General features: G+C 67.2%; 51 protein-coding genes and 2 pseudogenes (2 of these 53 running past the window's edge). 30 read left to right on the forward strand and 23 right to left on the reverse strand.

What is annotated here, in order from left to right:
* A protein-coding gene (locus tag ACM2ZB_RS16140) for an ABC transporter permease (RefSeq protein WP_416056196.1) crosses the window boundary here: on the forward strand, positions 1-541 show its final stretch. Its footprint begins 644 nt before the window's first position; only the last 541 of its 1,185 coding nucleotides appear in the window; its start codon lies off the left edge, out of view; its stop codon occupies positions 539-541.
* 71 nt (positions 542-612) lie between these two features.
* On the opposite strand, the gene ACM2ZB_RS16145 is transcribed toward ACM2ZB_RS16140, so the two are convergent.
* Positions 613-1,038: a hypothetical protein gene (locus tag ACM2ZB_RS16145; RefSeq protein WP_416056197.1), complete on the reverse strand. Its 426-nt coding sequence runs from the start codon at positions 1,036-1,038 to the stop codon at positions 613-615.
* Positions 1,039-1,104: 66 nt separating this feature from the next.
* Complete coding sequence (locus ACM2ZB_RS16150) at positions 1,105-1,893, reverse strand: AraC family transcriptional regulator (protein WP_416056198.1); 789 nt, start codon at positions 1,891-1,893, stop codon at positions 1,105-1,107.
* A gap of 77 nt (positions 1,894-1,970) precedes the next feature.
* On the opposite strand from ACM2ZB_RS16150, the gene ACM2ZB_RS16155 reads away from it, so the two are divergent.
* The gene (locus ACM2ZB_RS16155; RefSeq protein ID WP_416056199.1) at positions 1,971-2,225 is read left to right on the forward strand and encodes a hypothetical protein; all 255 of its coding nucleotides are present in this window, start codon (positions 1,971-1,973) and stop codon (positions 2,223-2,225) included.
* Positions 2,226-2,300: 75 nt separating this feature from the next.
* Here ACM2ZB_RS16155 and ACM2ZB_RS16160 read toward each other — a convergent pair whose 3' ends face one another.
* Positions 2,301-3,308 (reverse strand): energy transducer TonB, encoded by a 1,008-nt coding sequence (locus tag ACM2ZB_RS16160; RefSeq protein ID WP_416056200.1) that lies wholly within the window; start codon positions 3,306-3,308, stop codon positions 2,301-2,303.
* A gap of 199 nt (positions 3,309-3,507) precedes the next feature.
* A complete protein-coding gene (locus tag ACM2ZB_RS16165) occupies positions 3,508-4,134 on the reverse strand; it encodes a TIGR00645 family protein (RefSeq protein ID WP_416056201.1) in 627 nt (208 codons plus the stop codon).
* A gap of 111 nt (positions 4,135-4,245) precedes the next feature.
* Between ACM2ZB_RS16165 and ACM2ZB_RS16170 the strand changes: the two genes are divergently transcribed.
* The 11 genes and pseudogenes from ACM2ZB_RS16170 to ACM2ZB_RS16220 all read left to right on the forward strand — a co-directional run bounded on the left by ACM2ZB_RS16170 (position 4,246) and on the right by ACM2ZB_RS16220 (position 19,800).
* Positions 4,246-4,935 carry a glutathione binding-like protein gene (locus tag ACM2ZB_RS16170; RefSeq protein ID WP_416056202.1) on the forward strand — a complete coding sequence of 230 codons (690 nt, stop codon included), beginning with the start codon at positions 4,246-4,248 and terminating at the stop codon, positions 4,933-4,935.
* A gap of 219 nt (positions 4,936-5,154) precedes the next feature.
* Positions 5,155-7,380: a S9 family peptidase gene (locus tag ACM2ZB_RS16175; protein WP_416056203.1), complete on the forward strand. Its 2,226-nt coding sequence runs from the start codon at positions 5,155-5,157 to the stop codon at positions 7,378-7,380.
* 24 nt (positions 7,381-7,404) lie between these two features.
* Positions 7,405-7,920 (forward strand): cytochrome c oxidase assembly factor Coa1 family protein, encoded by a 516-nt coding sequence (locus ACM2ZB_RS16180; protein ID WP_416056204.1) that lies wholly within the window; start codon positions 7,405-7,407, stop codon positions 7,918-7,920.
* 256 nt (positions 7,921-8,176) lie between these two features.
* The gene (locus ACM2ZB_RS16185; RefSeq protein WP_416056205.1) at positions 8,177-12,865 is read left to right on the forward strand and encodes an RHS repeat-associated core domain-containing protein; all 4,689 of its coding nucleotides are present in this window, start codon (positions 8,177-8,179) and stop codon (positions 12,863-12,865) included.
* Positions 12,866-12,918: 53 nt separating this feature from the next.
* Entirely contained in the window at positions 12,919-13,257 is a 339-nt protein-coding gene (locus tag ACM2ZB_RS16190; RefSeq protein ID WP_416056206.1) for a hypothetical protein, read from the forward strand.
* Positions 13,258-13,514: 257 nt separating this feature from the next.
* Positions 13,515-14,375 (forward strand): annotated as a pseudogene (locus ACM2ZB_RS16195) (RHS repeat-associated core domain-containing protein); the annotation flags it as partial.
* 860 nt (positions 14,376-15,235) lie between these two features.
* Positions 15,236-15,979, forward strand: a pseudogene (locus ACM2ZB_RS16200) (RHS repeat-associated core domain-containing protein); the annotation flags it as partial.
* 51 nt (positions 15,980-16,030) lie between these two features.
* The gene (locus ACM2ZB_RS16205; protein WP_416056207.1) at positions 16,031-16,393 is read left to right on the forward strand and encodes a hypothetical protein; all 363 of its coding nucleotides are present in this window, start codon (positions 16,031-16,033) and stop codon (positions 16,391-16,393) included.
* Between the two features lie 90 nt (positions 16,394-16,483).
* Positions 16,484-16,813, forward strand: a complete 330-nt coding sequence (locus ACM2ZB_RS16210) for a hypothetical protein (protein WP_416056208.1) — start codon at positions 16,484-16,486, stop codon at positions 16,811-16,813.
* A gap of 295 nt (positions 16,814-17,108) precedes the next feature.
* Entirely contained in the window at positions 17,109-17,771 is a 663-nt protein-coding gene (locus ACM2ZB_RS16215) for a hypothetical protein (RefSeq protein ID WP_416056209.1), read from the forward strand.
* A gap of 229 nt (positions 17,772-18,000) precedes the next feature.
* Positions 18,001-19,800: a DUF885 domain-containing protein gene (locus ACM2ZB_RS16220; RefSeq protein ID WP_416056210.1), complete on the forward strand. Its 1,800-nt coding sequence runs from the start codon at positions 18,001-18,003 to the stop codon at positions 19,798-19,800.
* Between the two features lie 224 nt (positions 19,801-20,024).
* Here the strand turns inward: ACM2ZB_RS16220 and ACM2ZB_RS16225 are convergent, their stop codons facing one another.
* The gene (locus ACM2ZB_RS16225) at positions 20,025-20,489 is read right to left on the reverse strand and encodes a hypothetical protein (protein ID WP_416056211.1); all 465 of its coding nucleotides are present in this window, start codon (positions 20,487-20,489) and stop codon (positions 20,025-20,027) included.
* A 184-nt stretch (positions 20,490-20,673) separates the two neighbouring features.
* On the opposite strand from ACM2ZB_RS16225, the gene ACM2ZB_RS16230 reads away from it, so the two are divergent.
* The 4 genes from ACM2ZB_RS16230 to ACM2ZB_RS16245 all read left to right on the forward strand — a co-directional run bounded on the left by ACM2ZB_RS16230 (position 20,674) and on the right by ACM2ZB_RS16245 (position 23,290).
* Positions 20,674-20,922, forward strand: coding sequence for a hypothetical protein (locus tag ACM2ZB_RS16230; RefSeq protein ID WP_313436774.1), 249 nt, complete (start codon positions 20,674-20,676; stop codon positions 20,920-20,922).
* A 138-nt stretch (positions 20,923-21,060) separates the two neighbouring features.
* Positions 21,061-21,978 (forward strand): bestrophin family protein, encoded by a 918-nt coding sequence (locus ACM2ZB_RS16235; RefSeq protein WP_416056212.1) that lies wholly within the window; start codon positions 21,061-21,063, stop codon positions 21,976-21,978.
* A gap of 19 nt (positions 21,979-21,997) precedes the next feature.
* Entirely contained in the window at positions 21,998-22,987 is a 990-nt protein-coding gene (hemB, locus tag ACM2ZB_RS16240; RefSeq protein WP_416056213.1) for a porphobilinogen synthase, read from the forward strand.
* A gap of 33 nt (positions 22,988-23,020) precedes the next feature.
* Positions 23,021-23,290 carry an SHOCT domain-containing protein gene (locus tag ACM2ZB_RS16245; protein WP_416056214.1) on the forward strand — a complete coding sequence of 90 codons (270 nt, stop codon included), beginning with the start codon at positions 23,021-23,023 and terminating at the stop codon, positions 23,288-23,290.
* 186 nt (positions 23,291-23,476) lie between these two features.
* On the opposite strand, the gene ACM2ZB_RS16250 is transcribed toward ACM2ZB_RS16245, so the two are convergent.
* Positions 23,477-24,340, reverse strand: a complete 864-nt coding sequence (locus ACM2ZB_RS16250; RefSeq protein ID WP_416058566.1) for a TolB family protein — start codon at positions 24,338-24,340, stop codon at positions 23,477-23,479.
* 48 nt (positions 24,341-24,388) lie between these two features.
* Here ACM2ZB_RS16250 and aroE point away from each other — a divergent pair, with 48 nt between their 5' ends.
* The 3 genes from aroE (at position 24,389) to dinG (ending at position 27,849) form a co-directional block, all read left to right on the forward strand.
* Positions 24,389-25,234 carry a shikimate dehydrogenase gene (aroE, locus tag ACM2ZB_RS16255; RefSeq protein WP_416056215.1) on the forward strand — a complete coding sequence of 282 codons (846 nt, stop codon included), beginning with the start codon at positions 24,389-24,391 and terminating at the stop codon, positions 25,232-25,234.
* A 3-nt stretch (positions 25,235-25,237) separates the two neighbouring features.
* The gene (locus ACM2ZB_RS16260) at positions 25,238-25,591 is read left to right on the forward strand and encodes a hypothetical protein (protein WP_416056216.1); all 354 of its coding nucleotides are present in this window, start codon (positions 25,238-25,240) and stop codon (positions 25,589-25,591) included.
* Positions 25,592-25,746: 155 nt separating this feature from the next.
* Positions 25,747-27,849, forward strand: a complete 2,103-nt coding sequence (dinG, locus tag ACM2ZB_RS16265; RefSeq protein ID WP_283220467.1) for an ATP-dependent DNA helicase DinG — start codon at positions 25,747-25,749, stop codon at positions 27,847-27,849.
* 57 nt (positions 27,850-27,906) lie between these two features.
* Here dinG and ACM2ZB_RS16270 read toward each other — a convergent pair whose 3' ends face one another.
* Positions 27,907-28,518 carry a hypothetical protein gene (locus tag ACM2ZB_RS16270; RefSeq protein ID WP_416056217.1) on the reverse strand — a complete coding sequence of 204 codons (612 nt, stop codon included), beginning with the start codon at positions 28,516-28,518 and terminating at the stop codon, positions 27,907-27,909.
* Positions 28,519-28,647: 129 nt separating this feature from the next.
* The gene (ilvD, locus tag ACM2ZB_RS16275; RefSeq protein ID WP_416056218.1) at positions 28,648-30,486 is read right to left on the reverse strand and encodes a dihydroxy-acid dehydratase; all 1,839 of its coding nucleotides are present in this window, start codon (positions 30,484-30,486) and stop codon (positions 28,648-28,650) included.
* A gap of 450 nt (positions 30,487-30,936) precedes the next feature.
* On the opposite strand from ilvD, the gene ACM2ZB_RS16280 reads away from it, so the two are divergent.
* The 3 genes from ACM2ZB_RS16280 to ACM2ZB_RS16290 are packed head-to-tail and all read left to right on the forward strand — an operon-like array spanning position 30,937 to position 33,351.
* Entirely contained in the window at positions 30,937-31,506 is a 570-nt protein-coding gene (locus ACM2ZB_RS16280; RefSeq protein WP_313436800.1) for a DUF1190 domain-containing protein, read from the forward strand.
* A gap of 7 nt (positions 31,507-31,513) precedes the next feature.
* Positions 31,514-32,692, forward strand: coding sequence for a glutathionylspermidine synthase family protein (locus tag ACM2ZB_RS16285; RefSeq protein ID WP_416056219.1), 1,179 nt, complete (start codon positions 31,514-31,516; stop codon positions 32,690-32,692).
* Positions 32,692-33,351, forward strand: a complete 660-nt coding sequence (locus ACM2ZB_RS16290) for a hypothetical protein (RefSeq protein ID WP_416056220.1) — start codon at positions 32,692-32,694, stop codon at positions 33,349-33,351. Before ACM2ZB_RS16285 ends, ACM2ZB_RS16290 begins: the two co-directional genes overlap by 1 nt.
* An 82-nt stretch (positions 33,352-33,433) precedes the next feature.
* Here ACM2ZB_RS16290 and ACM2ZB_RS16295 read toward each other — a convergent pair whose 3' ends face one another.
* The 9 genes from ACM2ZB_RS16295 to ACM2ZB_RS16335 all read right to left on the reverse strand — a co-directional run bounded on the left by ACM2ZB_RS16295 (position 33,434) and on the right by ACM2ZB_RS16335 (position 44,022).
* Positions 33,434-34,732, reverse strand: a complete 1,299-nt coding sequence (locus tag ACM2ZB_RS16295) for a DUF58 domain-containing protein (RefSeq protein WP_313436807.1) — start codon at positions 34,730-34,732, stop codon at positions 33,434-33,436.
* Complete coding sequence (locus ACM2ZB_RS16300; protein WP_313436809.1) at positions 34,729-35,715, reverse strand: MoxR family ATPase; 987 nt, start codon at positions 35,713-35,715, stop codon at positions 34,729-34,731. The genes ACM2ZB_RS16295 and ACM2ZB_RS16300 overlap by 4 nt, the downstream gene beginning before the upstream one ends.
* The gene (locus ACM2ZB_RS16305) at positions 35,712-36,902 is read right to left on the reverse strand and encodes a DUF4350 domain-containing protein (RefSeq protein ID WP_313436812.1); all 1,191 of its coding nucleotides are present in this window, start codon (positions 36,900-36,902) and stop codon (positions 35,712-35,714) included. Before ACM2ZB_RS16305 ends, ACM2ZB_RS16300 begins: the two co-directional genes overlap by 4 nt.
* Positions 36,899-38,539 carry a DUF4129 domain-containing protein gene (locus ACM2ZB_RS16310; RefSeq protein ID WP_416056221.1) on the reverse strand — a complete coding sequence of 547 codons (1,641 nt, stop codon included), beginning with the start codon at positions 38,537-38,539 and terminating at the stop codon, positions 36,899-36,901. Before ACM2ZB_RS16310 ends, ACM2ZB_RS16305 begins: the two co-directional genes overlap by 4 nt.
* Positions 38,529-39,521, reverse strand: coding sequence for a stage II sporulation protein M (locus ACM2ZB_RS16315; RefSeq protein ID WP_313436818.1), 993 nt, complete (start codon positions 39,519-39,521; stop codon positions 38,529-38,531). Before ACM2ZB_RS16315 ends, ACM2ZB_RS16310 begins: the two co-directional genes overlap by 11 nt.
* Positions 39,518-40,207: an RDD family protein gene (locus tag ACM2ZB_RS16320; RefSeq protein WP_416056222.1), complete on the reverse strand. Its 690-nt coding sequence runs from the start codon at positions 40,205-40,207 to the stop codon at positions 39,518-39,520. The genes ACM2ZB_RS16315 and ACM2ZB_RS16320 overlap by 4 nt, the downstream gene beginning before the upstream one ends.
* 123 nt (positions 40,208-40,330) lie before the next feature.
* Positions 40,331-40,861 (reverse strand): gamma carbonic anhydrase family protein, encoded by a 531-nt coding sequence (locus ACM2ZB_RS16325; RefSeq protein ID WP_416056223.1) that lies wholly within the window; start codon positions 40,859-40,861, stop codon positions 40,331-40,333.
* 203 nt (positions 40,862-41,064) lie between these two features.
* The gene (mnmG, locus tag ACM2ZB_RS16330) at positions 41,065-42,954 is read right to left on the reverse strand and encodes a tRNA uridine-5-carboxymethylaminomethyl(34) synthesis enzyme MnmG (RefSeq protein WP_416056224.1); all 1,890 of its coding nucleotides are present in this window, start codon (positions 42,952-42,954) and stop codon (positions 41,065-41,067) included.
* A 567-nt stretch (positions 42,955-43,521) separates the two neighbouring features.
* Positions 43,522-44,022: a hypothetical protein gene (locus ACM2ZB_RS16335; RefSeq protein ID WP_416056225.1), complete on the reverse strand. Its 501-nt coding sequence runs from the start codon at positions 44,020-44,022 to the stop codon at positions 43,522-43,524.
* Between the two features lie 157 nt (positions 44,023-44,179).
* On the opposite strand from ACM2ZB_RS16335, the gene ACM2ZB_RS16340 reads away from it, so the two are divergent.
* Entirely contained in the window at positions 44,180-45,142 is a 963-nt protein-coding gene (locus ACM2ZB_RS16340; protein WP_416056226.1) for a pyridoxal-phosphate dependent enzyme, read from the forward strand.
* Positions 45,127-45,771 carry a YdcF family protein gene (locus ACM2ZB_RS16345; RefSeq protein ID WP_313437187.1) on the forward strand — a complete coding sequence of 215 codons (645 nt, stop codon included), beginning with the start codon at positions 45,127-45,129 and terminating at the stop codon, positions 45,769-45,771. Before ACM2ZB_RS16340 ends, ACM2ZB_RS16345 begins: the two co-directional genes overlap by 16 nt.
* Before the next feature lie 70 nt (positions 45,772-45,841).
* Here ACM2ZB_RS16345 and bioC read toward each other — a convergent pair whose 3' ends face one another.
* From bioC to bioB, 5 genes are all read right to left on the reverse strand, one after another.
* Positions 45,842-46,726 (reverse strand): malonyl-ACP O-methyltransferase BioC, encoded by an 885-nt coding sequence (gene bioC / locus ACM2ZB_RS16350; protein ID WP_416056227.1) that lies wholly within the window; start codon positions 46,724-46,726, stop codon positions 45,842-45,844.
* Between the two features lie 12 nt (positions 46,727-46,738).
* Positions 46,739-47,518 (reverse strand): SDR family oxidoreductase, encoded by a 780-nt coding sequence (locus tag ACM2ZB_RS16355; protein WP_416056228.1) that lies wholly within the window; start codon positions 47,516-47,518, stop codon positions 46,739-46,741.
* A 29-nt stretch (positions 47,519-47,547) separates the two neighbouring features.
* Positions 47,548-48,327 carry a pimeloyl-ACP methyl ester esterase BioH gene (bioH, locus tag ACM2ZB_RS16360; protein ID WP_416056229.1) on the reverse strand — a complete coding sequence of 260 codons (780 nt, stop codon included), beginning with the start codon at positions 48,325-48,327 and terminating at the stop codon, positions 47,548-47,550.
* 17 nt (positions 48,328-48,344) lie between these two features.
* On the reverse strand, positions 48,345-49,568 hold the full coding sequence (gene bioF, locus ACM2ZB_RS16365) for an 8-amino-7-oxononanoate synthase (RefSeq protein WP_313436844.1): 1,224 nt from the start codon (positions 49,566-49,568) through the stop codon (positions 48,345-48,347).
* A 67-nt stretch (positions 49,569-49,635) separates the two neighbouring features.
* The gene (gene bioB, locus ACM2ZB_RS16370) at positions 49,636-50,679 is read right to left on the reverse strand and encodes a biotin synthase BioB (RefSeq protein WP_416056230.1); all 1,044 of its coding nucleotides are present in this window, start codon (positions 50,677-50,679) and stop codon (positions 49,636-49,638) included.
* Positions 50,680-50,822: 143 nt separating this feature from the next.
* Here bioB and ACM2ZB_RS16375 point away from each other — a divergent pair, with 143 nt between their 5' ends.
* From ACM2ZB_RS16375 to ACM2ZB_RS16390, 4 genes are read left to right on the forward strand one after another with little or no spacing between them, the layout of a single operon-like run.
* Entirely contained in the window at positions 50,823-51,368 is a 546-nt protein-coding gene (locus ACM2ZB_RS16375) for a CbrC family protein (RefSeq protein ID WP_416056231.1), read from the forward strand.
* Positions 51,369-51,383: 15 nt separating this feature from the next.
* A complete protein-coding gene (locus ACM2ZB_RS16380; RefSeq protein WP_416056232.1) occupies positions 51,384-52,037 on the forward strand; it encodes a hypothetical protein in 654 nt (217 codons plus the stop codon).
* 40 nt (positions 52,038-52,077) lie between these two features.
* Complete coding sequence (locus tag ACM2ZB_RS16385; RefSeq protein ID WP_416056233.1) at positions 52,078-52,371, forward strand: hypothetical protein; 294 nt, start codon at positions 52,078-52,080, stop codon at positions 52,369-52,371.
* Positions 52,364-52,486: a hypothetical protein gene (locus ACM2ZB_RS16390; RefSeq protein WP_416056234.1), complete on the forward strand. Its 123-nt coding sequence runs from the start codon at positions 52,364-52,366 to the stop codon at positions 52,484-52,486. Before ACM2ZB_RS16385 ends, ACM2ZB_RS16390 begins: the two co-directional genes overlap by 8 nt.
* Before the next feature lie 30 nt (positions 52,487-52,516).
* Here the strand turns inward: ACM2ZB_RS16390 and ACM2ZB_RS16395 are convergent, their stop codons facing one another.
* A complete protein-coding gene (locus ACM2ZB_RS16395; RefSeq protein WP_416056235.1) occupies positions 52,517-53,266 on the reverse strand; it encodes an SDR family NAD(P)-dependent oxidoreductase in 750 nt (249 codons plus the stop codon).
* A gap of 125 nt (positions 53,267-53,391) precedes the next feature.
* On the opposite strand from ACM2ZB_RS16395, the gene ACM2ZB_RS16400 reads away from it, so the two are divergent.
* A protein-coding gene (locus ACM2ZB_RS16400) for a LysR family transcriptional regulator (RefSeq protein ID WP_416056236.1) crosses the window boundary here: on the forward strand, positions 53,392-54,275 show its 5' portion. It continues 28 nt past the right edge of the window; only the first 884 of its 912 coding nucleotides appear in the window; the start codon lies at positions 53,392-53,394; its stop codon lies off the right edge, out of view.

Consider the following 54,275-nt stretch of genomic DNA (forward strand, 5'->3'; position numbering starts at 1 on the left):
GCGGCAGTCACTGGAGCCGTTGCTGGCCACGCCCGGTTCGCGCAGCGCCATTGTCAGCGGCAAGATCGCCGCGGCCTGCGTGGTCGGCTTCGCGTCGCTGCTGCTGACCCTGGTCGCATTCAAGGTCAGCGCGCAGATCGCACCGGGCAACACCGGGCGGCAGCTCAACATGAACATCGTTTCGATGGTGCAGATGCTGCTGGTGATGTTGCCGATGCTGTTGATCGGCACCTCGCTGCTGACCTTCCTGGCGGCTGCAGCCAAGAGCATGAAGGAAGCCCAGAGCCACATGACCTGGCTGATGCTGCTGCCGATGCTGCCGGGCTACGCGCTGATCGCCTACCCGGTGAAGAGCCAGCTGTGGCAGTACGCCGTGCCGTTCCTGTCGCAGAACCAGATGCTGTTGAAGGTGATCCGCCATGAAGTGATCACCCCGGCCATCTGGGCCACCTACCTGGGCGCCAGCCTCGGCCTTGCGGCCCTGCTGTGGTTCGCCGCCGTGCGCCGCTACCACCAGGAACGCCTGGCCATCTCCGGCTGACCGAAGAGGTAACGCCGGGCCCCTCCCGGCGGATGTGCAGCGAGGCCCGGTCATGCCGGGCCTCGTTGTTTTCAGGCCTGTGCCGACTGCCAGGTGGCGAAGCGCTCGGCGATCACGGGTGCCAGACGGTCGAAGTTCTCCCAGGTATCTGCAACGTGATAGAGATCCGGGACGTCGTCACCGAGCGTGTCTTCGTAGTCATCGAGATACAGACCGTTTTCCATGTCGTAGTACTCGGCGGTGAAGGCGTTGGCTTCATCGCTGATCATGTCGTCAACCAGTTTCCCATCGCACACGAGAACGAACTTGCCCGGTGTCATGGCACGCCGGGTCAGGGCGGCCAGCTCTTCCTGCATGTCATCCAGCAGTTCCTCGCCCGCCATTCCCTGAAGCAGCAGCCACGCCAGATACATGCCGATGTGGGTCGCGCCTGCCTCGGGCGGAAGATCGGAAGGGAAGTCGCCGTCAGAATGCCAATTGGCGTCGTCGTACTTCATTTGGGTGCCTCCGAAATCATCGGGCAGCTTAGTTTGCGGCGGTATGTAGCGGCAGTGTTGATTGCGTCACCCCACGCCATACCGCGCTGGCGTCACCCCCATCTCGCGCTTGAACACGGCAATGAAGGCGCTGGGCGTGTCGTAGCCCATCGACAGGGCGACTTCGATGACCGTTTCCCCTGCCAGCAGACGGGGCAGCGCCAGCAGCACGCGCAGGCGCTGCCGCCACTGGCTCAGTGCCATGCCTGTTTCGGCCACCCAATGGCGGGCCAGGCTGCGGCTGGACAGTCCGCTCGCGGCGGCCCAGTCCTGCACGCTGCGGGTGTCATGCGGCGCCCGCGCCAGTGCGGTGGCGATCCGCCGCAGGCGACGATCGCGTGGCTGTGGCAATGCCAGCGGCAACGGAACACCCGCCGCGATTTCATCACCGACCACCGCCGCCAGGCGCAGCTGCGCAGCCCCCAACGTGCCGCTTGGCCATTGCAGCGTGCGCGGCACCGCCGCCTGCAGCACCGCGCTGGGCTGGAATACGCGGGGCGCGGAGGGCAGAGCCCTGCAAGCATCGGTGTTGAAGTACAGGCTCCAGCCATCGAAGTCACCGACGCTGGCCAAGGCATGCGGCAGTTCCGGCGGTACCCAGGCCACGTGCCCGGCCGGCAGCAGCCAGTGCTGGTCACCCGCTTCGATGCGCAGCAGGCCGCGGCGCGCGCCCAGCAGCTGCCCACGTGCGTGCTGGTGGCGTGGCGTGCGGCGCGTGCCTGCCATCGCCAACTGCACGGCCAGCAACCACGGCCCGGCACCCGCATCGGCCAGGGCGGGATCGATCAGAGGCGCGTAGGGTGGCTGATCTGCCATAGGTATTGGCAGTTATACGGCAGAACGGCCGTTGGGCAAGCCTGAGACTGGCCACTCATCCCAAGGAGCCCAGTCTCATGAAACCGCAGGACATCCTTCCCGACCAGCAGAACGATGTGCAGGTCAATGGCCTGACCGTGCGCAAGGGCAGCGTCGGCGCCTTCCTGGCCAGCGTGCGCGACTGGCAGGACCCGGCCAGCGATCCGGCTGCCCGGGCCAGCGCCGAAGCCGATCTGCGCGCACTGCTGCCAGGCCTGCATGCGTTGGGCCTGTTCCAGGTGCTGGCTGCGCGCGACCCGGCACTGCAGCGACTGATCGACGGCGGGCGCTGAAACGCACAAGGCCCGGATCGCTCCGGGCCTTGCCGTGATGCTTCGCCGGGCGTGGCCCGGCGCCAGCTGGGGCCATCAACCGCCCGGTGCGAAGACCAGGGTGCGGCGGGTGGTGACCGGGGCGCCGACCGGCTCAAAGCGCCAGCGCTTGACCGCATTGAGGGCTTCGCGGTCGAAGATGCGCGACGGCGTGGCGCGCAGCACGCGGGCATTGGTCACCGAGCCATCGGTGCCGACGGTGATTTCCACCAGCACTTCGCCCGAGGTGCTCGAGCGCAGGGCCTCGGCCGGGTAACGCGGGGCCGGGGTGCTGACCGGGCGCAGGGTCGGCGCGGCGGTGGCTGCGGCGGCACGCGCGGCGCTGGCCTGCTGGGCAGCGGCCTGCTGCTGCTTCTGTTCGGCCTCGCGGCGGGCGGCGGCCTGGCGTTCGGCGTCCTGGCGCTCGCTGTCGCGGCGGGCTGCATCCTGCTGGGCGGCAATCTGCTTGGCCGCTTCGGCTTCCTTGTTGCGCTGGTCGGCCAGGCGCTGCTGTTCAACCAGCTGCTTGGCGCGGTCCTCGGCATCCTTCTTGACCTTGGCGGTCTCGTCCTCGGTGCGCTTGGCAGCCACCTGGACGCCCTTGGTCAGGCCTTCCTTCAGGCGCGGCAGGGCCGGCGCGGACGGGTCCACCTTCTCGATCAGCGCCACCAGGCGCTGGGCTTCAGTGAAATCCTCGCGGCCCAGGTGCTGCTCGGCGGCAATCAGGGTGTAGGGCAGCAGGTCGGTCAGCGCGCTCTTCACCGAGGCGTCGTCCGGCGTCTTGTCGCGCAGTGCCAGGTAGTACTCGATGGCGTTGTCACCGGCCGGGGCGTACATGCGGTTCTCGGCCAGGGCCTGGCTGGCCGAATCGCGCAGCTGCTCGGTGCCCATGGACTGCACCTTGGCGGCGACCGCAGGCGTGGCGGGGGCAGCGGCGGCGGGCGCGGCAGCGCCCTCGGCAGCCGGTGCCGGCGTTTCTTCCTTGCCCGAGCAGGCGGCCAGGGCCAGCGCCAGGGCAACCGGCATCCACCGGCGCGCGGCAGCGATCTTTGTGACGTGCGACATCCTGCTCCCCTTTAGAAGACGACGTTACGTAAGCCGTGGTTCTGCATGGCCGGGACCGGGGTCCGGGCGTGGCGGCTGGCGTTTCCCGACGCCGCCGCCGGCAACGGCGAGGGTGCAATCTAGCATCCCGCCCACCCTTGCGCACAAGGGGATGGGCCGTGCCGATGGCGACACAAGCGGTCGCCATCGGCCGTGTGGCTCAGTGCGCGCCGGGCTTGCCGTGGCTGTCAGCCTTGTCGTGGCTGCCGGACATCAGCTTGTCGGTCCAGGCAATACCGATGGCCGACAGGATGAACACGCAGTGGATGATGGTCTGCCACAGCACGCCATCGGCGGTCAGCATCGAGCACTTCGCGGCGCCGATGTTGGCGGCGGCGACGTTCATCTGTTCCGGGGTGCACAGCGGGATGCCGCCCAGCGCGCCGGTGGCGATGAAAGTCTTCAGCAGGTGGATCGAGGATATGCCGATGATCGCCATGGCCAGCTTCACCTTCAGCACGCTGGCGTTGACGTGGCTCAGCCATTCCGGCTGGTCCGGGTGGCCTTCCAGGCGCAGGCGCGACACGAAGGTTTCATAGCCGCCCACGATCACCATCACCAGCAGGTTGGAAATCATCACCACGTCGATCAGGCCCAGCACGATCAGCATGATCTGCTGCTCGCCCATCGAGGCCGAATGCGAAATCAGGTGCCACAGTTCCTTGCCGAACAGGAACACATAGACGCACTGCGCCACGATCAGGCCCAGGTACAGCGGCAGCTGCAGCCAGCGCGAGGCGAAGATCAGGTTGGACAGCGGGGAGAGCGGCGGACGGTTTGCACTCATGCGAGGGATGCTGCGTTTCGGGGGAGAGGCGAGGTTACCGGCCCGCCATGACGGTGCCAAGCCAACTCACGCACTAGACTTCAGGTTCCTTCCGCACCCCGAGCCGACGCCATGATCGACCTGTATTACTGGCCCACCCCCAACGGCCACAAAGTGACCCTGCTGCTGGAGGAGGCCGGCCTGGACTACCGCATCCACCCGGTCAACATCGGCTCGGGCGACCAGTTCAAGCCGGAATTCCTGGCCATTTCGCCCAACAACAAGATGCCGGCCATCGTCGACCATGCCCCGGCCGATGGCGGCGCCCCGCAGAGCGTGTTCGAATCCGGCGCCATCCTGCTGTACCTGGCCGAAAAGACCGGCCAGTTCCTGCCCAGCGATCCGCGCGGCCGGGTTACCGCCCTGGAGTGGCTGTTCTGGCAGATGGCCGGGCTGGGCCCGATGAGTGGCCAGATGGGCCATTTCAACGTCTACGCGCCGGAAAAGATCCCCTACGCGGTCGAGCGCTACGACAATGAAGTGCGCCGCCTGCACGGGGTGATGGACAAGCGCCTGGCGCAGCACGCCTTCCTGGCCGGCGACGAGTACACCATTGCCGACATGGCCAGCTACCCGTGGATTGGCGCCTACGACAAGATCCCAGTCGACTTCGCCGCCTTCCCGAACCTGAAGCGCTGGCGCGAGGCCATTGCCGCGCGCCCGGCCTCCCAGCGCGCCTACGCCCTGAGCAAGCAGGTGAACCCCAACGCCGGCAAGCCGATGAGCGAGGAAGAGCGCAAGCTGCTGTTCGGCCAGCGCTGAGGCTTCCTCGCGGCCGCCGCGCTCGCCGGGCATGGCCCGGCGGATGTGCCGCATGCGACTTGCCCGGGGTCGGATCCCTTTGCAGCGCAAAGGGCTCTGACCCCAGCACCGGGGCATGGGCATAAGGTCATGCTGCCTTCCCGCACGGGCTTGGTTAGGATGGGGGCTGACCGCCACGCGCCCGCCGCGTGGCGGACCTGCCGTTTGCCGGGACCCTCCATGCGCCATCTGTTCGCTTCGCTTGCCCTCATGCTCGCCACCAGCACCGCCGCCCACGCCGAAAAACTCACCCTGGAAGCCATCACCGGCCCGCTGCCGCTGTCCGGCCCCACGCTGATTAAGCCCAAGGTGGCCCCGGACGGTTCGCGCGTTACTTTCCTGCGTGGCAAGGACACCGACCGCAACCAGCTGGACCTGTGGAGCTATGACATCGGCAGCGGCCAGACCCGCCTGCTGGTGGATTCGAAGGTGATGCTGCCCGGCACCGAAACCCTGAGCGATGAAGAAAAGGCGCGCCGCGAGCGCCAGCGCATCGCCGCCATGACCGGCATCGTCGATTACCAGTGGGCACCGGACGCGCAGCGCCTGCTGTTCCCGCTGGGCGGCGAACTGTATCTGTACGACCTGAAGCAGCAGGGTGCCGCGGCCGTGCGCCAGCTGACCCACGGCGAAGGTTTCGCCACCGATGCCAAGCTGTCGCCCAAGGGCGGCTTCGTCAGCTTCATCCGCGGCCGCAACCTGTGGGTGATCGACCTGGCCAGCGGTAAGCAGCTGCAGCTCACCACCGACGGCAGCGCGACCATCGGCAACGGCGTGGCCGAATTCGTGGCAGACGAGGAAATGGACCGCCACACCGGTTACTGGTGGGCACCGGACGACTCGGCCATCGCCTTCGCCCGTATCGATGAAAGCCCTGTGCCGGTGCAGAAGCGCTACGAGGTCTACGCCGACCGCACCGATGTGATCGAACAGCGCTACCCGGCCGCCGGCGATGCCAATGTGACCGTGAAGCTGGGCGTGATCGCGCCGGCCGCCGCCGCCACGCCGCGCTGGATCGACCTGGGCAAGGAACAGGACATCTACCTGGCCCGCGTGGACTGGCGCGATGGCCAGCGCCTGACCTTCCAGCGCCAGTCGCGCGACCAGAAGCTGCTGGACCTGGTGGAAGTGGACCTGGCCGGCAAGGGCACGCGCACGCTGGCCCATGAAACCAGCCCGACCTGGGTGCCGCTGCACAACAGCCTGCGCTTCCTGGACGACGGCAGCATCGTGTGGTCGTCCGAACGCACCGGCTTCCAGCACCTGTACCGCATCGACGCCAAGGGCAAGACCACCGCGCTGACCCACGGCAACTGGCCGGTGGACGAACTGCTGGCGGTCGATGAAAAGGCCGGCAAGGTCTACTTCCGCGCCGGCATCGATTCGGCCCGCGAAAGCCAGATCTACGCCGTATCGCTGCAAGGTGGCGCGCCGCAGCGCCTGTCGCAGGCCCCGGGCATGCACACCGCCAGCTTCGCGCGCAATGCCACCGTGTACGTCGATACCTGGTCCAACAGCACCACGCCGCCGCAGATCGAGCTGTTCCGTGCCAATGGCGAGAAGATCGCCACCCTGCTCGAAAACGACCTGGCCGACCCCAAGCATCCCTACGCGCGCTACCGCGATGCACAGCGCCCGGTGGAATTCGGCACGCTGACCGCCGCAGACGGCAAGACGCCGCTGAACTACAGCCTCATCAAGCCCGCCGGCTTTGATCCGTCCAAGCGCTACCCGGTGGCCGTGTACGTGTACGGCGGTCCGGCCAGCCAGACCGTCACCGACAGCTGGCCCGGCCGTGGCGACCACCTGTTCAACCAGTACCTGGCCCAGCAGGGCTACGTGGTGTTCTCGCTGGACAACCGTGGTACCCCGCGCCGCGGCCGTGATTTCGGCGGCGCGCTGTATGGCAAGCAGGGTACGGTGGAAGTGGACGACCAGCTGCGTGGCGTGGCCTGGCTGAAGCAGCAGCCCTGGGTGGACCCGGCGCGCATTGGCGTGCAGGGCTGGTCCAACGGTGGCTACATGACCCTGATGCTGCTGGCCAAGGCGTCGGACAGCTATGCCTGCGGCGTGGCCGGCGCACCGGTCACCGACTGGGGCCTGTACGACAGCCACTACACCGAGCGCTACATGGACCTGCCCAAGCGCAACGACGCCGGTTATCGCGAAGCGCGCGTGCTGACCCACATCGAGGGCCTGCGATCGCCGCTGCTGCTGATCCATGGCATGGCCGACGACAACGTGCTGTTCACCAATTCCACCAGCCTGATGAGCGCGCTGCAGAAGCGTGGCCAGCCGTTCGAGCTGATGACCTACCCTGGTGCCAAGCACGGCCTGTCCGGCGCCGATGCGCTGCACCGCTACCGGGTGGCCGAAGCCTTCCTGGAGCGCTGCCTGAAGCCCTGATCGCGATTGGGAAGGAGCCCGCCGATGCACCTGCCACCGCCCATCCCCGCCCATCGCCCGAATGCCTCGGGCTGGTGGCGCCGCAACTGGCGCTGGGCGATGCCCCTCTCGGTGCTGCTGTTCCTGGGGGTGATGGGCGGCATGGCGGCCTGGAGCCTGCTGCGCTGGGGTGAGGCGGCACGCGAAAGCGCGCCCATGCGTGAAGCGATGCGGCGCGCCGGCTGCAACATCGAGCTGGTGCAGGTGTTCGGTGAGCCACTGCAGGCCGACGCGATGCCGCTGGGCAGCATGCAGACGGCCATTGACGGCCAACGCAATGTTGGCCTGACCGTCGGCCTGGAAGGGCCGCAGGCACGCGGGCGGTTGTTCGTGCAGGGCACCCGCCGCGACGATGTGTGGGATTACCCGGTGATGTACGTGCTGGGCGCGGACAAGAAGACCTTCGACCTGAGCGAACTGGACGACGCCGAAGCGGCGGATGAGTGCGCACTGCAGGAGTGCCGGGAGCGGGGTGGATGTGGGGTGGCGTTGGCGTTGTGATCCCAACCCGATAGGCCCGCAGGCTTCATCTCTGGCCGGTGATTGGGTGGCTCGTGTCGTTTAGGAATAATCCGAAATTCGACCGACAGCACAGTTCATGCCTTGAACGTGCCGGCTATTTCGGAGATAACTTCGCCCATGCGGCCCAGCCGCGTTACCGGAACAGGGACGGTCCGACGTACAGCGCGCCATGGCGATGCTGGCGTGTGGGTGTTCCTCCGCCGGTGCGACCCCCGCCCAGGAGTGGAGAACAGGGATGTTCAAGCGAATCAAAGCCGAATGGCTGCTGGCACTGTCGTTGGCCCTTCCGGGTCTCGCCGTGGGTGCCAGCGCATGGGCGCAGGAAGTCAAGAAGGAATGGCTGGCGCTTGCACCCGGAAGCATTGCCCGTGCGACCGAAAAGCTCGCGCAGCAGGACGTCGAGAAGCGCTACCAGAATTACCAACAGTATGGACCCTTCAGTTGGGAAGTGCGGGATGTGGCGTCGCTGCCGAACAAGGTCATCTATGACTATGCGATCAAGCCGGCCAAGCTCATCAAGACTGACTGGGTCTATCGCTACGATTTCCAGGATTTCAACTCCCTGGAAGATCTGTCTGCTGCGCTCAAGGCAGAGATCCCCCAGCAACCCTCGTGTCCCGCAACGCAGGTCACAATCGGTGAGCAATGGGATGGCATTCCCGGTGGCGGCCAAGGTGCGGGTGCCGATGGCAGCAACACGGGTGAGCAAGGCGGTGCAACGGTTGCGTTCTACCACCTGAATCCAAACACCAACACCTGTGAACTCGTGACTGGCACGCGCTACCTGCAGCGCCAGCGTGAGGTCAGGTGCCCAAACACCAGCACCACGATCATGACCTGGCAGGCGGCCAAGGGCATGTGTGCCATGCCGCCCATGCTGGATACGGGCACGTTGTCCATGCTTCGCAAGTACGTCAGTACGCCTGTGACAAACAAATGCAAGGTGGGCAATCCCTGCGACCCGACCACCGGTGACAAGAGCCAGCCCGAGCCGGACTTTGATCTGGGCTGGATCGACTTCCGTCGCCATTACCATTCACTGACAAGCACGCCTGGGGGGGCGCTTGGCACCGGCTGGACCCATTCGCACAATCTGCGTCTGACCCTTGGCGTGGACAGCAGTACCTTCCCGCCGGGAACGGAGCTGAAGGTGGGATTGCTGTCCGAGGACGGTACGCAGGGCGCGTTTCCCAACCGTGGCAGCTACTACGAGTCAAACGACGGCAGCGGCGATCGCGTGGTCCAGCAAGGTACGCGCTGGCTGCTCTCTCGAGCGCAGGAACGTATCGTGTTCAATGCCTCCGGCCTGATGGAACGTCGCGAGTTCGAGGACGGCACCTGGCTTGAATATGCCTACGACACGCAGGCGCGACTGGTGGCTGTCTCGCATTCGAGCGGGCGCGAGTTGCAGTTCGAATACAATGTTGCTGAGAACGACTCGCTTATCTCGCGGTTGTCACTGGGCGGCCAGACGCTTGTTTCCTATGGCTACAGTGCAAGGGGCGAGCTGACCACGGCGACCTACGCCGATGGCGGCGTTCGCACCTACCATTACGAAGACACACGGTTTCCTGCGTACCTTACCGGCGTAACCGCCGAGGATGGGCAACGCTACAGTTGGTTTGGCTACGATGCCAAGGGGCGCGTGATCTGCAGTCGTCACTCTGGCGACTGCTCGCAGGGTGGGGTGGGCATTGATGGCGTCCATCTGGAATACACCGCTGCCGGTCCGGTCATCGTGACCGATGCGCTCGGGAAGCAGAGCGAATATGCGCTCACGCCAAGTGGCAGTGACGGTCTGCCACGAAAGGTCAACGGCATCAGCGATTCCACGGGGACAGCCACCCACACCTACCTGTCGGCCAGTCTGGACTTCCGCCGCCGTCTGCAGTCGTCCACAGACAAGCGGGGAACAAGCACGACCTTTGCGTACAACGATGCTGCCGATCCGGTGTACGGTGCCGTGGTCATCACCACCACCACCGAAGCGACCGGCACCCCAGAGGAGCGGATTCGCGAAGTGCGAACGGCTGCAGAAAGCAACAGGATTGTTCAACGCACCGTCGGCAATCAGGAACTGCGGGTCACCCGGAATGCGCGCCTGCAGCCGACCGCAATCACGCTGCGCGATATCGTGAGCGGTGATGTGCGTGTCACTACGCAGACCTATTGCGAATCGGAGGGGCCGGATTGCCCGTTGACCGGCCTGCTGCACAGCGTGGATGGGCCGCGCACGGATGTTTCCGATGTCACGATCCATCGCTACTACGCGCAGGACGATGCGGGCTGTGCAAGCGGTGGTACCTGCAGCTTCCGCAAAGGCGACCTGCGCAGCATCAGCAATGCGCTGGGCCACACCACGGAGACGCTTTCCTACGATACCTTCGGGCGTCCGTTGTCGGTGCGCGATGGCAATGGCGTGGTCACCGACTACGGCTATCACCCGCGCGGTTGGCCAACGTCGGTCACGGTGCGCGGCGCGACCCAGGCCGACGACCGCTCGACCCAGATCAGCTATTGGCCCACTGGCCAGGTGCAACAGGTCACCGAGCCTGACGGCAGCAGCGTCACCTACGTGTACGACGCGGCCCAGCGCCTGACCGATATCGCAGACAGTGCCGGGAACACCATCCACTACACGCTGGACGATGCCGGCAACCGCCTCAACGAGGACACCGTGGATGCGGGTGGCACCCTGCGGCGCACACTGGCGCGGACCTACAACATCCTCGGCCAGTTGACCGCGCTGAAAGATGCGGGCAACCATGCCACCGGCTTCACCTACGACGCCAACGGCAATCCGCAGTCGATCACCGACGCCCTGCAGCGTGTCACCAGCCAGCAATACGATACGCTCAATCGCCTGGCGCTGACTCTGCAGGATGTCGCTGGTGTGGCTGCGGAGATCCGCTCCAGCTACAACGCGCTGGACCAGGTTACCCAGGTGACTGACCCCAAGGGGCTACACACCACCTATGCGTACAACGGCTTCGGCGACCTGACCGCACAGGTCAGCCCGGATAGCGGCAGTACCGGTTTCACCGTGGACAGTGCAGGTAACCGCAAGACCCGCACCGATGCCCGTGGAATTACCGCGACCTACAGCTATGACGCGCTCAATCGTCTGGTGGGCGTGGCTTACCCCGACCCCAACATGGATGTGGGCTATCACTACGACGTGGCCCCGGCGGTGTGTGCAAGCGACGAGCGCTTTGCGAAGGGCCGGTTGTCCGAAGTGCTGCATGACGGTGGGCGCACGGCCTACTGCCATGACCGCTTCGGCCAGGTCACCCGCAAGGTGCAGGCCGTGAACGGCGTCGCCAGTACCTTGCGCTACGCGTACAACAGGTCCGGTCGCCTCGCATCGTTGACCTATCCGGATGGCAGCGTGGCTGACTACGTGCGTGACACGCTGGGTCGCATCAGCCAGATCGGCCTGACCCGGCCAGGGCAGGCTCGGCAGGTAGTGATTGAGGGGGTCACCTACGCAGCCTTCGGCCCAGCCACCGGCTGGACCTACGGCAACGGCCGCCAGTTGCAGCGTCCCCTGGATCTGGACTACCGCCCGCAGGCTGTGCACGACCCGGCTGCCGGTGGCCTGTCCTTGGGCTTTGGCTACGACGCGGTGGGGTCTATCACCGAATTGAAGAATGGCACCGGTACGCTCGTGCAGGCCAAGTACGCGTACGACGCACTGGGTCGCCTGACCCAGACCCAGGACGGTGCAACGGCCACGCCGATCGAAACCTACGGCTATGACGCCACCGGAAATCGCACCTCGCTGACCACTGCGGCGGGTACCTCGACGTACAGCTACCCGGCTGACAGCCATCATCTGGTGGCGGTGGGCGGCGAAGCGCGTGGTCACGATGCTGCAGGCAACACGACCAGCATTGGTGGCAAGGCTTTCACCTACAACGACGCCAATCGCATGAACGCGGTCAAGCTGGGTGGGGCGGTGGCCGAACGCTACGGCTACAACCATCGCGGCGAGCGTGTACTGCGAGCGCCCGAAGGCGGAAATGCCCAGATCACGGTCTACGACGAAGCCGGGCAGTGGCTGGGCAACTACTCGGCAACGGGGCAAGCCCAGCAGCAGGCGATCTGGCTGGACAACTACCCGGTGGCGCTGATCACTGTGGCGGCCACTGGCGTGCCGGAGCTTGCTTACATCCAGCCGGATCACCTGGGCACGCCGCGCGTGGTGATCGACCCGGCACGGGATGTTGCAATCTGGGAGTGGAGCAACAAGAGCGAGGTGTTTGGCGACCAGGCGCCGGCCAATGATCCCGATGGGGATGGTGTGGCGTTCGAGCTGGCATTGCGTTTCCCGGGGCAGCAGGCGACGGATGCGAGTGGGATGTACTACAACTACCAGCGTGAGTATGAACCGGCGGTGGGGCGCTACACGCAGAGTGACCCGATTGGGCTGGATGGAGGGATCAGCACTTATGCCTATGTACAAGGCAATTCTCTGAGCTACGTTGACCCAGAAGGCTTGCAGAGCGTTGGGCCTACGGGAGCGTACATCGGGGGCGAGCCTCGGGCCTCTGACGCATGTATGGACGCGGCAATCCTCGATTCTGCTCTAAATTTGACGCCCGGAGTTGGAACACTCAAAGCATTCACTGAGGGAGCCAATTCTCTGGATTCGGCTTCTGCAGTGATGAGCACGGCCGCAGCGGGGATGGAGGTACATACGCAGAAGGCGGATGCCGCTGCCAATGCGAGGCTTGAGGAGCTTAATCGATGGGGACGGAATCGTAGAGAGCAATCTCAAATTAGAACGGGTATCCAGGCAAATAGGAGTTTGAATACGCTGTTTCGGGTCGTGGGGCGTAACTTGGCTTTGCTAAGCTTGGGCGTCGAAGCTATCAAATTCGCCGGAGCGGCTGAGGAGTGCTGGTGCAAGGTCAAGCAATGAAAAGTACAAGGCGCCGCTTGAATACATGCTTCGTATGGGCCTCGCTCAACTTCATGAGTTTGCTGTCTCCGCCGCTCGTAGGTTGGAGTTTGTACGTTTTTATCATCATTGGGTTGGCGCTGAACGCGGTGGTGGTGTTTCTGGTTTTGAAAGAAGTTGATCCGCTGACAGATGTGGTCAAGCATGAATTGAACGTTGCACTGGCAAGGCGCTGGGTAACTGTCATCGGCGTGGCTGGAACACTGGCTGTTCTTGTGGCTGGAGTCCAGGGCGGGATAGGGAGGCAATCCATTCCATTTATTTTGTGCGGGTACGCGCTGCTTATGATCGTTCCAGGAAAGGTTATGAGTTTGGCTGTCTCGAGAAAAATGGATGAAATTGATGGAAAGTAAATCAAAGCGAATAGTTTCGGCATCGCGAACCGATGCCAAGGCGGGCCTTGCACGCAGGAGGCTTGCTATTCGGAATAAATATTCAGCGAGCGTCGCCTTGACTAGGCGCCAAAAAGTCGCCCAAATGCTGAAGGCTGTCTTTTACATCTTGGGTGGGCCTCTGGTATGGATTCTGAAGTCCGGAAAAGACAGGTGATCTTACGGAGGGTAGTCGTTTGTGATGGGATACCCAGTATTTCAATGGCGCGATCAACGCACAGAAGGATGGCGCTGGCTCAACCGTGTTGGCCACGTATGCCTACGACACGCTGGGCCGCCTGACCCAGACCCAGGACGGTACGACGGGCACGCCGATTGAGACGTATGCGTACGATGCCACTGGCAACCGTACCGCGCTGACCACCGCGGCCGGGGTGGCCAACTACGCCTATCCCGCCAGCAGCCATCGCTTGACTGCAGTGGACGGCGACGCCCGCGGCCATGATGCAGCAGGCAATACCACCAGCATTGGCAGCAAGGCGTTCACCTACAACGACGGCAACCGCATGAACGCGGTGAAGCTGGGTGGGGCGGTGGCCGAACGATACGGCTACAACCATCGCGGCGAGCGCGTACTGCGAGCGCCCGAAGGCGGAAATGCCTAGATCACGGTCTACTACGAAGCCGGGCATTGGCTGGGCAACTACTCGGCAGCGGGGCCAGCCCAGTAGCAGGCGATCTGGCTGGACAACTATCCAGTGGCGCTGATCAATGTGGCTGGTACTGGTGTTCCGGAGCTTGCCTACATCCAGCCCGATCACCTGGGTACGCCGCGTGTGGTGATCGACCCGGTGCGGGATGTTGCGATCTGGGAGTGGAGCAGCAGGAGCGAGGTGTTTGGCGACCAGGCGCCGGCCAATGATCCCGATGGGGATGGTATGGCGTTTGAACTGGCGCTGCGCTTCCCGGGGCAGCAGGCGACGGATGCGAGTGGGATGTTCTACAACTATCAGCGTGAGTATGAACCGGTGGTGGGGCGGTACTCGCAGAGTGATCCGATTGGGTTGATGGGAGGAATAAGTACCTTCGCCTATGCTGCCGGTGGCCCGGTTTCTGGGGTCGATCCGCTTGGATTGCAGCGCTCGGCAGTCAGATATCTCCCTAATGAGGCTGATGCGTCCACGGGAAGTGACGGATACCTTGTTCATCAGTCGGGCTATGTCTATGGACCCGGTGCCTCTGAGATCCCGATTTTGCCCGGTCCGAAGCTCTTGGGTGATGCGCTGATAGTGTCAGCTTTGGTTTCGACGTCTCCTGCTATTTGGAGGGAGCTCTTGGGCCAATTCTCTCAGGGGCAAAGCGACTGCCCGATTCCCGGTACAACTCCCGACGGAACGACAAAAGGAAATACGAGAATCGAGAAGAAGCCCGGCGACTTCGGGACAGCTAATGGGGACTTCGATAGTCAATGGCCGAGCGGAGTTTCAGACAAGGGCGGGGGTATCAGAGTTGGGACGCTGGAGGATGGACGAACCATCATTGTTCGTCCCAACTCGAAAGAAGGTTCTCCTACAATTGAAATTCAGTCTGGAGGAAGGACGCGGGTGAATATTCGCTATGTTAAATAAATTCGAAATCCTATTGAAGCCAATTCCGAACGCTAGCTGCTGCAGTGTTCTGTATGACGACGGCCAAGTGCAAATAGACGGAGGGGTTCGTGGTGGCGAAAGGCTGGTTAGAATCTCTTTTCCGAGTGCTCTGCTTGTACGTATTGCGGATGAGGGACTTCGACTGCAGTTTCTCGAGTGCCTGGGAGAGACCAGGGCAGCCCTCCTGAAGTTCAGTGAAAGTTCGCTCGTCGGTTGGGTGTCGAAGGAGTCCGTATGCACGAAGGGCGATGGTCTGCACCATTTCACTGTGCTCCTGGGTGAGGAGATCATCGATGTCGTCTCAGCTGACGTGCCGGGAGTTGAATTTTTCGACGGTTAAGTATGTACGGACTCCGATCCGAACCTACGGCTATGACATCACCGGTAATCGCACCGCGCTGACCACCTCGGCAGGCACCGCCAGCTACACCTATCCCGCAACCAGTCATCGCTTGACTGCGGTGGATGGCGAAGCGCGCAATCATGACGCAGTGGGCAATACCACCAGCATCGGCAGCAAGGCGTTCGCCTACAGCGATGTCAATCGGATGAACATGGTGAAGCAAGGCAATGCCGTACTTGAAAGCTACGCCTACAACCATCGTGGGGAGCGCGTACTGCGTACCCCTGCTAGTGGCGAAGCGCAGATCACCCTGTATGACGAGGCAGGGCAATGGCTGGGCAACTATTCGGCCGCGGGCCAGGCGCAGCAGCAGGCGATCTGGCTGGACAACTATCCAGTGGCGCTGATCAACGTGCCCGCTGCGGGCGTGCCGAGCTGGCTTACATCCAGCCCGATTATCTGGGCACACCGCGCGTGGTGATCGACCCGGTGCGTGATGTGGCGATCTGGGAGTGGAGCAACAAGAGCGAAGTGTTTGGCAACCAGATCCCGAGTGCCGACCCGGACGGTGATGGTGTGGCGTTCGAAGTGGCGCTGCGCTTCCTAGGCCAGCAGGCGACGGATGCGAGTCGGATGTTCTATAACTACCAGCGGGAGTATGACCCCGATGGTGGGTAGGTGCTCGCAGAGTGACCCGATTGGGCTGGATGGTGGGATTTCGAGCTTTGTATATGCAGCTGGAAACTCCATCGGTTCGGTGCAGTAGCTGCGCCGACTGGCAAAGGATGCGGGTGTCCCTGAGATGAGTGCATACAGACGGTTTCTCCGCGCTTACTACATCATGTCTTTCTGGGCGCTGAGATCGGTTGGCTTTCTGGGAATTGCCGTGAATTTGATAATCCTTTCTTTTGTTATTGTTGATATCTATGGTGATGGCAAAAATTATGGGTACTCGGGTTTGGTTTTCGTGGCCGTGTCTTTGGCTTGGTTTTTTGCCACGTTGAAGATTGGATCTATTGGCCTGGGCCGTCTCCGGCAAAACAGCGAGGTTGATGGCATAGCTGCCATCAACGGCTATCCTGCGCTCAAGATGCGCTCGTGGCATGAAGAGTGCTCTCAGTACAAGACGCTGAATGAAGTCGAGGAGCATCAAGGGGTCGTATGAGCTCGTTTCCATCACTGTCTCGCTGCTTGACCTGCGACTCAAGTGACAATCAATCCTGATGTTGTGAGCGAGTTGACGGCTACGCGAGAGATGAAGGACCGCCTTCCCGTCCGACTGGTGCAGGTGTTCGGTGAGCCACTGCAGGCCGACGCGATGCCGCTGGGCAGCATGCAGACGGCCATTGACGGCCAACGCAATGTTGGCCTGACCGTCGGCCTGGAAGGGCCGCAGGCACGCGGGCGGTTGTTCGTGCAGGGCACCCGCCGCGACGATGTGTGGGATTACCCGGTGATGTACGTGCTGGGCGCGGACAAGAAGACCTTCGACCTGAGCGAACTGGACGACGCCGAAGCGGCGGATGAGTGCGCACTGCAGGAGTGCCGGGAGCGGGGCGGATGTGGGGTGGGGTTGGCGTTGTGACTGAACGACCGGCGGGGCCGAGGCTGTCGTGATCCGCCACAGTTGAATTCACTCTTGCCGGCCGGGACTCGATTCCGTTCGGCATGCCTGGTGCGGGACTGATTGATTCCGACACTACGCGACGCTGATGAGACGGATCTCTATTGGTGCAGCCTTCAATCTTCACTGCTTCGATAGCGTGGATTGATAGTGCGGACGACGTTCCGGATTGCTGGCACAGGCTCCCTCCAATGATTGAGCCGTTGCAGCGCAGATCTGTCTGCAACGACTCACTTCATCCTGGAAGGAGCTCGCAATGCGAACGTATGCAATCAGGAACGTGGTAGCACTGGCAGCGCTTGCGCTGCTTTCGATCACACCCGGCATGGCTGCCGAACCCTTCGTGGAGGTGCTCCCGGACGCACCATTGGCAGGAGCAGAACAACAGCTGCGCAGAGCTGGCGATGATGTGGACTGGGTGCGCCGGGTTCGCGTGAATGAGGTCGCCCTGGCTGCTGATGAGATCACTGTCGATCTCCACGACATGGTTCTTCATCTTGTCCGCGATCCTTCCGAACCCCTGTTCGAGAGCGTCCAGAGTGCGATCTACCGGCCTGCGGGTGACGAAGGTGCACAGCGGGAGGTGCGCTCTATCCCAGGTATGCAGTGGGTAGGCAGGGTGAAGACCGTTTCGCTGGATGTTGAAGGGAAGCCTGGGCCGCCCCCGTACGCGCGAATCTGGTCGGATGCTTCAGGAGCACATGCGAGATTCAGCCACGGGTTCTGGCGTTACGCGCTGGATGGCGATCGACTGGTAAAGCGTGATGTGCGCCGCGCTCTGAAGGACGAGCGTGACGATGTGAGGGACCGGCGACCAGACCGGCCCGCTCCAGACCTTCCCCCAGGAATTGCCGCCGGAGGGAGCGGTGAAGGTCGCGATGTGATCCGGGTGGCGGCGACCGGACCTGCCCGCGGGTGAACATCTGGTCATCTCCGCTCATCCAGCATGAGGGCGTGCCAACGGGCTCCGCTGATCTTCACGATAATGCAAGGGTCCTGCGCGAAACGAAGGGCATCGTAGCCAGCTTCTATCCGGATCCGCCATCGCATGATCCCGATGTCCTCGATGCGGCCGCCATGACCTCCAGCCGATTGTCGCCATCGCCGTGAGCGCGTAAGTTGCGGGCAACCCTTTGCTGGAGTGTTCCATGAAGCCGATCGCGCTTGCCGTTGCCCTGGCCCTGACCGCCGCCCCGTTGCTGTCCGCACCGCCGGCCCTGGCCGCGCCGGCTGCCAAGGCCGCCACGCCCGCCAGCCCGGCCTGGGTCGCCCGCAGCAATGCACTGGCGCAGATCCTGCTGGACGCGCAGGGGCCGTTCCAGCCGGAGGAAACCGGCTTCTTCGGCGTGCCCGGCTATGACGACAAGGTGGCCGACCTCGGCCCCGATAACGGCAAGCGCTACCGCGCAGCAATGGCCAAGGCTCGCGACGAACTGAAGGCGAAGCTGGCCGCCGAGAAGGATCCCAACGTCCGCCAGGACCTGGCGATCATGATCCACGCCGCCGACCAGAACATCGAAGGCAGCACGCTCAACGAGAAGTACCTGCTGCCGTGGAGCGATGCACCGCAGACCGTGTTCAGCGGCCTCAACCTGCTGCTGTCCGACCAGGTGCCGACCGAGCGCCGGGCCAAGGCCGTCGACCGCCTCAAGGCCTATGCAGGCCTGCAGCCGGGCGGCACCGCGTTCACCACGCTGGCGCGCCAGCGCTACGAGGAACGCCTGAAGGACAATACGCTGCTGCAGCCCACGCAGATCGAAGTGCAGCAGTCGCTGGACAACGTCGAGACCTACATCACCGGTATCGAGTCGCTGCTGAAGAAGTACCAGATTGCCGGTGCCGATGAGGCGATGAAAGCCCTGGCCGGGCAGATGAAGGATTACGCCGCCTGGACCCGCAAGGAGGTGCTGCCCAAGGCACGCACCGATGCACGCCTGCCGGCGCCGCTGTACGCGTTCCAGCTGAAGCAGGTCGGCATCGACATCGATCCGAAGCTGCTGATGCAGCGTGCGCAGCTGGAATTCATGGAAACCCGTTCGGCCATGCAGCAGCTGGCACCGCTGGTGGCCAAGGACAAGGGCCTGAAGGTGGCCGACCCGAGCGACCCGGTGGCGGTGATCCGTGCGCTGAAGGCCAACAAGATCGCCAATGACCAGTTGGAAGGCCATTACCGCAAGGTGATCGATGCCATCGATCCGCTCATCCGCGAACACGGCATTGTTGATGTGCCCAAGCGCGCCATGCAGATGCGCCTGGGTTCGGCGGCGGAAAGCGCGGCCAGCCCGGCCCCGCATTTCCTGCCGGCGCCGCTGGTGAACAACACCGGGCAGCAGGGCACCTTCGTGCTGCCGCTGGGCAACCCGGCCGCGGGCGAGGGAGCGCAGTACGATGATTTCAACTTCGGTTCGGCCGCATGGACCCTGAGCGCGCATGAAGGCCGCCCCGGCCACGAACTGCAGTTCACCGCCATGGTCGAGCGCGGCGTGTCGCTGGCACGCACCATGTTCGCGTTCAATTCGGTGAACGTGGAAGGCTGGGCGCTGTACGCCGAGGCCGAGATGGTGCCGTACGAGCCGCTGGACGGGCAGATGATCGCCCTGCAGTTCCGCCTGCTGCGCGCGGCGCGCGCGATGCTCGACCCGATGCTCAACCTGGGCCTGACCGACCGTGCCACCGGCGAGCGCGTGCTGATCGATCAGGTGGGTCTGTCCAAGGCGATGGCCACCCAGGAACTGGACCGCTATACCGTGCGCATGCCCGGCCAGGCGGGCAGCTACTTCTACGGCTACACACGCATCCTGGAACTGCGCATGCAGACCGAACTGGCGCTGGGCGCGAAGTTCGACCGCCTGGCGTTCAACAACTTCCTGCTCGACCAGGGCCTGTTGCCGCCGGACCAGCTGGCCGAAGCGGTGCAGCAGCAGTTCGTGCCGAAGTACAAGCGCTGAACCTCGGGGTCGGATCCCTTTCCGCAGGAAAGGGCTCTGACCCCAGGGGTTACCGGGAAGGACCATCCACGCATGGCGTGGATCTACTGGCCACCCGACCGGTAGCGCCGGGCCATGCCCGGCGAGCGCAGGAGCAAAGCCGCCGATTCGGCCAGGTAGCGCCGGGCCATGCCCGGCGAGTGCCGCGGAAAAGCCGCCGGGCATGGCCCGGCGCTACCCATGCGTCAGCGCTGCGGCTGCGGGGTAATGGTCTGCGTCGGCAGACGTGCCGGCGGTTCGGGGTTGGGCACCCAGATCGCCACGCCGGCCGCGCGCTTCTGCGTGGTCGGAATGCCGATGCCCACGCCGCCGCCCACGTGCGAGCCGTAGCTGCCGGCACCCACCGACATGCCCACCGGCGAGCCGCTGCTGCCCACGCCCATCAGGATCACGCCGTTGGCGCCCAGTGCGGCGGCTTCGCGCTTGAGCCGTGCCACGGCGGCATCGGTCTGGCCCTGCGTGCCGAAGCCCACCGCCGAGGACGATTCCAGCTGGGCGATTTCCAGCGAACCGGCCGGCGGGGTGGAGTAGATCTGCACCTGGGCCGGGTCGATCGGCGCACGCGCGCGACCAAGCATGACCTTGGAGGTGCTGGCACAGCCGGCGGCGGCCAGCATCATGGCCGCCAAGGCGACCCAACGGATGTTCATGGCGTATACCCCTGTAGGACTGTTCGGATCATCGGCCGGGTACTCTGAATCGGCGCCAACACTGGCGCGCGAGCCATCACCGGCATGCTGGCACGGCGCGGGTGAGCGTGTCGCCAACGGCGGTAGGCGGCGGCCACCGGAAGGGCTATGGTTGGGGTCGCAAGCAACCAAGGGGAGCGTGGCAATGGGTGTGATCAGTCTGTTGTGGGGCGTATTGGCACTGCTGTGGATGATCCTGGCCCTCATACCGCTGCTCGGCTGGGGCAACTGGTTCCTGATCCCCTTCGCGGCGGTGGGCGCGGTCATCGCCGCGCTGGGCATCCTGTTCACCCACCCCAGCAAGCGTGGCCGTGCCTGGACCGGGCTGGTCCTGAACGGCATCGTGGTGGTGGTCGGGATCGTCCGCCTGAGCCTGGGCGGTGGTGTGATCTGAGAGGCCTGTTCCGAGTCGCGCCCATGGGTGCGACAGGGCGTCGCAGGCCCACGGCCGCCCCGCGGGCAGGGGAGTACAATGGGCGGCTGCGCGAGCCCCCCGCGTGCCTGTGAACCCGCGCCCGGCGCGGCTGCCCCCATGATCATTCGTTCCCGTCCCCACGGCTGGCAACTGCTGTACATCCTGCGCGGCTCCATCGTGCCGGCCATCGCGCCCAAGGTGCTGGCCATCCTGGTCCTGTCCATCGCGGTGGCCGCGGTGGTGGAGCTGGCCCCGCCTGTCGGCATCGAGCGGGTCTCGGTTACCCCGTTCACCCTGCTCGGCCTGGTCCTGTCGATCTTCCTCAGCTTCCGCAACAGCGCCTGCTACGACCGCTGGTGGGAAGGCCGCAAGCTGTGGGGCCAGCTGATCTACGAATCGCGCTCGCTGGCCCGCCAGGTGCACCTGCTGCTGGCCGACGACAGCGGCCGCCGCCGCCGCATCGCCTATCTGACCACTGCCTTTGCTCACGCCCTGGCTGCCCGCCTGCGCGGCCGCATCGTCGCCCTGGTCGCCCTGCCGTGGCTGGACAAGGCCCAGCGCGAGCAGCTGGCCGAGCGCGAGAACGTGCCCGATGCGCTGCTGGCGATGATCGCCGCCGAACTGGCCCAGGCGCTGCGCAGCGGCGAACTGGAGCCGATCCTCTACACCCAGCTGGAAGACCGCCTGCACGCGATGTCCTCCATCCAGGCCGGCTGCGAGCGCATCCTCGCCACGCCGCTGCCGTTCGCCTACACCCTGCTGCTGCACCGCTGCGCGTGGATGTTCTGCGTGCTGCTGCCGTTCGGCCTGGCCAGTTCGCTCGGCTGGGGCACGCCGGTGCTGTCGGCGGTGCTGGCCTATGCCTTCTTCGGCCTGGACCAGCTGGGCGAGGAAATGGAAGAACCCTTCGGCCTGGAACCCAACGACCTGCCGCTGGACGCGATGGTGCGCACGATCGAAATCGACCAGCTCGACGCGCTGGGCGAACGCCCCCTGCCCGAACCCCTGCTGCCGCAGGGCTACCTGTTGCAATAGCCACTCCTCGGAGCCTGCCATGCCTCATCCCCATTACCGCCCGCGGCGCATGCGCCATGACGAGTTCTCGCGCCGGTTGATGCGCGAGAACACGCTCACCACCGACGATCTGATCTACCCGGTGTTCGTGCACGAACTGGCGGGCCGCACCGCGGTGCCGTCCATGCCCGGCGTGGAGCGCCTGTCCATCGAGGAACTGCTGAAGGTGGCCGAAGAGGCGCTGGAACTGGGCATCCCGGTGATCGACCTGTTCCCGGTGATCGACAGCTCGCAGAAGTCGCTGGATGCATCGGCTGCCTGGGCCGAGGACGGCCTGGCGCAGCGTGCCATCCGCGCGCTGAAGAGCCGCTTCCCGGAACTGGGGGTGATGACCGACGTGGCGCTGGACCCGTACACCACCCATGGCCAGGACGGCATCATCGATGACAAGGGCTATGTGCTCAACGACATCACCGTCGAGGCGCTGGTCAAGCAGTCGCTGTCGCATGCCGAAGCCGGCGCGGACATCATTTCGCCCTCGGACATGATGGACGGCCGTATCGGTGCGATCCGCCGCGCGCTGGATGCCGACCACCACCTCAACGTGCGCATCATGGCCTACTCGGCCAAGTACGCCTCGGCGTTCTACGGCCCGTTCCGTGATGCGGTGGGCAGCGCCGGCAGCCTCGGCAAGGCCGACAAGAAGACCTACCAGATGGATCCGGCCAACGGCGACGAGGCCCTGCGCGAGATCGCGCTGGACCTGGAAGAGGGCGCGGACATGGTGATGGTCAAGCCGGGCATGCCCTACCTGGACCTGGTGCGCCGGGTGAAGGAGAAGTTCGGCGTGCCGACCTTCGCCTACCAGGTCAGCGGCGAGTACGCGATGATGAAGGCCGCCTTCGCCAACGGTTGGCTGGACGAACGCGCCTGCGTGATGGAATCGCTGCTGGGCTTCAAGCGGGCCGGCGCCGATGGCGTGCTGACCTATTTCGCGCCGCAGGTGGCGCGTTGGCTGCGCGAGCGCTGACAATAGCGCTCACGACGGACGGAGGAACGCGCGATGGGACCGGAAATGGGATGGATGCAATGGCTGATCTGGGGCACCGGCACGCTGGTGTTCGGCGCCATCATCGTCGGCGTGTTCATTGCCGCCTGGCGTGCCAGCCGGCGCCCGCCGGAGCAGCTCTCCGCCGCCGCCCACGTCGCCCGTGAGCAGGCCCTGCCGGAGAGCGTGCAGGCCGAACTGGCCGCGCTGAACCGCCGCAAGGACAACGGCCAGCTGAGCGAAGTGGAGTACGAGAAGCAGCGCGCGCAGGTGTTGGCGCGCTGAGCGGCAATGCCCGGGGTCGGATCCCTTTCCGCAGGAAAGGGCTCTGACCCCTACGCGGGCTGCATCCACGCATGGCGTGGATCTACTGCTTCGCGGGCTGCATCCACGCATGGCGTGGATCTACAAAGCGGGTTCCGGTAGATCCACGCCATGCGTGGATGGATGCCGGGCAACCCGCATCCCCCGTTACCCGCCGCACCCGGCCACGGCCGCCACCTTCGGCACGGCCAGCCGGTACACATCCACGCCACCGGCGCGCGGTGCCTTCGCGGCACGGCTGGCCACCATCATTTCGCCAGGCTTCGCGTTGTCGACCACCGGCGCGCCGGTCCAGCCACCGGTCTGGTTGAACGACAGCCCCAGCGTCTGCAGCGCCGCCCCGGTCCAGGCGCAGGCGCTGGTCATCACCTGCGAGGCATCGCCGTTGCCACGGCTGAACACCACCGCGCCGTCGCTGCCCAGCCAATCTCCATCGGTCTCGTCAGCGGCCGTGTTGAGGGCGGCCAGCGCCACGGCAACACCGCGCACGCCCTGCGCATCCAGCGGCGCCACGAACAGGTCCCAGCCTGCGCCGCGCCCCTGGTCCTGCGCGAACAGCAGCCGCCGCCCATCGGCGCTCAGGGCCGGGCCGCGCTGCGGGCGGTCGCCCCCGGCACTGGCCAGCCTCTGTGCCCGGCCCACACTGCCATCGGCGGCCACCGCCGCGCGGTACAGCGCCCATTTGCCCTCGCGGCCGGCGGCGAACAGCAGCCAGTGGCCATCGCGGCTGAAGTACGGGTCCAGCGCCTCACCGGCCACCTCCACCGGCAGGGCCTGAGCCTGCTGCCAGCGGCCATCGACGACCCGTGCCTGCCACAGGCCCCAGCCCGCCTCGCCGCGGCGGGCGAAGATGATGCGCTGGCCGTCGGCACTGATCGTGGCCCGGCCCTCATCGGCACGGGTGGACACCACCCCCATGCCTTCGATGCCGTACTCGTTCAACGCCATCGCCACGGGGGCAGAGAGTAGACTGGCGGCCAGCACCAGCAGGGTCGGGGTGATGCGCATCAGCCGGGTCCATGCACGAAAGAGCACCAGTCTAGCCAGCTTGAGGATTCCATGACCGACCGTTACGCCGTCTTCGGACACCCCGTCGCCCACTCGAAGTCGCCGCTGATCCACGCGACGTTCGGTCGCCAGGAAGGCATCAGCATTGACTACCGTGCGATCGACCTGGCCCCGGACGCCTTCCTGGCCGGGCTGGAAGCTTTCGCCGCCGAAGGCGGTGTCGGCGCCAACGTCACCTCCCCGCACAAGGAAGCCGCGTTTTCCGCGTGCACCACGCTGACCGCCCGCGCGCGCCGCGCCGGTTCGGTCAACACGCTGCTGCGCAAGGGCGACCGCTGGCACGGCGACACCACCGATGGCATCGGCCTGGTGCGCGACCTGACCGACCGCCACGGCCTGGACCTGCGCGGCCGCCGCGTGCTGCTGATCGGTGCCGGTGGTTCGGCGCGCAGCGTGGCCCCGGCCCTGCTCGATGCCGGCATCACCGAACTGGTGGTGGTCAACCGCACGCCGGAACGCGCCGACGAACTGATCGATGCGATGGGCGAACCGGGCCGCGCACTCAGCCGCTACTGGGAAGACCTGCGCGATCTGGGCGATTTCGAACTGATCCTCAACGCCACCTCGGCCGGCCGCGACCGCGATGTGGAATTCAAGCTGCCGCTGTCGCTGGTCAACTCGATGACCACCGCCGTGGACCTCAACTATGGCGAGGCCGCCATCGCCTTCCTGGCCTGGGCGCGCGCGGCCAACTGCCGCAATACCGTTGATGGCCTGGGCATGCTGGTCGAGCAGGCGGCCGAGAGCTTCCTGCAGTGGCATGGCGTGCGCCCGCAGACCGACGAGGTCTACAAGCAGCTGCGCGCCGGTGCCGGCGTCTTCGCCGGGCAGGACTGATCGATGGACGGCACCACCCTGCTGTTGACGGTGCTGAGCATGGTGGGCGTGCGCCTGCCGGTGCTGATCGCGCTGTGTGTCGGCCTGGTCTGGGTCGTGGGCGCGCCGCGCGATGCCACCCGTACCGGCGCCCTGGTCGGCCTGCTGCTGCTGATGTTGGCCAGCCTGGGCGGCATGGCTGCCGGACTGCTTCCGATGTGGATGGTCAGCAGCGGCGATTTCAGTGGCGTTTCCAAGATCAGCGCGATCCTGGGCGTGCTGCACTTCCTGCTGGCGATGGTCGACGCGGTGGGCGTGGTCCTGCTGGTCTGGGCGCTGGTGCGCCTGCTGCGGCAGCGTGCCACCCCGGCGCAGTAGCATCCCACTGACGGTCCTGGACCGTCGCGGCAGGGCGCTCGCAGGTGCATACGGTCTGCGGGCGTCGTCGCTGGCCCGTTCAGGGTGACAGCCGCAGGGAACCGGGCCGGCCATGCGACAATGGCCGGCCTGATCCAGCCACGGTAGTTCCCGGCGTGACCGAAACCGTCGCCGCCCCGCGCAAGCTCGATGACGCCTTGAAGGACGCGATCCGCAAGGCGTATACGACGCTGCAGGCCAATACCCCCGGCTTCTCCACCCGCCGCTCGCAGAGCCAGATGATCGGCGTGGTGTCGCGTGCGCTGTCCACCAGCGGTGGCGTGGGCGTGGTCGAGGCACCGACCGGCGTCGGCAAGAGTCTGGGGTATCTCACCGCGGGCGTGCCCATCGCGCTGGCCAGCAAGAAGAAGCTGGTCATCAGCACCGGCACCGTGGCCCTGCAGTCGCAGCTGGTCGAGCGCGATATTCCCAATTTCCTCAAAGCCACCGGCCTGGAAGCGACCGTGGCGCTGGCCAAGGGCCGCACCCGCTACCTGTGCACGCGCAACGCCGCCGAAGCGCAGGGTGAGGGCGCGCAGGGCGGCATGTTCGAAGACGAAGCGCCGCTGTACGACCGGCCGCTGGCGCCCATCGAAATGGATATCGCCAAGCGCCTGTCCGATGCCTTCACCAGTGGTACGTGGGATGGCGACATCGACAACGCGCCGGAAACCATCAGCCCCGGCCTGCGCAGCCGCATCACCACGCCTGCCTCGGCATGTGCCGGCCGCCGCTGTGCATATTCGGCGCAGTGCGCAGTGCTGCGCTCACGCAACACCGTGCGCGATGCGCAGATCGTGGTGACCAACCACGCGCTGCTGCTGTCGGCGCTGTCCATTGGTGACAGCGACAACGGCCAGCCGATGATCGCCGCGCCCTCGGACATGCTGCTGGTGCTGGACGAAGGCCACCACATCGGCAACGTGGCCATCGACCAGGGCGCGGCCAGCCTGGCCCTGGACGAGATGGCCAAGCGCACCGGGCGCCTGCAGATCCTGATTGCCGGCGCCTACCGCGCGGTCGACAAGGACCGCCTGGGCAACCTGCTGCCGAACGAGGCCATCGATGTGGCCAGCAACGTGGCCAAGCAGCTGCGTGCCTTCCGCGACCACGTCGAGGCGGTGTGGATGCCGGCCCCGGCCGATGAAGATCCCATGTGGCGCGCCGCCAACGGGCGCCTGCCCGAGGCCTGGCGCGAGCCCATCGAAGCGCTGGCCGACGATACCCGCAGCCTCTACAACTGGGCCCACGCCGCCAACGCACAGGTGGCCAAGGGCAAGCCGGACGACGCCGCCCGCGAGCGCCTGCAGCGCAACCTCGGCATGGCGCTGGAAATGATCGAGCAGCAGTACAACCTGTGGCAGGCCTGGCGCCGCGAGGACAAGGACGGTGCGCCGCCCACCGCGCGCTGGGTCACCGCCACCCGTGATGGCGACCTGGTGCTGCATGGCTCGCCGGTGTCGGCCGCGCACGTGCTGCGCAAGCTGCTGTGGGATGAAGTGGATTCGGTGGTGATGACCTCGGCCACGCTCACCGGCGGCGGCGACTTCCAGTCGCTGGCCATCGACAACGGCATTCCGCCGGAAGCGGAAATGGTTTCGCTGGCCTCGCCCTTCGACCTGCCCAACCAGGCCGAGCTGATCGTGCCGAAGTTCCCGGTCACCCCGGATGACCGCGAAGGCCATCCGCGCGAAGTGGCGCGTTACCTCGACCAGGAGCTGGACTGGGCCAAGGGCTCGATGGTGCTGTTCACCTCGCGCTGGAAGATGGAGAAGGTGGCCGGCTTGATGTCGGCTGCACGACGCAAGCAGGTGCTGGTGCAGGGCGACATGTCCAAGACCCGGCTGATCGACGAACACCTGCGCCGCGTCGCTGCCGGCGAAGGCTCGGTGCTGTTCGGCCTGAACTCCTTCGGCGAAGGCCTGGACCTGCCCGGCGAAGCCTGCACCACGGTGGTCATCACCCAGGTGCCATTCGCGGTGCCGACCGACCCGCAGACCGCCACCCTGAGCGAATGGGTGGAAGCGCGCGGCATGAACGCCTTCAACCTGATCGCCATCCCGCACGCGCTGCGCACGCTCACCCAGTTCGCCGGCCGCCTGATCCGCACGTCCACCGACACCGGTCGCGTGGTCATCCTCGACTCGCGCCTGCTGACCCGCCGCTACGGCAAGCGCATCATCGACGCGCTGCCGCCGTTCAAGCGCGTGATCGGCTGAGCAGGGGTCAGATCCCTTCCGCAGGAAGGGCTCTGACCCCCGCAAGCACGCCCACCCTCAACCGCCTTCCGGCTTCCGGCACACGGTTCCATACGCTTCCAGATAGGGCTTGCCGAAGCAGCGCCGCAAGCCGTCGAGCACATCGAGGTTCGGCGGCCAGGCGACATCGACCTTCTGCCCGCCGGCGGTGGTGAAGTGGAAACGACCGTCCTTGATGTTCTGCGCCATTTCCGGCGGCGACGGCAGTGCGACCAACCGCGCACGCGCGTCTTCCAGACCCCGACGGTCCTGGCGCAGGAAAGCGACCATCCCATCCACGTAGGCATTCCAGTAGCCGGGATCACCCTGGCCAGCAGGCTTGCGGCTGCGCTCCATCAGTGCAATCGCCTGTTCGGTCTGCCCCAGCTCCGCACGCATCTGGCCTTCGTGCCAGGTAATGATCGTTCTGCCTGCGGCCTTGGGCTGCACCGCATACGCCGCCAGCAGGTCGGCGGCCTCGCGCTGGCAGCCGCGGTCGGCCAGGGGGCGCCAGCCACCTTCCAGGTCCTGGTCGAACGCATCCGGCTCCATCGCCAGCATGGCATCGCGGTCGTAGCTGCAGTCCGGCGCCTTCGGCGGTTCCGGTGCCGCGCCCAGCGCAGCGGCAAGGGCAATGGAAAGCAACGTCATCACAACCTCCGTGTTGGTGTTGCGTCCTACCTTACCGGGGTCAGAGCCCTTTCTGCGAAAGGGATCCGACCCCCTGCCGCGATCCGGGGTCAGATCCCTTCCGCAGGAAGGGCTCTGACCCCAGCACCATCAATCGCCCAGCAGAGCGGTGTTGCGCACCGCGCCCTTGTCGGCGCTGGTGGCCAGCAGGGCGTAAGCCTTCAGTGCGCTGGTGACCTTGCGCGGGCGCGCTTCACGCGGCTTCCAGCCACGCGCATCAGCGGCGGCGCGGCGCTGGGCCAGGGTGGCGTCGTCCAGCAGCAGGTCGATGCGGCGGGCGGGGATGTCGATGCGAATGCGGTCGCCATCTTCCACCAGGCCGATGGTGCCGCCGCTGGCGGCTTCCGGCGAGACGTGGCCGATCGACAGGCCCGACGTGCCGCCGGAAAAACGACCATCGGTCAGCAGCGCGCACTGCTTGCCCAGCCCCTTCGATTTCAGATAGCTGGTGGGGTAGAGCATTTCCTGCATGCCCGGGCCGCCCTTCGGGCCTTCGTAGCGGATGACCACCACGTCGCCGGGCTGCACTTTGTCGGCGAGGATGCCGGCCACGGCCGCGTCCTGGCTTTCAAACACGCGCGCGCGGCCTTCGAACACGTGGATGGATTCATCCACGCCGGCGGTCTTCACCACGCAGCCATCAACGGCCAGGTTGCCGCGCAGCACGGCCAGGCCGCCTTCGGCGGAGTAAGCGTGTTCGACGCTGCGGATGCAGCCTTCGGTGCGGTCCACGTCCAGCGTGGGCCAGCGCGTGGCCTGGCTGAAAGCCACCTGGGTGGGAATGCCGGCCGGTCCGGCACGGAAGAAGTCGTGCACGCTGGATTCGCCGCTGACCGCCACGTCCCAGCGCTCGATGGCATCGGCCAGGGTGCGGCTGTGCACGGTCGGCACCGTGGTATCCAGCAGGCCGCCGCGCGCCAGTTCGCCCAGGATGCCGTACACGCCGCCCGCGCGGTGCACGTCTTCCATGTGGTACTTCGGCGTGTTCGGCGCGACCTTGCACAGCTGCGGCACGCGCCGCGACAGCGCGTCGATGTGGGTCAGGTCGAAGTCCACTTCGGCTTCCTGCGCCGCGGCCAGCAGGTGCAGGATGGTGTTGGTGGAACCGCCCATGGCGATGTCCAGGGTCATCGCATTGGCGAACGCGGCCTGGGTGGCGATGCCACGCGGTAGCGCGCTTGCTTCTTCGCCGCCGTACCAGCGGTGGCACAGTTCGACAATCAGGCGGCCGGCGCGCAGGAACAGCTGTTCGCGGTCGGCATGGGTGGCCAGGGTCGAACCGTTGCCGGGCAGCGAGAGGCCCAGCGCTTCGGTCAGGCAGTTCATCGAGTTGGCGGTGAACATGCCCGAGCAGGAACCGCAGGTGGGGCACGCGCTGCGCTCGAACTCGGCCACTTTCTCGTCGCTGGCGTTTTCGTCGGCGGCGATGACCATCGCATCGACCAGGTCCAGCTTGTGCTCGGACAGGCTGGTCTTGCCGGCTTCCATCGGGCCGCCGGAGACGAACACCACCGGGATGTTGAGGCGCAGTGCGGCCATCAGCATGCCGGGGGTGATCTTGTCGCAGTTGGAAATGCACACCAGCGCGTCGGCGCAGTGCGCGTTGACCATGTATTCGACCGAGTCGGCGATGATCTCGCGGCTGGGCAGCGAATACAGCATGCCGTCGTGGCCCATGGCGATGCCGTCGTCTACGGCGATCGTGTTGAATTCCTTGGCGACGCCGCCGACCTTCTCGATCTCGCGCGCGACCAGCTGGCCGAGGTCCTTCAGGTGCACGTGGCCGGGCACGAACTGGGTGAAGGAGTTGGCGATGGCGATGATCGGCTTGTGGAAGTCGCCATCCTTCATGCCGGTGGCGCGCCACAGGGCGCGGGCGCCGGCCATGTTGCGGCCGGCGGTGGAGGTGCGGGAGCGGTATTCAGGCATGGCTGGCGGAACGGGCGGGCCGTACAACGTGGGGGTCGGTCGATCATGGCGGAGTTTTTCGGTTGCTGCTGCAACCACCGAAGGTGGTCCGGCAGGGCTTGCAGCCCTGCACCCGCCGAATCAACCTCAACGTCAAAAGCGGGGTATCCGTGGGATGGCGGGGTGGGTCCGGCTGCGGGGGACGGCGCAAGTAGGTCCATGTAGCCTCGGTCGCGCCATCCATGGCGCTCACGCCCCCGCAACCGGACCCACCCCGCCTTCGACAGTTGGCCGTGATCTGCCGGGCGATGCGGGGTCGGATCCCGTTGCTGCGCAACGGGCTCCGACCCCAGGTTCGTGATCAGGCTGGCGAAAATGAAAGTCCGTTCATCTTTCCCACTTTGCCGATTCCGGTTGTTGGTGTGAATTTGGCATCATTGGGGCATTGATCCGACCCCGAGGCATGACGCCATGAAGCGTTCCCGCACCACCGCGCTGCTGTTGATGAGCGCCGCACCGCTGCTGTTCACCGCTTGCCAGAAGGAAGAGCAGGTGCAGGTGCAGGAAGGGCTGTACACCTCCGTGCAGGCCTGCACCGAGGCGACGGGCGATCCGTCCTCGTGCCGCAATGCCTTTGCCGAGGCCCAGCAGAAGGCCGCCGATGCGGCGCCGAAGTACGCCAGCAAGGAAGCCTGCGAGAAGGACTACAAGCCGGAACAGTGCGTGCAGCAGCACACCTCGGCCGGTACTTCCTTCATCGGCCCGATGATGATGGGCTTCTTCATGTCGCAGATGCTGAGCAACCGCGGCGGCCTGGCCCCGCAGGCGCCGGCGTCGGCCCCGGCCTACCAGGACAAGAACGCTGGTTGGGCGCGCCCGGCCCCGGGCGGCACCGGTGGCATGAACACCGCCAGCGGCATCGGCGCGGGCAAGGCCGGCCTGGCCCCGGTCAGCAGCGAGCCGAACCGCGCTGTCACCGCCAGCCGCAGCGGCTTCGGCAGCACCAGCGCCCGCCGCAGCGGCAGCAGCTTCGGCGGCTGATCGACCCATGCAGCGAATTCGCATTGCCGAGCGCGCCCAGTGGCGGGCGCGCGCGGAGGAAGCCGGTTTCCGCTTCCACACCATCGACGGCCAGCCCTACTGGGATGAAAGCGCGTACTACGCCTTCACCCTGCGCCAGATCGAACAGGACATCGAAGACCCCAGCGCCGAGCTGCACCAGATGGCGCTGGACCTGGTCGGCGATGTCATCGGCAGCGAGCGGCTGATGGACCAGCTGGCGATCCCCGCGCAGTACCGCGACTGGATCGCCGACAGCTGGCGCCAGCGCCAGCCGCACCTGTACGGGCGCCTGGACCTGGCCTACGACGGTACCGGCCCGGCCAAGCTGTACGAACTGAATTACGACACACCCACCTCGCTGTTCGAGGCCAGCTTCTTCCAGTGGCAGTGGCTGGAAGACCAGCGCAATGCCGGCCGCCTGCCGCAGCACGCCGACCAGTTCAATGGCATGCACGAGGCACTGGTCGAGCGCTTCGGCGAACTGGCCGGGCAGTTGCCGCCGCCGTTGTTCTTCAGCGCGGTGGGCAGTTCCGAAGAAGACCGCGGCACGGTCGATTACCTGCGCGATTGCGCGTCGCAGGCCGGCCTGCATGGCCAGGCCATCGCCATCGAGGATATCGGCCTGTCCGAGGACGGTCGCTTCACCGCGCTGGATGACACGGTGATCGGCACGCTGTTCAAGCTGTACCCGCTGGAAGACCTGATGGCCGAGGAATTCGGTCGCGCGCTGCCCGGTTCGGGCATCCAGCTGCTGGAACCGGCGTGGAAGGCGGTGCTGAGCAACAAGGGCATCCTGCCGCTGCTGTGGCAGCGCAACGTGGGCCACCCGAACCTGCTGGAAGCGCACTTCGATGATGGCAGCGCGCTGGCCTCGGGCTGGGTGCGCAAGCCGCTGTTCTCGCGCGAAGGCGCCAACATCGAGATGCACCTGGCCGATGGCAGCACCCAGCGCAGCGACGGCCCCTACGATGGCCCGGCGATCATCCAGCGTGCGCATCCGCTCACCCGCTTCGAAGGCGGTTACCCGCTGGTCGGCAGCTGGGTGATCGGTGACCGTGCCTGCGGCATCGGCATCCGCGAAGACGACAGCGCGATCACCCGCGACAGCGCGCGCTTCGTGCCGCACGCGATCGTGGACGAGGCGCCGACGCGGATCTACGTCTGATGGCGGTGCGGCGCGACCGCACCGCGCGGCGTGCAGCGCCGCCGGGTCGCCATCGGGATGATGGCCATGCCCTGTGGCGCTATGCCGACCGGGTGGCGGTGCGCTGCCACCGCTGTGATACGCCCGGCTGGGTGATCGGCCCCACCGATTCGCGGCGCTTCCGTTGCCTGGGGTGCAGCGAAGCACTGGACGGCGGTTGCGGCTGCAGTTGCTGCAGGCCCGCTGTCTGGGTGGGGCCGGTGCGCTACAGCGGCTACCGGCCGTGTGGCTACTGCGGCCACAAGTGGGTAAGCGCTGAAGTGCACCGTGCACGCGCGACGGCGCCGCTGCGGACGGTGGCGGCGGATTGCAGCCAGTGCGGCCGCAGCAGTGAGGTGGACGTGACCCTGTCGCGATGGCGTGGCAACGAAGCCATCGACCCCGATTTCGGCCTGCCGCTGTGGTTGGTGGAGAAGACCGCTGCCGGTCTGCTGTGGGCGTACAACGCCGAGCACCTGCAGGCGCTGCACGACTACGCCACGGCCACGCTGCGCGAAGGCAGCGGGCACCATCGCTCGATGTTCTCGCGCCTGCCACAGTGGATGAAGCTGGCCCGCAACCGGGTGCTGCTGCAGCGCGCGGTGGAGCGGTTGCAGCGGCGGTTGCTGGGCGAGCGCTGATACGGCAGCCGAGCGTGGGCTCGGCTCTACAGGACAACACGTGTAGAGCCGAGCCCATGCTCGGCTCCGGTCAAGCGCAGGGCTACAGCAGCCCTTCGCGCTTCACCGCCAGATACCGTTCCACCAGCGCGGCGGGCAGGGCTTCGGCGGTCACGTCCAGCACCATCACCTTTTCCGCGCGCAGTGCGTCGTGCGCCTTCGCGCGCTGCTGCAGGTACAGCGCGGCGGCGCCGGCCTGGGCGGCGTCTTCCAGCGTGTGCACCTCGCCTTCCAGGGCCATGTCCAGTTCTCGTTCGCGCAGGCTGGCCACGCATACCAGATGGCGGCGCTGCAGCAGGCGCACGGCCGCCAGCAGGTCTTCGATGTCTTCGTCGCGCACGTTGCTGACCAGCATCACCAGCGCGCGCCGGCGCTGGCGCAGCGAGACTTCGGTGGCGGCCGCCAGGTAGTCGGTGGCCACGGCCTGCGGTTGCAGGTCATAGCTGGCGCGCAGCAGGTGTTCCACCGTGCCCATGCCGCGCTGCGGTGCCACCCAGCGTCGCTCGCCGCCCACGGCGAACAGGCCGGCGGCATCGCCCTGGCGCAGGGCCAGGTAGGCCACCACCAGCGACGCGTTCAAGGCATGGTCGAAGTGCGAAAGGCCGCCTTCGCTGGCCAGCATGCGGCGGCCGCTGTCGAGCATCAGCAGCAGCTGCTGGTTCTTCTCATCCTGGTACTCGCGCGAAATCAGCTTGCGGGCGCGGGCAGTGGCCTTCCAGTCGAGCTGGCGCAGGCTGTCGCCGATGCGGTACTCGCGCATCTGGTGGAAGTCGGTGCCTTCGCCGCGGCGGCGCTTCACGTGCGCGCCCACCAGCCGTGAGGCCTGGTCGGCACTGAACAGCGCGAAACGGGTGAGCGGCACGAAGTTGGGATACACGCGCACGTCCAGCGCCGGCGGCAGCGTGCGCTGCTGCCACCACAGCCGCCACGGTGAACGGATGCGCAGCTGCACGCCTTCGAAGCGGAAGCGGCCGCGCTGCTGCGGCTGCACGTGGTAGTGCAGGGTGCTGGCGGTGCCGGCACGCAGCTGCACGCGCTGCGGCAGGTCGTCCAGTGGCCAGCCGCCGGGTACCAGATCGAACACCTGCACCTGCATCGCGCGGTCGCACAGCAGGCGCAGGCCGATCTCGCGGCGCACGCCCAGCGCCAGTGCTTCGGGCACGTCGCGCTGCACCTGCGGCGAGCGGCGTCGCGCCTGCCGCCAGGCATCGGCCAATGCCAGCACCGCCACCAGCGCGCCGGCCGCGGGCCAGCTCCAGAACGGCAGCCAGCCGTGCAGCATCACGCCTCCCAGCGCAGCCCAGGCCAACAGCACTGCCAGCAGCAGCGGCGCAGGCCTCATCGGCGTGGTGCTTCCACCTTGGCCAGCAGGGCGCCCAGCACATCGTCCGGGCCCTGGCCTTCAATCTGCAGTTCCGGTGCCAGCGCGATGCGGTGGCGCAGGGCCGGGCGAGCGATGTCGCGCACGTCGTCGGGAGTGACGAAATCGCGGCCGGCCAGCACCGCCTGCGCGCGCGCGGCACGCACCAGCGCGATGCTGCCACGCGGGCCGGCACCGACGGCGATGCCCGGCCACTGCCGGGTGGCGGCCACGATGCGCACGGCATAGTCGATCACTTCGTCATCGACGGTGATCGCCGCGGTGGCCTGCTGCAGCGCCAGCAGTTCGCCGGCGCCGAGCACGCGCGGCACCTGGCTCAGGTCGAAATCGCTGGCGGCGCGGCCCTGGGTGATGGCCGCGACCATGCGCTTTTCATCGTCCAGCTGCGGGTAGTCGATCAGCACCTTCAGCAGGAAACGATCCAGCTGCGCTTCCGGCAGCGGGTAAGTGCCTTCCTGCTCCAGCGGGTTCTGCGTGGCCAGGGCCATGAACGGCGGGGCCAGGGTGAAGGCCTTGCCTTCGATGGTCACCTGGCCTTCCTGCATCACTTCCAGCAGGGCCGACTGGGTCTTGGCCGGGGCGCGGTTGATTTCATCGGCCAGCAGCAGGTTGGTGAACACCGGGCCGCGGCGGATCTTGAAGCTCTCGCTCTTGGGGTCGTACACCGCGTGGCCGCTGACATCGCTGGGCATCAGGTCGGGGGTGAACTGCACACGCCCGTAGTCCAGCTCCAGCGCCTGTGCCAGCGCACGCACCAGCAGGGTCTTGCCCAGCCCGGGTACGCCTTCGATCAGCACGTGGCCACCGGCCAGCAGCGCCACCAGGATCTGGTCGAGCACATCGGCCTGGCCGATGAAGGCACGGCCGACCGCATCGCGGATCGCATCGACGCGTTCGATCAGGCGGGCGGCAGTGGCCGCCGGAAGCTCAGGGGCATCGGTCATAGCAGGGATCTCATCTGGAGCAGCAAGCGGATGCGCTCGCGCAGGGCGGAGGAATCGTGCGGCGAAGGAGGGGTGAGTGCGGTGGCCACGCGGCTGGCCGGCCACTGCAGCACGGCGGCGATGGCCTGGTCGCGGGCGGCGCCTTCCAGTGCGGCGGCCACCGGTGCGCGCAGGCGCAGGCGGTGCAGGAACAGCGCCTGCACCGCGTGGTACAGCCGTGCGCCATCGCCGAAGCGCAGCAGCAGTTCGCCACTGGCGCGCACGTGTTCCAGCAGCGAACGGCGTTCAACCACCGGCGAAGGCAGCAGGCTGCCAAAGCGCTGCGCGCGTGCCCACAGGACACCGGCCAGGGCCAGCAGGAAGGGAATCCAGACCGGCCAGCCCTGGTAGAAGACGGTGGCCAGCAGCGACGGCGGGCGGCTGCCATAGACCAGCCAGACGGTGCCGCGGCCGTAGTTGGGCGCCAGCAGATAGCGGCTCAGGTCGCGATGGGAAAGATCATGCAGGCCATCGCGTTGCGGCAGATCGCTGGCCACCACGCGGCGCCGGATCAGCGTGCCGCTGCCTTCGTTGCGCATGAAATCCATGTCCGCCAGCACGTCGATGCGGCCCTTGCCGTGGCGCAGCCGCGCGAACACCAGGCCCTCATCACCGCCCCAGCGGCGTTCGGCATTGGCATCGGCCTGGAAGCCCAGGCTGAAGCGGCGCCCGCGGCAGAACTCCACATGGTTGGGGTCGTCCACCACGTGGAAACGCTGGCACTTGCTTTCATGGAACAGGCTGTCCACGCCGATGCGGTCCAGCAGCGGGCCCTGGGTGGTGGTGGCCTTGTCCTCGCCCGGCGGCCGCGTGCGCACCAGCAGGTGGCCACCGCCATCGACCCAGTCCAGCAGCTGCTGGACCGTGCTCGGCGACAGGTCGGTGGTGTCCTTCAGCAGCACCAGCGTATCGCCGGCCGCCAGCGGCATCTTCGGCAGGTCCAGGCGCTGCCGCGTCTGCACCTCGATGCCATCGGTGCGCAGTGCCTGCCCCAGCACGTACAGCGCGTTGTAGCTGGCCTCGCCCTGCGGCGGCAGCACGATGGTTTCGGTCACCCGCTCGTGCGTGCGCAGGAACAGGATGGTCAGCGGCACGCCCAGCACCACCACGGCGCCCAGCAGCAGGGACCAGATCAGACGCGGGCTCATGCCTTCCACCCGAACTGCTGGCGCAGGGTCGTGGCAAGCGCATCGAATTCATCGCGTGCGGGCAGGCGGCCACCGTAGGCGGCGTACTGCCACATGCGCACGATGCGCGCGAACAGGTCGCGGTCGGCCGCTTCGGGCATGCGCCGCGATGCACGCAGGCACTGTGCTTCGGTCGCACCGGGCGGCAGGGCGATGCCGGTGCGCTCCATCAGGGTGCGAACGCTGGCGCGGTACAGCAGGGCCAGCGCCTGGCGCGGGCGGCCCTGGTCCCACAGCAGGCCGGCCTGGGTGGCCACGTCCGGTGGCAGCACCACCGGTACCTCCACGGTTTCTTCCTGCACCTGCGGCGCGTCCTTGCGGCGGCGTCGGCCGGTGCCACGCAGCCACGGCCACCACAGCCGTGCAGTCAGCAGCAGGACCATCACCAGCACGCCCAGTGCGGCCCACAGGCCCCATTCGGCCAGGCGCGCAATCCACTGCTGGGCCGACCTGCGCTTGCCGCTGACATCTTCAGGCTTGCTGTCCTTGTCCAGCGCCTTCTCTTCCTTCTTCGTGTCGGCCACATCCTCGATGCGCTTCCACTCCGATACCTGCCGCACCGGCCGCTGCAGGGGATCCTCATAGGCACGGTTCACCGCCTGGCGGAAGCCGGCGGTGTCCACCGGTTCATCGCCGAAGATGCCGGCGGCGGTATTGGCCGGGTCGTTGGCCGCGTTGGCGCTGTCGTCTTCCCCGCCTGCTGCGCGATCCGCCGCTTCCTGGTCCTGAACGCCCTGCCAGGCCTCATCGGCGGCGCGTTCGGCCTCGCTGGCGTCCTGTGCGTGGGCAGGTGCCAGCGGCAGCACCAGGCACAGCAGCAGCGCCAGCGTGGATGCGGCCGGCAGCAGGCGTTCGCGCAGGCGGCGCAGGGCGATTTCCACGTCCCAGGCTTCCATCTGGGTGCGCCGGTTGAGGTACAGGCCGAAGCCGGCACCGACGTAGAACGGTCCTATCAGGGCGCCGGCCAGCCAGCACAGCAGGTTCAGCGCCAGCTTGGCCCACGGTGGGGTTTCAACGCTCACCATGGCCCAGGCGGCGCGCCAGGAATCGGGCAGCAGTTCCAGCGGAATGAAGAGGAAGACCGACGCGATCGCACCCAGTACCAGTACCAGTTCGAAGACCATGCAGATCACGGTCAGTGCCATCGCCGATCCGCCGGCACCGGCCACCACCGCACGCCGGCGCGGCCCACGCTGCGCGGGGACATTGCCCTCCAGCAGGTTGACCGGCAGGCAGACGCTGCGCAGGGCGCTGAAGCGGCGCCAGCCCAGGTAGCCCCAGAAGCCGGTGCCGCCCCATTGCCGTTGCGCGGCCAGCGCGGCGCGCGCGCCCACCTGTTCGCCGAAGATGCCGCGGGAGAGCACGTACAGCGGTGCGCGTTCGAACAACGGCTTGCACCACCACATCGCCAGCCAGGCCCAGACGAAGCCGTCCAGCCACCACGCCAGAGCGTTGAACAGCACGAACAGCGGCGCGCTGGCCAGCAGCCAGCTGCCCCACACCGCGCGGGCGTGGCGGCGCACCAGGGCGCTGCCCAGCTCCATCGCTTCCCAGCCGCTGCGCGCGCGCAGGGCCACGTCCAGCTGGTCAATCCGCATGGCTGCCCCCGCGTCCGCCGCGCCACAGCCACAGCAGTACCCCGGCCCACAGCACACCGGCCACGCTGTACTTGCCCCAGGCGGGAATCTGCGCGATCGACGACCAGAAGGCTTCCACGAACGCCGCCACCAGCAGCATGAAGGCCACGCCCAGGCACAGGCGCGCGCCGATGCGGCCGCCTTCCACCAGCGCATCCAGGCGACGGCGGCGGCCGGGTGCCAGCAGCTTCATGCCCAGCTGCAGGCCGGCGCCGCCAGCGATCACGATGGCGGTCAGCTCGAAGGCGGCATGGCCGACCACGAAGCGCCAGAACGGATCACCACTGCCGACGTTCTGCAGGTGGCCGGCCACTGCGCCCATGGTGATGCCGTTGAACAGCAGCACGAACAGCGTGCCCACGCCGGCCAGCAGGCCGCTGGCGAAGGTGCGCAGGGCGATGCTGATGTTGTTCATGATGTAGTAGCCGAACATCATCCAGTCGGTGCCGCTGTCGCGGCCCAGGCGCTCGGCCGCCGGGTTGTACATGCGTTCCATCTCGGCGATCTGGTCGCTGCTCATCAGCAGGTGCACGGTGTCCGGGAACAGCTGCACCATCGCGAAGCAGCCCAGGGCCGGCAGCGCGAACACCGCCAGTGCCGCCCACATGCTGCGTGCCTGGCTGCGCACCAGCATCGGGAAGTCGGCCACCAGGAATTCCAGCGCGCGCCGCCAGCGCACCGGCGGCGTGCGGTACAGCACGCTGTGGCCCTGCTGCATCAGCTGCTGCAGGCGCTGCACCAGCTGCGGGCTGTAGCCGCGCTCGCGTGCCAGCGCCAGCTGCTGGCACAGGCGGCGGTAGCGCTGCGGAAACGCGGCATCGCCACTGTCGGTTGCGGCGGCCTTGCGCCGGCTGCGGCGCGATGCATCGGCGCGGTGGTGCAGCCACAGCTCCAGGTCATGCCATTCCTGCTGGTGGCGGGCGACGAACTGTTCCTGCCTCATCGGCGCCCCAGCAGCCAGTTGGCCATCGCGTACAGGCGCAGCACGCCCACCTGGCCGGACGCCTGGGTCAACGGCTCGGCGATCGCGGCCAGTTCCTGCTGGCGCGGTGCGGACAGGCGTGGTGCGCGCTCGGCAAAGGCCATCACCGCGGCCTGTTCCTGCGGGCGCAGCGGCTGCGGCGGCGCCAGCACGCTGTCGATGGTGGTGGGCGGCAGCAGGTAGCGCAGGGGCTCATGCACCACCACGGTGCCGGCCACCAGGTCGCCCAGGCGGCGCCCGTGCGGATCGAACAGGCTGCTGAGCAGGCCCAGCGCGTAGCCGAACGGCAGCATGTCCACCGTGCGCAGCAGGTTGCGGGTGATCGATGCCATCCAGCCCACCGGCGCGCCATCGCGCGACAGCACGCGCAGGCCCAGCGCACGTTTGCCCAGGGTGCGGCCCCACAGCGCTTCGCAGACGATGGGGTAGGCCCACATCAGCAGGAACATCAGGGCCAGGTACAGGCCCTGGCCGAACTTTTCGAGCAGGGCCAGCGGGATGCTCAGGATCATCAGCGACCCCATGCGGATCGCCAGGTCGATCATCCAGGCCAGCGCACGTGGCATCGGCCCGGCGGTGGGCAGCTGCAGCGGCACGCCTTCGGGCGTTACCACCTCGCGGTAGGTATCGAGCATGGGCGCGGCCATCAGTGCGACGGCCGGCAATGTGGGCGCTGGAGTCCTCTCCGGCGTGCTGCCACAGGCATGGGGGTCTCGACGGTTCCTGGTCGGGCCCCGACTTTAGCAGAGCACGGCGACCGGCGACGCGGGTCAGCCCAGGTATTCGTTCTTCAGCCGCACGTAGTGGTCGGCCGAATAGTGCAGCGCTTCGATTTCCTTGTCGCTGAGCGTGCGTGCCGGGCGTGCGGGGTTGCCCACCCACAGCTCGCCTTCGCCCACCACCTTGCCGGGGCCGACGACAGCACCGGCGCCGACGAAGCCGTGGCGCTCGACCCGGGCGCCATCGAGGATGCAGGCGCCCATGCCGATCAGGCTGTAATCGCCAATGGTGCAGGCATGGATGATGCAGCCGTGGCCGACGGTCACGCCTTCGCCGATCAGGGTCGGGTAGCCGGCCTTGTTGTACGGGCTGTGGTGGCTGACGTGGATGATGGTGCCGTCCTGCACGTTGGTGCGCGCACCGATGCGGACGAAATTGACGTCGCCACGGATGACCGTGCCCGGCCAGACCGACACATCCTCGGCCAGCTCGACATCGCCGATGATCGTGCAGGCCGGGTCGATGTACACGCGCTCACCCAGGACGGGCATCTTGTCGCGGAAGGGGCGCAGGGGGTTCATCGCGGTCTCCAGGTGGGGCGAACACGAAGATGATACGCGGCAGAGGCATTGGTAGCGCCGGGCCATGCCCGGCGGCTGTTCGCGTGCCGCTACGCTCGCCGGGCATGGCCCGGCGCTACCCCTGATGCGCGTTACGCCACACGGCCGCGTGCAGAGTTCCAGTAGATCCACGCCATGCGTGGATGGCGCCACCTGGCAGCGCGTTACGCCACGCGGCCGCGGCGGGCGCGCTCCAGGTGCACCAGCAGCAGCGAGATCGCGGCCGGGGTCATGCCGGGAATGCGCTGCGCCTGGCCGATGGTCTGCGGGCGCACGCGTTCCAGCTTCTGCAGCACTTCGGCCGACAGCCCACGCACGCTGGCGTAGTCGAAGCCTTCGGCAATCGGGGTCGCTTCGTGGCGCTGCTGGCGCTCGATCTCGTCGCGCTGGCGGTCCAGGTAGCCGGCGTACTTCACGCCGATCTCCACCTGCTCGGCCACCTTGGCATCGGCCACGGCCGGGCCCAGCGACGGCACCTGCATCAGCTGCGCGTAATCCAGTTCCGGGCGCTTGATCAGATCCAGCACGTTGGTTTCGCGGCTGACCGCTACGCCCAGCGTTTCCTGCACTTCGCGGCCCAACGCATTGGCCGGGGTCGCCCACAGCGCCGCCAGGCGCGTGCGCTCGGCGGCGACGGCGGCCTGCTTGGTTTCGAACGCGCTCCAGCGGCGGTCATCGACCAGGCCCATCTCGCGGCCAGCCGGGGTCAGGCGCTGGTCGGCGTTGTCCTCGCGCAGCTGCAGGCGGTACTCGGCGCGGCTGGTGAACATGCGGTACGGCTCGTTGGTGCCGTGGGTGATCAGGTCATCCACCAGCACGCCCAGGTACGCTTCGTCGCGGCGCGGGCACCAGCCGTCCAGCCCACGCACCTGGCGCGCGGCGTTCAGGCCGGCCAGCAGGCCCTGTGCGGCGGCTTCCTCATAACCGGTGGTGCCGTTGATCTGGCCGGCGAAGAACAGGCCGTTGACCAGCTTGGTTTCCAGCGAAGCCTTCAGCCCGCGCGGATCGAAGAAATCGTATTCGATGGCGTAGCCGGGGCGGGTGATGTGCGCGTTCTGGAAGCCACGGATGCTGCGCACCATCTCCAGCTGCACGTCGAAGGGCAGCGAGGTGGAGATGCCGTTGGGGTAGATCTCGACGATGCCCAGGCCTTCGGGTTCGACGAAGATCTGGTGGCTGGCCTTTTCGGCGAAGCGCACCACCTTGTCTTCGATGGACGGGCAGTAGCGCGGGCCGATGCCCTCGATCTGGCCGCTGTACAGCGGCGAGCGGTGCAGGGCATCGCGGATGATCTGGTGGGTCTGTCCGGTGGTGTGGGTGATCCAGCAGCTGACCTGCTGCGGATGCTCGTCCACCGAGCCGAGGAAGGACATCACCGGGCGCGGCGTGTCGCCGGGCTGCTCGTCCATCACGCTGTAATCCAGCGAACGGCCATCGATGCGCGGCGGCGTGCCGGTTTTCAGGCGGTCGACCTGGAACGGGCGCTCGCGCAGGCGTGCGGCCAGCGTGGTTGCCGGCGGGTCACCCATGCGGCCGGCGGCGTACTGTGTCGGGCCGACGTGGATCTTGCCGGCCAGGAAGGTGCCGGCGGTCAGCACCACCGCCTCGGCATCGAAACGCAGGCCGGTCTGGGTGATGACCCCGCGCACGGCGTCGCCTTCGATCACCAGGTCATCAACGGCCGCCTGGAACACGGTCAGGTTGTCCTGGCCTTCGACAATGGCGCGGATCGCCATGCGGTACAGGTTGCGGTCGGCCTGGCAGCGGGTGGCCCGCACGGCCGGGCCCTTGGACGCGTTGAGGGTGCGCCACTGGATGCCGGCGCGGTCGGCGGCATGCGCCATCGCACCGCCCAGGGCGTCGATCTCCTTCACCAGGTGGCCCTTGCCGATGCCACCGATGGCCGGGTTGCAGCTCATCGCGCCCACGGTTTCGATGTTGTGGGTCAGCAGGAGGGTGCGCACGCCGGTACGGGCCGCGGCCAGCGCGGCCTCGGTGCCGGCGTGGCCACCGCCGATGACGATGACGTCGTAACGATGGAAGGACTGGGTCATGGGAGCAGGTCAGCAGGGGACGGGCGCGGCCTGGGGCGGCGCCGGGGTGGCGATTTTAGCGCCATTCGGAGGGGGGCGACCGGCCCGGATCGGGGCCGGGATGAAATCCACCCTAAAGTTGGCAGGATTTTTGCAGATAACCCAATAGCACCCACCGTGGCTGGCGCCGTAGGCGCCCGTGACCGGAATTGGAACAGGGGCCGGTACAGGTGCACGGTGGGGAAGCAGAGGGCCGGCAGTCGGGGGACTGTCCGGCCCTGTTTTTTTGGGTGGTTTGCCGGGAGAGGCCCATCCACGCATGGCGTGGATCTACTGGAGCCGGCACGCAGGGCTGGATCTACTGAAGCCAAAAACAAACGGCCCCGCATCGCGGGGCCGTCTGCTTTCAGAGGTGCCGACATCCGACAGGGCCGGAACAGGGGGGATCCAGATGTTCCTGTCGGATATCGACGTAGAGCTTCACGAAGAGCTTGTTGCGACCGGCTCTTAACGTTTTTGTCACTTTGTGACGTTGGCCGTCACTGCCCGCGTAGAGTGCGGCTTGAACCGTGTGAAATGCAAGATGGATCAGGGCTCAACTGTGCGCTGCGTCGCACGATCCATGTTGCGCCAAGGGGAACTGTTCATCCTCGGCGCACGCGGGGCCGGCGCCGGGCGTGCCTGCGGCGGGGCGGACGGGCGCGCCGACGGCATGGCCGACTGCGGCGGGCGCCGCATCGAGTCCATGTTCCGCCACGGCGAACCGCCATTGTTCTGGCGCGGCGGCGGCGGCGGACGGTTCTCGCCCCCGTTGCCCGGGCGCGGCGGCGGGCGGTGGTTGTTGTGCGGCGGGCGATAGATCGGGCGCGAGTAGTACGGGTTGCCGTAATAGCCGTAGCCGTAACCGCCGCCGTAGCCACCGTAATAGGGATTGCCGTAACCGGACGGGTAGCCGTAGGGGTAGCGGTACTCGGTGGTGGGCGCACCGTGGTAATAGCCACCACTGCGTCCGCTATCGACGTAATCGTAGGTCGCGCAGCCGGTCAGGCCCAGGAACAGGCCACCAGCAAGCAACAGGCGCATTTTCATGTGGGTCCCCCCAAGGACGGGTGTGCTGCCAGCTTCATGCGTGGGCATTGAATCGCCCCTTAATCCGGCCGGTCAGGATGAATGGCGGTGAAGGCCTGCATGCTGGCATGGCCGGGGGCGTGGTCGCCAGCGCAGGGCCATACGTTAATCTTGCGTCATGAGCGATTCACTGTTGCCCCGCGCCGAAGATGTCCTGGCCGCCGCCGCGCGGATCGCGCCGCATGCCCACGTCACCCCGGTCCTGCGCTCGCACACCCTGGATGCGCTGGCCGGCGCCCAGCTGGCCTTCAAGGCCGAGCATCTGCAGCGCGGCGGTGCGTTCAAGTTCCGCGGCGCCTGCAATGCGGTGTGGTCGCTTGATGCCGACCACGCCGCGGCCGGTGTGGTTACCCATTCATCCGGCAACCACGGCGCAGCCCTGGCGCTGGCCGCGCGCACCCGGGGCATTCCCTGCCATGTGGTGGTGCCGGAAGGGGCCGTGGCCGCCAAGCTGGCCAACATCGCCCGCCATGGCGCCACCCTGTGGCGTTGCCCGCCGACCATCGCCGACCGTGAAGCGACCTGCGCCCAGGTGCAGGCCGATACCGGCGCGACCCTCGTGCACCCCTATGCCAACCCGGCCGTGATGGCCGGGCAGGGCACCGCCGCCCTGGAACTGCTGCACAGCGACGGCCCGTTCGACGTGCTGGTGGTGCCGGTGGGCGGCGGAGGCCTGGCCAGCGGCACCGCCCTGGCCCTGCAGCACGCAAGCCCGCAGACCCGACTGGTGCTGGCCGAGCCGGCCGGTGCCGACGACACCGCGCGTTCGCTGGCCGCCGGCCAGCGGCAGACCGATTTCACCCCCGACACCCTCTGCGATGGCCTGCGCACCTTGATTGGCGCACCGAACTTCCAGCTGCTGCAGGCGGCCGGGGCCGAAGTGATCGTGGTGGACGATGACGCAACCCGCGCGGCGATGCGGCTGTTGTGGGAGGTGTTGAAGCAGGTGGTGGAGCCGTCCTCGGCCACCGTGCTGGCGGCCGTGCTGGCCCAGCCGCAGCGCTTTGCCGGGCTGCGCGTGGGCCTGGTGCTGTCCGGTGGCAATGTCGATCTGCCAGCCTTGCGCTGGGGGGCGGCGTGAGCCGCGGCCGGCACCGCGCACGCACCGGCCTGCTGGGCTGGCTGTGGCGCCTGTTCGTGCTGCTGGTGATCTGGCTGCTGGGTGTGACCGCCTGGATCGTCTGGGTGGGTGAGCGTGACCAGGCCGCCAAGGCCGACGCGATCATCGTGCTGGGCGCAGCCGCTTACGACGCCAAGCCTTCGCCGGTGTTCGAAGAACGCATCCGCCATGGCCTGGATCTGTACCAGGCCGGCTATGCGCCGCTGCTGATCTTCACCGGGGGCTACGGCGGCACCGGCGCGCGCTTTTCCGAATCGCAGGTGGCGCGTCGCTACGCGCTCAAGCACGGCGTGCCCGACGACGCGATCCTGATCGAGACCGCCTCACGCAACACCGTGCAGAACCTGGTGGAAGCCAAGCGGCTGATGGAACAGCGCCAGCTGCACAGGGTCATCATCGTCAGTGACCCGCTGCACATGGCGCGCGCGCTGCGCCTGAGCCAGGCGCTGGGCATCGATGCACTGGCCTCGTCCACGCCCAGTACCCGCTTCCGCAGCTTCCACACCAGCTGGCGCTTCCTGGTACAGGAAATCTATTTCTTCCACCGCGACCTGGTGCGCCCGCCGTTGAGTTCGACGGCCAATACCTGAGCGCCGCGCGGCTGCGCTCGCCGGGCATGGCCCGGCGCTACCCATTCGTGCACCCGGCGCCGGCTTTCGATCAGGGCTGCCTGCGGCGGATCGGGATGGCCGACACCGGCACCGAGGCGATGTCATGGCCACCTTCGCGGATCGGTGCGCCGGGGTCCGGTGCCCAGGCGTGGGCGTAGATCACTTCCCAGCTGCTGGGCAGCTTGCCGTCGGCACGGCGCATCGGTTCGTACGCGGCTGCAGCCGCAGCAAAACGGCCGCGCCCGGTCAGCGTGTGGCGGCGGTCCACCCGTGCATTGGTCGCGCCCATCGCGCGCAGTTCGCGCATCAGCGCCGGCAGGTCATCGTAGGTCAGGGTGAACAGGTCGCGGTCCAGCACCGGGTCGCGGAAGCCGGCCATCATCAGCGCATCACCGAACTGGGCGATCTGCGCGAAGCGGCTGACGTGCGGGCGATCATCGGCGGCGGCGAAGGCTTCGTTCAGTTCGACCAGCGTTTCCGGGCCGAAGGTGGAGCACAGCAGCAAGCCGCCGGGCTTGAGCACGCGGCGGAAGCCGGCGAACACCGCCGGCAGGTCGTCCAGCCACTGCAGGCACAGGTTGCTGAAGATCACATCCACGCTGTTGTCGGCCAGCGGCAGTGCGGCCGCATCGCCACACAGGCGCTGGAACGGCTTCCACCAGCCAGCCTGGCGCTTGGCCTGGTCCAGCATCGGCAGTGCCACGTCCAGCGCGATCACCTGCGCTTTCGGCCAGCGCTTCTTCATCAGCGCGCTGGCATGGCCGGTGCCGGCTCCGATGTCCAGCACCACCTCGGGCTTGCGCGCTTCCAGGTAATCCAGCGATTCGATCAGCCGCGACTGCACCTCGCGCTGCAGGGCAGCGGCGGCGTCATAGCTGTTGGCGGCGCGGGCGAACGCGCGGCGGACGTGGCGGGCATCGAAGTGGGACGGCATTGCGGAAGTCTCTTAGAACGTACCGGGGTAGGCGCCGCCGTCGATCAGCAGGTTCTGCCCGGTGAGGTAACCGGCCTGTGCACTGCACAGGAAGGCGCAGGCGGCGCCGAATTCGTCCGCCGTGCCGAAGCGGCCGGCGGGAATCTGCTGGCGGCGGCGTTCGGCCACGGCCTGCAAGTCGCCTTCCTGGCCCGCGGCATGGGCGAAGTTGGCGCGCAGGCGATCGGTGTCGAACTGGCCGGGCAGCAGGTTGTTGATCGTGACGTTGTGGACCACCGTGCGCCGCGCCAGCCCCGCGACGAAGCCGGTCAGGCCGCTGCGCGCGCCGTTGGACAGCGCCAGCGTATCGATCGGTGCCTTCACCGACGACGAGGTGATGTTGACGATGCGGCCGAAGCCGCGCGCGATCATCGCGTCCACCGTGGCGCGGATCAGCGCGATCGGCGCCAGCATGTTGGCATCCAGCGCGGCGATCCAGTCCTCGCGCTCGAAGGTGCGGAAATCGCCCGGCGGCGGGCCACCGGCATTGGTCACCAGGATGTCCACCTGCGGGCAGGCGGCCAGCGCCTGCGTGCGGCCCGCCTCGGTGGTGACATCGGCGGCGACCGTACGCACTTCGGCAGCGCCGGGCAGGGCGCGCAGTTCGTCAGCGGCGGCCTGCAGGGCGGCCTCGCCACGGGCCACGATCACCACGTTCACGCCTTCAGCCGCCAGCGCCCGCGCGCAGCCCAGGCCCAGGCCCTTGCTTGCGCCGCAGACCAGTGCCCAGCGGCCGGAAATACCCAGATCCATGCGTCAACCCTGCGGAATGTGGAAGGCGCTCATTGTCCGCCATCGGCCGGTGACAGGCCGGCAACGAAGTGTTGCAGGGCGGCGGCCACCTCGTCGGCGTGGCCCAGGAACGGGGCATGGCCGCCGTGGGCGATGGTCAGCGCCTGCGCGCCCGGGGCCAGTGCGGCCGCGGCCTGCATCGCGGCCGGCGATACCAGGCGGTCGCGCTGGCCGGCAATCCACAGGCTGGGTTTGGCCAGCGCCGGCAGGGCGCCGCGCAGGTCGGTGCCTTCCAGCAGGCGCAGGCCTTCCAGCAGGGCGCGTTCACTGGGGGCGCCGCGCTCAACCAGGCGCTGGCGCAGGGTGCGCAGTTCCTCGCGGGCATGCGCCGAACCCATCACGTCCAGCGCCAGGAAGCGCTCCAGCGTGCCGCCGAAGTCCGTGGCCAGGTCGCGCCCGAACTGCTCGAACACTGCCGGTTCCACCGCATGCGGCCAGTCCTCGGCGCGCACGAAGCGCGGCGTGGCGGCGATCATCGCCAGCCCGCGCACCTTGGGCAGGGTAGCGGCGGCATGCAGTGCGAACAGTCCGCCCAGCGACCAGCCGCACCACACCGCCGGCGGCGTGGCCGCGGCAATCGCGTTGACCACGTGCGGCAGGCGCAGCGGGGTGCTGTCGTCGCGGCTGTGGCCGTGGCCCGGCAGATCGACCCGGTGCAGGGTGAAACGGTCGGCCAGGCGCTGCACCAGGGGCGCGAACACGCCGCCCTGCAGGGCCCAGCCGTGGATCAGAACCAGATCCGGCCCGTGGCCGGTCACTTCGATATGCATGGGTACGACGCGGCCGGTCAGGCCAGCGCGGGCAGCAACGGGGGCGGCACTTCGCGCGGCAGCGCGGCCACGCGGTCACGTGCCTGGGCGATCGCTTCCACCAGGCCCCGCACCTGCTCGGGCGTGTGCAGGGCCGACAGGGTGACGCGCAGCCGCGCCTTGCCTTCGGGCACCGTCGGCGGACGGATGGCGCCGACCAGCCAGCCGGCCTGTTCCAGCGCCTGCGACATCGCTACGGCGGTGTGGTCATCGCCACACAGCAGCGGCTGGATCGGGGTTTCCGAGGCCATCAGGTCCAGGCCATGGCGGCGTGCTTCACCGCGGAACAAGGCGATCAGGTCGGTCAGCCTTGACCGCCGCCAATGATCGCGGCGGGCCAGGCGCACTGCTTCCAGTGCCGAAGCGGCCAGCGCCGGCGGCAGGGCCGTGGTGTAGATGTAGGGGCGCGCGGTTTCGGCCAGGTGTTCCACCAGATCCTCGCGGCCCAGCACCAGCGCACCGGAACCGCCGAGCGCCTTGCCCAGGGTGACCAGCTGCAGCGGCACGTCGTCCACGCCCAGGCCGGCGGTGGCGACGGCACCACGGCCATCGCCCAGCACGCCCACGCCGTGCGCGTCGTCCACGTAGAACAGCGCCTGTTGCAGGCGTGCGACCAGCGACAGCGCGCGCAGCGGTGCCACATCGCCGTCCATGCTGAAGACACCATCGGTGGCCAGCATCGCCGCGCCATCGGGCGCGTGCTTGAGCTGGCGCATGGCGCCTTCCGGGTCCAGGTGCGGGTAGCGGCGCAGGCGTGCACCGGCCAGTCGCGTGGCATCGAGCAGGCTGGCGTGGTTGAGCTTGTCCTGCACGCAGACGTCGTTCTCTTCGCTCAGCAGCGCCTGCTGCACGGCCAGGTTGGCAGCGAAACCGCTGCCGAACAGCAGGGCGCGCGGGTAGCCCAGCCAGTCGGCCACTTCGCGCTCCAGCGCGTCGTGCAGGGCGTGGTGGCCGCAGACCAGATGCGAGGCACCGGCACCGGCGCCCTCACGCGCGGCGGCGTCCTGCAGTGCGTTGACCACGCTGAACTGCTGGGCCAGGCCCAGGTAGTCGTTGCTGCAGAAGCCGGTCAGCCAGCGCCCGTCAATTTCCAGGCGCACGCCATCACGACGGGTGACCGTGCGCCGCGGGCGGCGACGGCCTTGTGCATCGCGCAATGCGCGCTGGGCTTGGAGGCGGGCGGACAGGTCGGGGCGGGCCATGGCGGCTACGGGCGACGACGGGGCGGCTAGGGTAGCGCGTTGCCGCCACGCCTGCTCGGCCCTGCGCTCACGCCGCGTGGGCGCAGCCACAGCCGGGGCCATCGGCACTGATATCGGCATGCACGGTACCGCCGTGGTCGTGGCCATCGGCATCCACCTGCACGGGCATCGGCTGCAGGCCCAGGCGCGCGAACAGTGCCTGGTCGCGCTCGCTTTCCGGGTTGCCGGTGGTCAGTAGTTTTTCGCCGTAGAAGATCGAGTTGGCACCGGCCAGGAAGCACAGCGCCTGCAGTTCATCGCTCATCGCTTCGCGTCCGGCCGACAGCCGCACCATCGAACGCGGCATGGCAATGCGCGCGACCGCGATCATCCGTACGAACTCAAACGGGTCCAGTTCCGCGCTGCCGTGCAGCGGCGTACCGGCCACCTGCACCAGCTTGTTGATCGGCACCGAATCGGGATGGGCAGGCAACGTGGCCAGCGCCAGCAGCAGGCCGATGCGCTGCGCACGCGTTTCGCCCATGCCGACGATGCCGCCGCAGCAGGTCTTCAATCCGGCATCGCGCACGTGGCCCAGCGTATCCAGGCGATCCTGGTACTGGCGGGTGTGGATGATCGAGTCGTAGTAGTCCGGCGCGGTGTCCAGATTGTGGTTGTAGTAGTCCAGGCCCGCGTCCTTCAGCGCACGCGCCTGGTCGCCACTGAGCATGCCCAGGGTGGCGCAGGTTTCCAGGCCGAGCGCCTTCACGCCGGCGATCATCGCCGCCACCTTGGGGATATCGCGGTCCTTCGGCGAACGCCATGCCGCACCCATGCAGAAGCGCGATGCACCGGCCGCCTTGGCCTGGCGTGCCTTGGCCAGCACCGCGTCGGTGTCCATCAGTTTCTGCGCGCTTACGCCGGTGCTGTAGCGCTGCGCCTGCGGGCAGTACGCGCAGTCTTCCGGGCAGCCGCCGGTCTTCACCGACAGCAGCGTGGATACCTGCACCTGGGCGGGATCGAAGTGCGCGCGATGCACGCTGGCGGCGTGGAACAGCAGCTCCGGCAGGGGCAGGTCGAACAGCGCCTGCAGTTCATCGTGTTGCCAGTCGTGGCGGATGGCAGGCGCCATGGCGGGACCTTGGAAGGGGGTGGAACGAGGGCCGCAGTGTGGGTGGGTTGGTAGAGGCTGTCAACCATGTTTGATTTCTAATGGTTTACAGCCTGTCGATGCCGACGCACCGCTAGACTGGGCCGCCCAGCAAAGGAACTGCCATGGACCTGCCCCGCTTCACCTATCACCCCGATCCCATCGCCACCGGCAGCGTGGTGGCTGCCGACACGCCGTGCGTGTGCTGCGGGCAATCGCGCGGGTTCGTCTACAGCGGCCCGGTCTATGCCGAAGACGAGTACGAGCAGCAGATCTGCCCGTGGTGCATTGCCGATGGCTCGGCACATGAGCGTCTGCGTGCCACGTTCACCGACGAGGAAGGTGTGGGCGGTGGCGGTGAGTGGGACGAGGTCGATGAGCAGATCATCGACGAGATCGCGCAGCGCACCCCTGGCTTCAATGGCTGGCAGCAGGAACAGTGGTGGACCCATTGTGGGGATGCCGCGCAGTTCATCGGGCGCGCCGGTCGCGCCGAACTGGAAGGACACGGGGAAGCCGCCGTCGCGGCCATCCAGGACAGTACCGGGCTGGACGATGGGCCGCAGTGGCAGCATTTCCTGGCTGCGTTGGACAAGAACGGATCACCCACCGCCTACCTGTTCCGCTGCAGGCACTGCGGTGTGGTGGGTGGTTACCAGGACTGCGACTGACAGGGGCGCACGCTGATGCAGAACAGGATTTCAGTTCGTGGGCCGGCATTTGCTGCCGCCCTGGCAGGCGCGCTGGTCTGCATGCTGGCGTTGCAGGCTGGTGCGCAGGCCGAAAGCAGAAGCGCGGCCGAGGCGTCTGCAGCGCAGGCCGAGGCGGACGCCGCCGCCGCGCGTTCCACGGTGCCGACCGCCGCGCAGATCGAGGAGAACGCCCGCATCCGCGCGGCGATCTTCGATGGCACCGCCGGTACGCCGACGTTTGCCGACTACCCTGTGGCCCGGCGCTACAGCGGCCCCACCGCCGCGCTGGATCTGACCGACCGCAGCGCCCGCATGTTCAGGACGCGCCTGTCAGCAGCGCTGCAGGATGGTGACGTGGTGTACGCCGGCGAATACACGCTGGCCGGTTGGGGCTGTGGCACCAGTTGTTTTTCGCAGACCTTCGTCAGCAAGCGCACCGGCCGTCTGCTCACCCCCAGCCTGGGCGGCGAGGAGGGCCCGCAGGTAGTGAAGACCGACCCACACAGTGCATTGGTGGTGGCCGAGGGCGCGACCTACGACGCGACCTACGAAAAGACCGGCAACTTTGCCTACTTCTATGTGCTGGAAGGCAATGCGCTGAAGCTGATCAGGACCGTGCCGGTACCGGAGCGGTTGGGCGAGGAGTGAGCGCGTGACGGACCGCTGGAGACCCCTCACGCGAGCGGAGATGGACGCGCGGGTTGCGCAGCAGCTCGGCAACTGCACGCCGGACCAGCAAGCCGCCTTCGCCGCGCAGCGCGTGCCGTTCTACACGGTGCCGCTGCATCGACTGGGTAATGTCGAGCCGGTCTGGGTCGTCGCCCATCTCGGTGAAGGGCGGCTCTACTACGAAGACGTGGAAGAAGGATTCGAGGTGGGTGTGCCCGGCGCAGACGGCGCGCTGCCGGAGGGCGGATGCAACCAGCTGGAGCTGACCCACATCCTGCATCGCCTGGGATACGTTGGATGCAACCATGCGTAGAAGCGAACGCAAGCTGCTGGTCCTGGATCTGGACGAAACGCTGGTACACGCCAGCGCGCGCGCTGGATCGCCCGGGCTGGCGCGAGCGCATGCCGGCCTGAGCCGGCAGCGCTGATTCCTTCGTGGCCGCACGGGCCACCGTGCATCACACCTGGGCCATGCCGCCATCGACGAAGAACTCGATGCCGTTGACGAAGCTGGCCGCATCCGAGGCCAGGAAGGCCACGGCGTTGGCCACTTCCTGCGGTTCGCCCAGGCGAGCCAGCGGCACCTGCGCGGCAAGGTGATCGAACAGGCCCTGGCGTGCTTCGTCGGGCACCAGATCACCCAGGCCCGGGGTGCGGATCGGGCCGGGGCTGACCACGTTCACGCGGATGCGGCGGTCCTTCAGGTCCAGCGCCCACGAGCGGGCGAAGTTGCGCACGGCGGCCTTGCTGGCGCTGTACACGCTGAAGTTGGCCGTGCCCTGGATCGAAACCGTCGAGCCGGTGAGGATGACCGACGCGCCATCGACCAGCAGCGGCAGCGCCTTCTGCACGGTGAACAGCACGCCACGCACGTTGGTGGCGAAGATGCGGTCGAAGTGTTCTTCGGTGATCGCGCCCAGCGGCAGCATGTCGCCGCCACCGGCGTTGGCGAACAGGATGTCCAGCTTGCCGGCCTGGCGGGCGATCTGCGCGTAGACCGCGTCCAGGTCGCTGGGCTGCGCGGCATCGGCGCGGATGCCGGTGGCCTGCGGCCCGATGGCAGCCACTGCCGCGTCCAGTTCCGGTTGGCGGCGGCCGGTGACGAAGACCTTCGCGCCCAGGCGGGCCAAGTGCTGGGCGGTGGCCAGGCCGATGCCGGTGGTGCCGCCGGTGACGAGGGCGATCTTGCCGTTGAAATCAGTGCTCATGGTGTTCTCCTGTAAGGGCTGCCGGGGGAGGGTGGCAGCGGGTGGGAGAATGATGGGCGAGCTGGCAGCACTGATAAATAATGCGCAATGACAATGACTATGCATGTCTGTGCATAATCTGGCGCATGAACCAGCTCATTGCCATCCGCGCCTTCGCCCGTGTTGTTGAAGCCGGCAGCTTCACCCGTGCCGCCGATTCGCTGGACATGCCCACCACCTCGTTGAGCAAGCTGGTGCGCGAACTGGAAGCGCATCTGGGCGTGCGCCTGCTGCAGCGGACCACGCGGCGCGTGGCGGTCACCGCCGAAGGCCAGGCGTACTACGAGAAAGCCGGCCGCCTGCTGCGCGACCTGGAGGATGTCGATGCCTCTTTCAGCGCGGCACGCGGCGCGCCACGCGGCCTGCTGCGCGTGGACATCGGTGGTTCCACCGCGCGCGATGTACTGATTCCCGTGCTGCCACAATTCATGGCCCGCTATCCGGATATCCGCATCGAACTGGGCGTGTCCGATCGGGCGGTGAACCTGATCAGCGAAAACGTGGACTGCGTGATCCGCGGCGGCGCACTGGACGATTCCTCGCTGGTCGCGCGTCACCTGGGCGATGCGCACCTGGTCACCTGTGCCAGCCCGGGCTACCTGAAGGCCCACGGTGTGCCGGCCTACCCCGAGGAACTGCGCAACGGCCATCGGCTGGTCAGCTACCTGCTGCCGTCCAACGGGCGCGCCGTGCCCTTCCGCTTCCGGGGTGACGACGGCCCGTTCGAGATCAAGACCGACCATCGCATCGGCGTGAATGAAAGCAACGCGCATCTGGCCGTCGCCATCGCCGGCATGGGGCTGGTGCAGACCTTCGGCTACGCGGCCGGCCCGGCGCTGCGCAGCAAGGCGCTGGTGGAGGTGCTGCACGCCTGGCGCCCGGCGCCGTACCCCTTCCATGTGGTGTACCCGAACAACCGCCATGTCACCCAGCGCCTGCGGGTGTTCATCGACTGGCTGGCCGAGGTGAT

This window comes from Stenotrophomonas maltophilia (genome assembly GCF_047782825.1).
Classification (GTDB): Bacteria; Pseudomonadota; Gammaproteobacteria; order Xanthomonadales; family Xanthomonadaceae; genus Stenotrophomonas.

What these genes read in the sequence shown, in the direction of transcription:
- ACM2ZB_RS16270 (WP_416056217.1), bottom strand. Translation starts at nt 28,518, where the DNA reads ATGACGTTGCTTTCCATTGCCCTTGCCGCTGCGCTGGGCGCGGCACCG.
- bioH (WP_416056229.1), bottom strand. Translation starts at nt 48,327, where the DNA reads ATGCATATCGAAGTGACCGGCCACGGGCCGGATCTGGTTCTGATCCAC.
- ACM2ZB_RS16210 (WP_416056208.1), top strand. Translation starts at nt 16,484, where the DNA reads ATGAAGGACCGCCTTCCCGTCCGACTGGTGCAGGTGTTCGGTGAGCCA.
- ACM2ZB_RS16385 (WP_416056233.1), top strand. Translation starts at nt 52,078, where the DNA reads ATGGACGCGCGGGTTGCGCAGCAGCTCGGCAACTGCACGCCGGACCAG.
- ACM2ZB_RS16380 (WP_416056232.1), top strand. Translation starts at nt 51,384, where the DNA reads ATGCAGAACAGGATTTCAGTTCGTGGGCCGGCATTTGCTGCCGCCCTG.
- hemB (WP_416056213.1), top strand. Translation starts at nt 21,998, where the DNA reads ATGCCTCATCCCCATTACCGCCCGCGGCGCATGCGCCATGACGAGTTC.
- ACM2ZB_RS16355 (WP_416056228.1), bottom strand. Translation starts at nt 47,518, where the DNA reads ATGGATCTGGGTATTTCCGGCCGCTGGGCACTGGTCTGCGGCGCAAGC.
- ACM2ZB_RS16190 (WP_416056206.1), top strand. Translation starts at nt 12,919, where the DNA reads ATGAGTTTGCTGTCTCCGCCGCTCGTAGGTTGGAGTTTGTACGTTTTT.
- bioC (WP_416056227.1), bottom strand. Translation starts at nt 46,726, where the DNA reads ATGCCGTCCCACTTCGATGCCCGCCACGTCCGCCGCGCGTTCGCCCGC.
- aroE (WP_416056215.1), top strand. Translation starts at nt 24,389, where the DNA reads ATGACCGACCGTTACGCCGTCTTCGGACACCCCGTCGCCCACTCGAAG.
- ilvD (WP_416056218.1), bottom strand. Translation starts at nt 30,486, where the DNA reads ATGCCTGAATACCGCTCCCGCACCTCCACCGCCGGCCGCAACATGGCC.
- ACM2ZB_RS16395 (WP_416056235.1), bottom strand. Translation starts at nt 53,266, where the DNA reads ATGAGCACTGATTTCAACGGCAAGATCGCCCTCGTCACCGGCGGCACC.
- ACM2ZB_RS16260 (WP_416056216.1), top strand. Translation starts at nt 25,238, where the DNA reads ATGGACGGCACCACCCTGCTGTTGACGGTGCTGAGCATGGTGGGCGTG.
- ACM2ZB_RS16215 (WP_416056209.1), top strand. Translation starts at nt 17,109, where the DNA reads ATGCGAACGTATGCAATCAGGAACGTGGTAGCACTGGCAGCGCTTGCG.
- ACM2ZB_RS16145 (WP_416056197.1), bottom strand. Translation starts at nt 1,038, where the DNA reads ATGAAGTACGACGACGCCAATTGGCATTCTGACGGCGACTTCCCTTCC.
- ACM2ZB_RS16280 (WP_313436800.1), top strand. Translation starts at nt 30,937, where the DNA reads ATGAAGCGTTCCCGCACCACCGCGCTGCTGTTGATGAGCGCCGCACCG.
- ACM2ZB_RS16300 (WP_313436809.1), bottom strand. Translation starts at nt 35,715, where the DNA reads ATGACCGATGCCCCTGAGCTTCCGGCGGCCACTGCCGCCCGCCTGATC.
- ACM2ZB_RS16340 (WP_416056226.1), top strand. Translation starts at nt 44,180, where the DNA reads ATGAGCGATTCACTGTTGCCCCGCGCCGAAGATGTCCTGGCCGCCGCC.
- ACM2ZB_RS16155 (WP_416056199.1), top strand. Translation starts at nt 1,971, where the DNA reads ATGAAACCGCAGGACATCCTTCCCGACCAGCAGAACGATGTGCAGGTC.
- ACM2ZB_RS16310 (WP_416056221.1), bottom strand. Translation starts at nt 38,539, where the DNA reads ATGCGGATTGACCAGCTGGACGTGGCCCTGCGCGCGCGCAGCGGCTGG.
- ACM2ZB_RS16315 (WP_313436818.1), bottom strand. Translation starts at nt 39,521, where the DNA reads ATGAGGCAGGAACAGTTCGTCGCCCGCCACCAGCAGGAATGGCATGAC.
- ACM2ZB_RS16375 (WP_416056231.1), top strand. Translation starts at nt 50,823, where the DNA reads ATGGACCTGCCCCGCTTCACCTATCACCCCGATCCCATCGCCACCGGC.
- ACM2ZB_RS16285 (WP_416056219.1), top strand. Translation starts at nt 31,514, where the DNA reads ATGCAGCGAATTCGCATTGCCGAGCGCGCCCAGTGGCGGGCGCGCGCG.
- bioB (WP_416056230.1), bottom strand. Translation starts at nt 50,679, where the DNA reads ATGGCGCCTGCCATCCGCCACGACTGGCAACACGATGAACTGCAGGCG.
- ACM2ZB_RS16165 (WP_416056201.1), bottom strand. Translation starts at nt 4,134, where the DNA reads ATGAGTGCAAACCGTCCGCCGCTCTCCCCGCTGTCCAACCTGATCTTC.
- mnmG (WP_416056224.1), bottom strand. Translation starts at nt 42,954, where the DNA reads ATGACCCAGTCCTTCCATCGTTACGACGTCATCGTCATCGGCGGTGGC.
- bioF (WP_313436844.1), bottom strand. Translation starts at nt 49,568, where the DNA reads ATGGCCCGCCCCGACCTGTCCGCCCGCCTCCAAGCCCAGCGCGCATTG.
- ACM2ZB_RS16305 (WP_313436812.1), bottom strand. Translation starts at nt 36,902, where the DNA reads ATGAGCCCGCGTCTGATCTGGTCCCTGCTGCTGGGCGCCGTGGTGGTG.
- ACM2ZB_RS16245 (WP_416056214.1), top strand. Translation starts at nt 23,021, where the DNA reads ATGGGACCGGAAATGGGATGGATGCAATGGCTGATCTGGGGCACCGGC.
- ACM2ZB_RS16295 (WP_313436807.1), bottom strand. Translation starts at nt 34,732, where the DNA reads ATGAGGCCTGCGCCGCTGCTGCTGGCAGTGCTGTTGGCCTGGGCTGCG.
- ACM2ZB_RS16185 (WP_416056205.1), top strand. Translation starts at nt 8,177, where the DNA reads ATGTTCAAGCGAATCAAAGCCGAATGGCTGCTGGCACTGTCGTTGGCC.
- ACM2ZB_RS16170 (WP_416056202.1), top strand. Translation starts at nt 4,246, where the DNA reads ATGATCGACCTGTATTACTGGCCCACCCCCAACGGCCACAAAGTGACC.
- ACM2ZB_RS16290 (WP_416056220.1), top strand. Translation starts at nt 32,692, where the DNA reads ATGGCGGTGCGGCGCGACCGCACCGCGCGGCGTGCAGCGCCGCCGGGT.
- ACM2ZB_RS16150 (WP_416056198.1), bottom strand. Translation starts at nt 1,893, where the DNA reads ATGGCAGATCAGCCACCCTACGCGCCTCTGATCGATCCCGCCCTGGCC.
- ACM2ZB_RS16325 (WP_416056223.1), bottom strand. Translation starts at nt 40,861, where the DNA reads ATGAACCCCCTGCGCCCCTTCCGCGACAAGATGCCCGTCCTGGGTGAG.
- ACM2ZB_RS16160 (WP_416056200.1), bottom strand. Translation starts at nt 3,308, where the DNA reads ATGTCGCACGTCACAAAGATCGCTGCCGCGCGCCGGTGGATGCCGGTT.
- ACM2ZB_RS16320 (WP_416056222.1), bottom strand. Translation starts at nt 40,207, where the DNA reads ATGGCCGCGCCCATGCTCGATACCTACCGCGAGGTGGTAACGCCCGAA.
- ACM2ZB_RS16175 (WP_416056203.1), top strand. Translation starts at nt 5,155, where the DNA reads ATGCGCCATCTGTTCGCTTCGCTTGCCCTCATGCTCGCCACCAGCACC.
- ACM2ZB_RS16230 (WP_313436774.1), top strand. Translation starts at nt 20,674, where the DNA reads ATGGGTGTGATCAGTCTGTTGTGGGGCGTATTGGCACTGCTGTGGATG.
- ACM2ZB_RS16180 (WP_416056204.1), top strand. Translation starts at nt 7,405, where the DNA reads ATGCACCTGCCACCGCCCATCCCCGCCCATCGCCCGAATGCCTCGGGC.
- ACM2ZB_RS16390 (WP_416056234.1), top strand. Translation starts at nt 52,364, where the DNA reads ATGCGTAGAAGCGAACGCAAGCTGCTGGTCCTGGATCTGGACGAAACG.
- ACM2ZB_RS16225 (WP_416056211.1), bottom strand. Translation starts at nt 20,489, where the DNA reads ATGAACATCCGTTGGGTCGCCTTGGCGGCCATGATGCTGGCCGCCGCC.
- ACM2ZB_RS16220 (WP_416056210.1), top strand. Translation starts at nt 18,001, where the DNA reads ATGAAGCCGATCGCGCTTGCCGTTGCCCTGGCCCTGACCGCCGCCCCG.
- ACM2ZB_RS16205 (WP_416056207.1), top strand. Translation starts at nt 16,031, where the DNA reads ATGAGTGCATACAGACGGTTTCTCCGCGCTTACTACATCATGTCTTTC.
- ACM2ZB_RS16335 (WP_416056225.1), bottom strand. Translation starts at nt 44,022, where the DNA reads ATGAAAATGCGCCTGTTGCTTGCTGGTGGCCTGTTCCTGGGCCTGACC.
- ACM2ZB_RS16235 (WP_416056212.1), top strand. Translation starts at nt 21,061, where the DNA reads ATGATCATTCGTTCCCGTCCCCACGGCTGGCAACTGCTGTACATCCTG.